Annotated in this window: 45 protein-coding genes (1 of these 45 running past the window's edge); 31 read left to right on the top strand and 14 right to left on the bottom strand. The window is 68.2% G+C overall.

From position 1 onward, the window contains the following. On the bottom strand, positions 1–982 hold the 5' portion of the coding sequence (locus QHF84_RS06735; RefSeq protein ID WP_281312355.1) for a hypothetical protein. Its footprint begins 374 nt before the window's first position; the window shows 982 of its 1,356 coding nt (coding positions 1–982); the start codon lies at positions 980–982; its stop codon lies off the left edge, out of view. Positions 983–1,690: 708 nt separating this feature from the next. Between QHF84_RS06735 and QHF84_RS06730 the strand changes: the two genes are divergently transcribed. The 4 genes from QHF84_RS06730 to QHF84_RS06715 all read left to right on the top strand — a co-directional run bounded on the left by QHF84_RS06730 (position 1,691) and on the right by QHF84_RS06715 (position 8,251). Beyond that, positions 1,691–3,754, top strand: a complete 2,064-nt coding sequence (locus QHF84_RS06730) for a BTAD domain-containing putative transcriptional regulator (RefSeq protein WP_281312354.1) — start codon at positions 1,691–1,693, stop codon at positions 3,752–3,754. 270 nt (positions 3,755–4,024) lie between these two features. Beyond that, positions 4,025–5,434, top strand: a complete 1,410-nt coding sequence (locus QHF84_RS06725) for a hypothetical protein (protein ID WP_281312353.1) — start codon at positions 4,025–4,027, stop codon at positions 5,432–5,434. A 272-nt stretch (positions 5,435–5,706) separates the two neighbouring features. After that, positions 5,707–6,315: a hypothetical protein gene (locus QHF84_RS06720; RefSeq protein WP_281312352.1), complete on the top strand. Its 609-nt coding sequence runs from the start codon at positions 5,707–5,709 to the stop codon at positions 6,313–6,315. Positions 6,316–6,787: 472 nt separating this feature from the next. Continuing rightward, complete coding sequence (locus QHF84_RS06715; RefSeq protein WP_281312351.1) at positions 6,788–8,251, top strand: FAD-dependent monooxygenase; 1,464 nt, start codon at positions 6,788–6,790, stop codon at positions 8,249–8,251. Between the two features lie 165 nt (positions 8,252–8,416). Here QHF84_RS06715 and QHF84_RS06710 read toward each other — a convergent pair whose 3' ends face one another. Continuing rightward, positions 8,417–10,738, bottom strand: a complete 2,322-nt coding sequence (locus QHF84_RS06710; protein WP_281312350.1) for a glycosyl hydrolase family 28-related protein — start codon at positions 10,736–10,738, stop codon at positions 8,417–8,419. A gap of 421 nt (positions 10,739–11,159) precedes the next feature. Between QHF84_RS06710 and QHF84_RS06705 the strand changes: the two genes are divergently transcribed. The 13 genes from QHF84_RS06705 (at position 11,160) to QHF84_RS06645 (ending at position 26,408) form a co-directional block, all read left to right on the top strand. Continuing rightward, complete coding sequence (locus tag QHF84_RS06705) at positions 11,160–11,822, top strand: metallophosphatase domain-containing protein (protein WP_281312349.1); 663 nt, start codon at positions 11,160–11,162, stop codon at positions 11,820–11,822. A 241-nt stretch (positions 11,823–12,063) separates the two neighbouring features. Further along, on the top strand, positions 12,064–12,540 hold the full coding sequence (locus QHF84_RS06700) for a hypothetical protein (protein ID WP_281312348.1): 477 nt from the start codon (positions 12,064–12,066) through the stop codon (positions 12,538–12,540). Positions 12,541–12,740: 200 nt separating this feature from the next. Next, the gene (locus QHF84_RS06695) at positions 12,741–13,616 is read left to right on the top strand and encodes a hypothetical protein (protein WP_281312347.1); all 876 of its coding nucleotides are present in this window, start codon (positions 12,741–12,743) and stop codon (positions 13,614–13,616) included. After that, positions 13,603–14,955, top strand: a complete 1,353-nt coding sequence (locus QHF84_RS06690; protein WP_281312346.1) for a radical SAM protein — start codon at positions 13,603–13,605, stop codon at positions 14,953–14,955. The genes QHF84_RS06695 and QHF84_RS06690 overlap by 14 nt, the downstream gene beginning before the upstream one ends. Further along, complete coding sequence (locus QHF84_RS06685; protein WP_281312345.1) at positions 14,952–16,181, top strand: aromatic ring-hydroxylating dioxygenase subunit alpha; 1,230 nt, start codon at positions 14,952–14,954, stop codon at positions 16,179–16,181. Before QHF84_RS06690 ends, QHF84_RS06685 begins: the two co-directional genes overlap by 4 nt. Next, the gene (locus QHF84_RS06680; RefSeq protein ID WP_281312344.1) at positions 16,178–16,999 is read left to right on the top strand and encodes a phytanoyl-CoA dioxygenase family protein; all 822 of its coding nucleotides are present in this window, start codon (positions 16,178–16,180) and stop codon (positions 16,997–16,999) included. Before QHF84_RS06685 ends, QHF84_RS06680 begins: the two co-directional genes overlap by 4 nt. Beyond that, entirely contained in the window at positions 16,999–17,871 is an 873-nt protein-coding gene (locus QHF84_RS06675; protein WP_281312343.1) for a hypothetical protein, read from the top strand. Before QHF84_RS06680 ends, QHF84_RS06675 begins: the two co-directional genes overlap by 1 nt. 27 nt (positions 17,872–17,898) lie before the next feature. Next, positions 17,899–19,878 (top strand): radical SAM protein, encoded by a 1,980-nt coding sequence (locus QHF84_RS06670; protein ID WP_281312342.1) that lies wholly within the window; start codon positions 17,899–17,901, stop codon positions 19,876–19,878. Then, positions 19,875–20,903, top strand: coding sequence for a hypothetical protein (locus QHF84_RS06665; protein ID WP_281312341.1), 1,029 nt, complete (start codon positions 19,875–19,877; stop codon positions 20,901–20,903). The genes QHF84_RS06670 and QHF84_RS06665 overlap by 4 nt, the downstream gene beginning before the upstream one ends. A gap of 145 nt (positions 20,904–21,048) precedes the next feature. Then, positions 21,049–22,755 (top strand): SGNH/GDSL hydrolase family protein, encoded by a 1,707-nt coding sequence (locus QHF84_RS06660; RefSeq protein WP_281312340.1) that lies wholly within the window; start codon positions 21,049–21,051, stop codon positions 22,753–22,755. After that, positions 22,752–24,956, top strand: coding sequence for an SxtJ family membrane protein (locus QHF84_RS06655; protein WP_281312339.1), 2,205 nt, complete (start codon positions 22,752–22,754; stop codon positions 24,954–24,956). Before QHF84_RS06660 ends, QHF84_RS06655 begins: the two co-directional genes overlap by 4 nt. Positions 24,957–24,958: 2 nt before the next feature. Further along, positions 24,959–25,189 (top strand): DUF5989 family protein, encoded by a 231-nt coding sequence (locus QHF84_RS06650; RefSeq protein ID WP_281312338.1) that lies wholly within the window; start codon positions 24,959–24,961, stop codon positions 25,187–25,189. A gap of 70 nt (positions 25,190–25,259) precedes the next feature. Further along, positions 25,260–26,408 (top strand): radical SAM protein, encoded by a 1,149-nt coding sequence (locus QHF84_RS06645; protein ID WP_281312337.1) that lies wholly within the window; start codon positions 25,260–25,262, stop codon positions 26,406–26,408. Positions 26,409–26,431: 23 nt separating this feature from the next. Here QHF84_RS06645 and QHF84_RS06640 read toward each other — a convergent pair whose 3' ends face one another. Beyond that, positions 26,432–27,184 carry a hypothetical protein gene (locus QHF84_RS06640; RefSeq protein WP_281312336.1) on the bottom strand — a complete coding sequence of 251 codons (753 nt, stop codon included), beginning with the start codon at positions 27,182–27,184 and terminating at the stop codon, positions 26,432–26,434. 148 nt (positions 27,185–27,332) lie between these two features. Here QHF84_RS06640 and QHF84_RS06635 point away from each other — a divergent pair, with 148 nt between their 5' ends. From QHF84_RS06635 to QHF84_RS06610, 6 genes are all read left to right on the top strand, one after another. Next, positions 27,333–28,547, top strand: coding sequence for a hypothetical protein (locus QHF84_RS06635; protein ID WP_281312335.1), 1,215 nt, complete (start codon positions 27,333–27,335; stop codon positions 28,545–28,547). A 44-nt stretch (positions 28,548–28,591) separates the two neighbouring features. Further along, a complete protein-coding gene (locus tag QHF84_RS06630; protein WP_281312334.1) occupies positions 28,592–29,212 on the top strand; it encodes an MXAN_6652 family MXYO-CTERM-anchored protein in 621 nt (206 codons plus the stop codon). Positions 29,213–29,419: 207 nt separating this feature from the next. Beyond that, positions 29,420–30,250 (top strand): sulfite exporter TauE/SafE family protein, encoded by an 831-nt coding sequence (locus tag QHF84_RS06625; RefSeq protein ID WP_281312333.1) that lies wholly within the window; start codon positions 29,420–29,422, stop codon positions 30,248–30,250. Then, entirely contained in the window at positions 30,247–30,660 is a 414-nt protein-coding gene (locus QHF84_RS06620) for a DUF1634 domain-containing protein (protein ID WP_281312332.1), read from the top strand. The genes QHF84_RS06625 and QHF84_RS06620 overlap by 4 nt, the downstream gene beginning before the upstream one ends. A gap of 102 nt (positions 30,661–30,762) precedes the next feature. Beyond that, positions 30,763–31,320: a sigma-70 family RNA polymerase sigma factor gene (locus tag QHF84_RS06615; RefSeq protein WP_281312331.1), complete on the top strand. Its 558-nt coding sequence runs from the start codon at positions 30,763–30,765 to the stop codon at positions 31,318–31,320. 94 nt (positions 31,321–31,414) lie between these two features. After that, positions 31,415–32,038 (top strand): DUF417 family protein, encoded by a 624-nt coding sequence (locus tag QHF84_RS06610; protein WP_281312330.1) that lies wholly within the window; start codon positions 31,415–31,417, stop codon positions 32,036–32,038. Here QHF84_RS06610 and QHF84_RS06605 read toward each other — a convergent pair. Further along, entirely contained in the window at positions 31,998–32,666 is a 669-nt protein-coding gene (locus QHF84_RS06605) for an acetoacetate decarboxylase family protein (RefSeq protein ID WP_281312329.1), read from the bottom strand. The genes QHF84_RS06610 and QHF84_RS06605 overlap by 41 nt on opposite strands. 117 nt (positions 32,667–32,783) lie before the next feature. Beyond that, positions 32,784–33,242, bottom strand: coding sequence for a nuclear transport factor 2 family protein (locus tag QHF84_RS06600; protein ID WP_281312328.1), 459 nt, complete (start codon positions 33,240–33,242; stop codon positions 32,784–32,786). Between the two features lie 351 nt (positions 33,243–33,593). Here QHF84_RS06600 and QHF84_RS06595 point away from each other — a divergent pair, with 351 nt between their 5' ends. Further along, on the top strand, positions 33,594–38,684 hold the full coding sequence (locus tag QHF84_RS06595) for an AAA family ATPase (RefSeq protein WP_281312327.1): 5,091 nt from the start codon (positions 33,594–33,596) through the stop codon (positions 38,682–38,684). A gap of 7 nt (positions 38,685–38,691) precedes the next feature. Here QHF84_RS06595 and QHF84_RS06590 read toward each other — a convergent pair whose 3' ends face one another. Together QHF84_RS06590 and QHF84_RS06585 are read right to left on the bottom strand one after the other, a co-directional pair. Then, on the bottom strand, positions 38,692–40,791 hold the full coding sequence (locus tag QHF84_RS06590; protein ID WP_281312326.1) for an FG-GAP-like repeat-containing protein: 2,100 nt from the start codon (positions 40,789–40,791) through the stop codon (positions 38,692–38,694). 93 nt (positions 40,792–40,884) lie between these two features. Next, a complete protein-coding gene (locus QHF84_RS06585) occupies positions 40,885–41,211 on the bottom strand; it encodes a hypothetical protein (protein ID WP_281312325.1) in 327 nt (108 codons plus the stop codon). An 81-nt stretch (positions 41,212–41,292) separates the two neighbouring features. On the opposite strand from QHF84_RS06585, the gene QHF84_RS06580 reads away from it, so the two are divergent. Next, complete coding sequence (locus tag QHF84_RS06580) at positions 41,293–43,860, top strand: bifunctional aminotransferase class I/II-fold pyridoxal phosphate-dependent enzyme/GNAT family N-acetyltransferase (protein ID WP_281312324.1); 2,568 nt, start codon at positions 41,293–41,295, stop codon at positions 43,858–43,860. Positions 43,861–43,886: 26 nt separating this feature from the next. On the opposite strand, the gene QHF84_RS06575 is transcribed toward QHF84_RS06580, so the two are convergent. The 4 genes from QHF84_RS06575 to QHF84_RS06560 form a co-directional block, all read right to left on the bottom strand. After that, complete coding sequence (locus QHF84_RS06575; RefSeq protein ID WP_281312323.1) at positions 43,887–44,876, bottom strand: ferritin-like domain-containing protein; 990 nt, start codon at positions 44,874–44,876, stop codon at positions 43,887–43,889. A 182-nt stretch (positions 44,877–45,058) separates the two neighbouring features. After that, positions 45,059–45,619 (bottom strand): SgcJ/EcaC family oxidoreductase, encoded by a 561-nt coding sequence (locus QHF84_RS06570; protein WP_281312322.1) that lies wholly within the window; start codon positions 45,617–45,619, stop codon positions 45,059–45,061. A 57-nt stretch (positions 45,620–45,676) separates the two neighbouring features. Further along, entirely contained in the window at positions 45,677–46,453 is a 777-nt protein-coding gene (gene fabG / locus QHF84_RS06565) for a 3-oxoacyl-ACP reductase FabG (RefSeq protein WP_281312321.1), read from the bottom strand. 59 nt (positions 46,454–46,512) lie between these two features. Next, positions 46,513–47,433, bottom strand: a complete 921-nt coding sequence (locus QHF84_RS06560) for a hypothetical protein (protein ID WP_281312320.1) — start codon at positions 47,431–47,433, stop codon at positions 46,513–46,515. 113 nt (positions 47,434–47,546) lie between these two features. On the opposite strand from QHF84_RS06560, the gene QHF84_RS06555 reads away from it, so the two are divergent. Next, the gene (locus tag QHF84_RS06555) at positions 47,547–48,644 is read left to right on the top strand and encodes a beta-eliminating lyase-related protein (protein WP_281312319.1); all 1,098 of its coding nucleotides are present in this window, start codon (positions 47,547–47,549) and stop codon (positions 48,642–48,644) included. A 135-nt stretch (positions 48,645–48,779) separates the two neighbouring features. Then, on the top strand, positions 48,780–49,976 hold the full coding sequence (locus QHF84_RS06550; protein WP_281312318.1) for a glycosyltransferase: 1,197 nt from the start codon (positions 48,780–48,782) through the stop codon (positions 49,974–49,976). Between the two features lie 75 nt (positions 49,977–50,051). Here QHF84_RS06550 and QHF84_RS06545 read toward each other — a convergent pair whose 3' ends face one another. Next, positions 50,052–50,609, bottom strand: a complete 558-nt coding sequence (locus tag QHF84_RS06545; RefSeq protein ID WP_281312317.1) for a hypothetical protein — start codon at positions 50,607–50,609, stop codon at positions 50,052–50,054. 147 nt (positions 50,610–50,756) lie between these two features. Further along, positions 50,757–51,239, bottom strand: a complete 483-nt coding sequence (gene smpB / locus QHF84_RS06540; RefSeq protein ID WP_281312316.1) for an SsrA-binding protein SmpB — start codon at positions 51,237–51,239, stop codon at positions 50,757–50,759. A gap of 928 nt (positions 51,240–52,167) precedes the next feature. Here smpB and QHF84_RS06535 point away from each other — a divergent pair. After that, positions 52,168–53,337: a hypothetical protein gene (locus QHF84_RS06535; protein WP_281312315.1), complete on the top strand. Its 1,170-nt coding sequence runs from the start codon at positions 52,168–52,170 to the stop codon at positions 53,335–53,337. Between the two features lie 147 nt (positions 53,338–53,484). On the opposite strand, the gene QHF84_RS06530 is transcribed toward QHF84_RS06535, so the two are convergent. Further along, on the bottom strand, positions 53,485–54,099 hold the full coding sequence (locus QHF84_RS06530; protein WP_281312314.1) for a response regulator: 615 nt from the start codon (positions 54,097–54,099) through the stop codon (positions 53,485–53,487). 62 nt (positions 54,100–54,161) lie between these two features. Here QHF84_RS06530 and QHF84_RS06525 point away from each other — a divergent pair, with 62 nt between their 5' ends. The 3 genes from QHF84_RS06525 to QHF84_RS06515 all read left to right on the top strand — a co-directional run bounded on the left by QHF84_RS06525 (position 54,162) and on the right by QHF84_RS06515 (position 57,503). Further along, positions 54,162–55,388 (top strand): response regulator, encoded by a 1,227-nt coding sequence (locus tag QHF84_RS06525; protein ID WP_281312313.1) that lies wholly within the window; start codon positions 54,162–54,164, stop codon positions 55,386–55,388. Positions 55,389–55,870: 482 nt separating this feature from the next. Beyond that, a complete protein-coding gene (locus QHF84_RS06520; protein ID WP_281312312.1) occupies positions 55,871–56,548 on the top strand; it encodes a hypothetical protein in 678 nt (225 codons plus the stop codon). Positions 56,549–57,074: 526 nt separating this feature from the next. Then, positions 57,075–57,503, top strand: a complete 429-nt coding sequence (locus QHF84_RS06515; protein WP_281312311.1) for a hypothetical protein — start codon at positions 57,075–57,077, stop codon at positions 57,501–57,503. The last annotated feature ends 168 nt before the right edge of the window (positions 57,504–57,671 follow it).

The following is a 57,671-nucleotide window of genomic DNA, read 5'->3' as shown; positions in this document are numbered from 1 at the left end:
TCTCGTTGTTGTCGCAGACGCCATTGCCGCAGCACGCGCCGCAGTCTTGCGAGCACGAGCTGCACGTCTCGTTGTTGTCGCAGACGTGGTTGCCGCAGCACGAGCCGCAGTCTTGCGAGCAGCTACCACACCACTCGTTGCCGTTGCAGACCCCGTCGCCGCACTTGCAGTCGGACGGGCAGGTCGACGGCGTCTCGCCGTTGTTGCACGCGCCGTCGCCGCAGCCGGCCACCATGCACTCGCCGAACCATTTGCGGCACATGCCGTAGTTGAACCCATCCCCGATGCCATTGGGGAAGCACGCCTTCGGCCAGCCGCTCACGTAAATCTCGTCGTCCGTGAACTTCGTCTTCTGCGCGCCGCCGTCGTCGAACAGCTTGCACTCGACCGGGCGCCCGTCGGGCAGCTTCGCGACGCCGAACAACTGGCGGCAGGCGCCGGTCGAGGTGCCGTCGGGAATACACGCCTGACGGGTCGATCGCGAATACACCGCGTCCGACGGGCCCACCATGTCGACCTTGCCCGCATTGAAGACCGAAAAAAGCACCGGCGTGTGGCTCGGGTCGGTGGTACGGCAGCGGCCGAACCACTTGCGGCAGGTGCCGCCCGGGGTGCCGTCGGGAATACACGCCTGGCCCGTGTCCGTGAGGTAAACAGCCTGCGACGGCCCAGCCATGTTGGTGTAGCCGTCATTGAACACGAAGCACTCGACGCCCTGCCCAATCGGCAGCGTCGAGCACTGGCCCGGCACGCCCGCCGTGCCGCACGCCTGCCCATAGGGGCACGAGCCGCTGGTGCAGATGCCGCCGCAGCCGTCGGGCGCCCCGCACGACTTGCCCGAACACTGGGGCGTACACCCACACTGGGCGTACACGCCGCCGCCGCCGCAGGTCGTGCCTGCCGGACAGGAGCCGTTGGCACACTTGCCGCCGCAGCCGTTGGATGCCCCGCACGACTTGCCCGTACACGAGGGAGTGCACACCGGGGGCGGGTCGTCGGGAGGTTCGCACGTTTCGCAGGTGGCGGCAGCGCTGAACGAGTCGACGTTTTCTTCCAGCGGAGCGTCTTCGGGCGCAGCGCCGCACGCGCCGGCGACAAGCGCCCCCGCGACCAAGGCCGCCGCGACGCCGAGCACGCCCCGGTGTGAGCCCCTCCGGGGACCGGGAGAACGCGAGCCGGGGGGTCCCGCCGCGCGCTGCGGATCCCCGCCCACGATGCCATCCGAAGGCGCGACCGATCTGCCAGCCGTCCCGAAGATGGCCGAGAGCACCGAAAAGGAACGCTTGGAATCGATGTGCGGTTTCATACGTGCAAGCTCCCCGATAGGCCATGCGCCGCGACGTCGTAGGTCTGGGCAGGCCAAGTCGAACGGGAGCCTGGGACGGGGGGCGTGACAGGAGCGTGACAGGACGTGGCGAGCAGATTTTCGTCGCGCTTCCGCGCCGATGGCTCGATCCCTCTCGGGAGCGCGCAGCGTGACCACGAGCCGCTGCCCGACACCAACTTGTGTGGCCGGTTGCTGCTCGATGGTGGCAGCCAGACCAAAGGCGGGGCTAGACTCGGCCTCGGCATCGCATCCTTAAAATTGCCCGCCTCCCGCCGCGCGACGCGCTGGAGGCATCCCAGGTGACAGCGCCACGTGCACTCTCAGGGCAGCTCCACAAAAGTGATCATCGCCTTTCGTCTCTCCGTGCTGGGAGAGGTCCGACTCGTCGGTCCCAACGGCCCGGTGCGGCTCGAAAAAAAGGCGTTCGGGCTCCTTGCCTACCTGGCGGTCGAGGGGGAGACGCCGAAGTCGAGGCTCGCCGGGCTGCTCTGGTCCGACTCGGCCGAGGCGACGGCGCGGGCCAACCTGCGACAGCTCCTCCGGCGTCTGAAGATGGCGACCGGCGACGTGCTCGTGAGCGGCGCAGATCCGCTGGCTCTGGCGGCCTCCGTGGACGCGGACGTGAGCGCGCTTCGAGGCGCGCGCCGCACGGAGCTCGCGGCGCGCGCCGCCGAGCTGCCTTTGGGCCGGTTGCTCGGTCAGCTCGAGTTCGACGACGCACCACTCTTCGACGAGTGGCTGCACAGCGCGCGAGCGAACGTGGACGCCGCGCGGCGCCAGGCGATCGCCGCCGCGATCGACGCACACGAGCGAAGCGGTCGTCTCGCCGACGCGCTCGCGCTCGCGGCGCGCGCCGTGGAGCTCGAACCACGTTCGGAGGACGCGCACCGGCAGCGGATGCGCCTGCTTTATGCCGCGGGAGATCGTGGCGAAGCACTCGCGGCCTTCCAGCGCCTACGCACGATGCTCGGGCGCGAGCTCGGCATCGAGCCTTCGCGCGCCACGACCGAGCTCGCCCGCGAGATCGCGCGATCGGCCGAGCAACGGGGGCCGAGGTGCGCGCCGTCGGCGAGCGCGATCCCGCTCTCCCTGCTCCGGCCTCCGGAGCTCGTGGGCCGCGAGGAGGCGTGGGCGCGGATGGAGGCGGCTTGGGCCGCCGGCCAAGCCATCATCATCGGCGGCCCGCCCGGCATCGGGAAGAGCCGCCTCATGCACGATTTCCTCAACGCAGTGGCGAAGCCGTTTTTCTTCTCGGGCCGCCCCGGCGATCGCGCCGTGCCTTACGGGACGCACGCGCGCGTGTACAGCGAAATGCTGGCGAAGATCGACGCGGCGAAGCTCGCTCCCTGGGCGCGCGCCGAGCTCGCGCGGCTCGTGCCGGCGCTGGGGCAGGCGCCGGGGCCGATGGAGAGCGAGGCGGACAAGATACGCATGCTCCAGGCCGAGGTCGAAGCGCATCGCCTCGCGGCGCGCGAAGGTTACGACGCGTTCGGCGTCGACGACATCCAGTTCGTGGACGCCGCGACCGCGGAAGCCGGGCAGTACGTGATGGAGCAGTTGTTCCAGGACTCGACGGTGAAGCTTCGCGCCGTCCTCTGTTATCGCGCGGGCGAATTGCCCGAGGCGATCATGGCGGCCATCCGCGAGGGCGTGGCGTTTGGCCTGGGGATCCACATCGAGCTCGAACCGCTCCCCCCGGCCAGCGTGCGGGAGCTGCTCGGGAGCCTCGACGTGCCCGGCATCGCCGACATGGCCGACGCGATCGCGAGCTACGCGGGCGGCAATCCGCTCTTCGTGCTCGAGACCGTGAAGCACGTGATCGCGTCGGGCACGCTCGCGCGCGCCGAAGTCGCGCGTATGCCCCCCGGCCGTATCGGCGCGATCCTCGAAGGCACGCTCTCGCGCTTGTCGGAGCCGGCGTTGCAGATGGCGCGCGTGCTCGCGCTGCTCGGCTCGAATTTCACGCTGGCGAGCGCTTCGGCCGCGCTCGAGGCGAGCGCCGCTGCCACGACCGCTTGCTGGGCGGAGCTCACGGCCGCGCACGTCGTGCATGGCATGGGCTTCAGCCACGATCTCATCGGGGAAACCGTCCTCGCGACGCTCCCGCGCCCGGTCGAGGTGCTCCTGCGCCGCCGGCTGGCGGTGGCGCTCGAAGCGCTGGGCGCCGACCCGGCCCTCGTGGCCGAGCAATGGCGCGGCGCAGGCGAACCTTGCATGGTGGGTCGAAAGCTGATGGATGCGGCGACGTCGTCCCGCGGCGTCTTCTTGCCGCGCGAGGCCGCGGTCTTCTACGAGCGCGCCGCCGAGGCGTTCCGCGAGGGCGGCGACATGATCGCGGCGAGCGAGGTGTTCAAGATGCGCGATCGGCTCCTCCAGCGGGCGGGGGCCGCCGTCGATAACCTCGGGTCCGGGTGGAGAATGACATGAGCCACAAGCCCGAGAGCCAAAAATTTCCGCGATCGTTCGCTTCGTAATGCTCGATTCGCCGCAAGGCGTCCCGTTCCACATCACGCAGTGGGCGCGTCGAGCAAGCGTGCCCGCGGGCGCTCCACACGCGATGCACAAGTCGAGCACGCTTGCGCGCAGTTCGCGCAGCATTGCGCAATACGCTCCCCCGCAATGGCCTCGCCATTCCCTCTCCTGGCCCCCGAACGAGCGCGGCATGCAATGTGCTGAGCGCCTCGGCCGAGGAGATCGATGATGAAGAAGATTGCTTTCGTCGTGCCGTCCGGTGTCGCCCCCATCGCCCCCTCGCACGCGCGAACCAAAACCAAGCGCCTCGCCATGATGCCGGTCGTGCTGGGCCTTCTGGCCGCCGCCGCCGGCGGATGCACGATGGATACGGGCTCGGCCGACGACAGAGACATCATGCAGGCCACCGCCGAAGCTTCCGCGGCCCTGTCGGCAACGCTGGAGGGCATGTGGGAGCGCGAGCAGGTCGCCGGCGACGTGTATCATTACACCTTCCTGCTGAAGGTGGGGGACACGCCCAACGCGCGCATCCGCGTGCACCGGGTCGTGCGCGAGGATTCGCCAAATGTCGCGCATCCGACGTCGCGGGCCATCATGCTCCTGCACGGCGATTTCGCGACCTTCACCACGAACTTCCTGCCGTCGCTGATCAGTGATGGCGCGCAGCTCGATCGCAATCTGGCCTTGTACCTGGCCAAGCGCGGGATCGACGTGTGGGGCGTCGATCGGCGGTGGACGACGGCGCCCGCGGAGGGGACCGATTTCTCGGATTTCGCCGGCATGGGGGTGGCGCAGGCCGTCTCGGATACGGGCCTCGCGCTGTCCTTCGCGCGCACGCTCCGCACCCTGACGGGCGCGGGCCAGGATCGCCTGTTCCTGGGCGGGTTCAGCAGCGGCGCACAGCTCACGTACCTGTATGCGGCCGAGGAGAGCCAGAAGCCGCTGGCGCAGCGGCAGGTGAAGGGCATCGTGCCCATCGACATCTATGGCAAGCTCTCCCCGGCGGACGAGTCGCTGAGGCTCTACGCCTGCGCCAATGCGGCCGACGAGTATGATTGGGTCGCGCAGGGGTACGTGGACAGCGACAACAGCACGTTCGCCCAGCCGCTGGGCGCGCTCGCGGCTTCCGATCCCGGGGGCGATTCGCCGATCTTCGAGGGCTACACCAACCGGGAGGCGATGCTCGGGTTCGTGTCGGCGACGTTCCTGCTTTATGAGCCCAAGCCCCAGTATCACCTGGTGGCCGGCGTGTACACGAATGGGTTTCCCACCAAGTTGCGTTATGCGTCGGAGTCGCTCATCACCGACTGGCTCGCGCATTCGCCGCCGCACGAGTCGCTGGTGGAGACCGCCGACCGGGATGCCATGTGGTGCGGGACCGGGACGCTGCCGCTCGCGGATCACCTCGCCGACATCTCGGTGCCGCTCTTTTACCTCGGCGCCGCGGGCGGCTTCGGCGATCACGGGCTTTACACGACCACGCTGGTGGCCTCCACGGACGTGACCACGCATGTGGTTCGCCGCCTGCCGGCCTCGAGGGAGATCGAGGACTTCGGCCACGCGGATCTGCTCTACGCCAATGACGCGCCCGCGCTCGCGTGGGCGCCGCTTGCGCAGTGGCTGCTCGCGCATTGAAGTTTTTCGTTCCCACCACCGCCTCCGCGAGCTCGGCGAGGCCGTCCGTCCTGGCCGCCGCCGGAGGAGTGGCCGGTCGCGAGCCAGCCCCGAGTGCCGTCGACGGGGAGTCCACAACCGAAGCGGGCAGTGGCCTCCCCGTCGACAGCCATGTGTCGGCGGCGGAGTCGAAGCCGGGCGGAAGCGGTGAATCGGGAGCTTCGGGCTGGCACGATAGATGCTTGGACGGCGCGTGCACGGTTCCCGAAACGTTTGCCGGAGAATGACTTGGTATGCTCAGACAACGAGCCCTCGGGCGCGAAGCGCTCGTGACAATGCGGTTTCACGTCCTCGTCCTCGTGGCTTGCGCCGCATTCGTCGGCTGCGGGCCTCCTCCGCCGGCCTTGGCCGCGGAGGACTGCCCGGTCGCGATGGTGAAGGGGCAGCCCTCGCAGATCACGCTCGTCTCGAGCGCCGAAGGGGTCTCGTTCGAGCCACCGAAGACCTGTAGGGGCTCGTATCCGGACGCCCCGGAGTATTACATCCGCGTGCACGGCCACGGGACGCGCCGGATCGATTACAGCCATCGCGACCCGAATGAATGCGACACCCACGACGCTGACCCCGTCGCGTGCCCGAAGGTGCACTTCATGGCCATCGGCATGTCGGTGCTCGGGGCGATGACAAAGACGCTCGGGAAGAGGAACGCCGATACCTTGGGGCTCGGGGCCTGCGCCGACTCGAACGCGCCGCTCGACCAGTGGAGCATGTCGAGCCGCATCCACGACTTCCGCCACGCCGACGAGGCGCTCCGCATCATCGACGCCCAGCTCCGCCGCTGGAACATCGGCGACGACTGGGGGCTGTCGGTGAGCGGGATCGAATGCGCGGAGCTCTTGTAGACGCGCGACAGGCCGTCATCGCGACACCTCGGCCCGAACCCGCGCGCCCTTCGAGGCGCTCGCCGAGCACGCGAGGAGCATCGTCGCGTGCTCGTGTTCCGCCGTGCGCGCCGCGCCGCCGCTTCACCAAGGGGTTTGTCCGGGTTTGTCCTTCCAAACAGACAAACGCAAGGTGCGTTCCCCCCTTGCCATGCCCAGCATATAGCCTACTGGTGGGCTTGCGGCAAGACCCTGATCGTACCGTAGAGTCGCTGGCCGAGCCTCGGTCAGACCCTCTGGCCGAGGCCGGAACCTCAAGGAATGGGAGGAGCGACATGCGGGCGTTTTTGTCGACGTATGGGTCGCGCAGGGACATCGAACCGATGGTGGGACGCGCGGTGCAGTTGGGGACACGCGGCGCGGTGTGCGCGCCGGCGGCCGAGGAGTGTGATGCGCCGGTCGCGACCGGCGTGATGCCGACCGGAGGGTGGCGATGAACGAGCATGCCGTGGTGATCGCCGGAGGAGGTCCGACAGGGCTGATGTTGGCGGGCGAGCTGGCACTGGCGGGTGTCGACGTTGCCATTGTCGAGCGGCGCACCAGCCAGGACCTCGTCGGCTCGCGCGCAGGCGGTCTGCACGCACGCACGATCGAGGTCCTCGATCAACGCGGAATCGCCGACCGGTTCCTCTCGCAGGGACAACGGCATCGGGTGGTGCACTTCCACATCCCTCTGGACATCAGCGACTTTCCCACCCGACACAACTACGTGCTCGGGCTGTGGCAGAACCACATCGAGCGCATCCTGGCCGGCTGGGTCGACGAGCTCTCGGTGCCGATCCTTCGCGGGCGTGAAGTGACGGGTTTCGCGCAGGACGACACCGGCGTCGACGTCGAGCTGTCCGACGGCCAACGGCTGCGGGCCAAATATCTCGTGGGCTGCGACGGAGGACGCAGCCTGATCCGTAAAACAGCAGGCATCGAGTTCCCCGGCTGGGATCCGACGACGAGCTGGTTGATTGCCGAGGTCGAGGTGTCCGAGGAGCCAGCATGGGGCTTCCGAAACGACGCCCTTGGTATCCATGCGCTCGGCAAATCGGAGGATGGGCGGCGGATGCGGGCCGTGCTGACCGAATCGCAGGTAAGACGCGCCAGCGAACCGACGCTGCGCGATGTCAGTGAAGCGCTGATCGCCGTCTATGGGACCGACTACGGAATCCACAGTCCCGCCTGGATCTCCCGGTTCACGGATATGACGCGGCAGGCCGCGGCTTACCGCGACAGACGGGTCTTGCTGGCCGGCGACGCTGCACACGTGCATCCCCCGATGGGCGGACAGGGCCTCAACATCGGTGTGCAGGACGCGGTGAATCTGGGATGGAAGCTGGCTCAGGTGGTCAAACGGACATCACCAGAAAGCCTCCTCGATACCTATCACGCCGAGCGTCACCCGGTCGCTGCCCGCGCATTGCGCAACACGATGGCGCAGGTCGCGATTCGCCGTCCGGACGATCGCACGAAGGCCTTGGGCGATTACGTTTCAACGCTCCTCAGCATGGACGAGCCTCGCAAACGACTGGCCGCGGAGATGTCTGGCCTGGACGTTCATTACGACCTCGGCAAAGGACACCCGCTGCTCGGACGCCGCATGCCCGATCTCGACCTGGTCACCGCCAACGGCCCGCTGCGGGTCTTCACCCTGCTGCACCATGCCCGGCCGGTGCTCCTCAACCTCGGTGAGCCCGGCGGCTTCGACATCACTCCATGGGCGGAGCGCGTTCAGTTGATCGACGCCCAATACGTGGGAACGTGGGAGCTTCCGGCAATCGGGGCGGTCACGGCTCCCACCGCCGTTTTGGTTCGGCCTGACGGATATGTGGCCTGGGTGGGAGACCTGACCCAGGTGGGGCTCGCTGACGCGCTCACCACTTGGTTCGGTCCGCCTGCTGCAGCGTAGAACAAATCGATGAACTGCTCCCCACGCAGGGAACACCGGAGTTCTCCGCCCTGCGTGGGGAGGATGTTCGCGCGGCCATCATCCCAGAGGATCGGAGACACTCCACGATGAATGGCGTGCTCCGCGCCGCCCTGCTCTCCGTACGATATGGGGCTTAATGGGCCTTCAGGGGAGGACCTCCCACTTCATGATCACCTCCACCGCGCCGGCGGTCAGGCCCGACAGGAGCCTGTTATTGAAGTCCCGCGCGCTGATGTAAAGAAGGCCGTAGCTCCCCCACGATTGCAGATCGCCGCCCTGCACGGCCGACGCCCGCGCGAGCGCCGTGCCGAGGTCCGCGTCCGCGAGCCCCTTGGTCACCGCTGCGGTCGTCGCGTCGAATTCGAGGATGTACTCCTGACCATAGCCCGTCTTCCCGAACTTCAGCCGCACGTCCAGCGCATTCCCCCCGTACGTGCCGGTGAACGGGGTGGTGACGTTGAGATACGCGGCGAGCAGCTTCGCGCGCGGCGCGGGCCTGCCCACGATGAGCGTCTTGCCAGCGACGCTGTCCTGGAACGCTTCATACGTGTACGTCTGCTTCGTCCACCCCGAGCGCGGCTCGTGGAGGATGTTGCGCGTGAAGCCGGCACCATTGTACGCCGCGCTGCTCGTATGCCCGTAGAGGACGCCCGGGCCGAGCGTGCTGTAATTGCCGTGGTATTCCTTGAGCTTCTTGACGCTCAGCGTGGAGGCGTCGTACGCGTAATCGTTGATCGAGGTGACGCGGAGGCCCTTGTTGTTGGAATAATCATTCGCCACGACCACGTTCGTGGTCGCGTCGATCACGTCGATGTAATCCTCGTGGTTCCAGTACAGGCAGCCGAGGGAGTAGAGCGCGCCCGGCTGCGGGCCCGTCATCGTGACGTCGCCGATCTGGATCCTCGGGCGCAGGCCGACGGCGGACGATTCGGGGATCGGCGTGACGAGCTTGAGCTGGAGGCCGATGAGCGTGACCGTGCCGAAGTATTTGATGACGACGCTGCTCTCCGTGGCCGTTCCGACCCAGGATCCGCCGATGACCTTCACGGAGCCCGTGACCGCGCCGCTGGAGGTGATGAACATCGCGCCCGCGTTCGCGTTTTCGCTCGCCTGCTCGATGATCGTGGCCTCGCCGCCGCCGATCCGATAATCGGCGAGCGTGGTGCCCGCGGTGTTGACGCCCGAGACCAGGAGCGTCCCGCTCGCGAGCTGCCAGTCGACCCCGTATTGCGTATAGCCGCCGATCGAGGTGTCGCGGATGATGATGTTCTTGGTGTTGCCGTCGCTGAGCGTCTTGATGGCCGCGAGCGGGGGATGGGTGGCGTGCCCGAGGAAATAGCAGCTCTCGATCAGGACCTCGGAGGTCTGGAGGTCCGTGTCCCCTGCCGGCCCGATCGCGAGGCAAACGGCATTCGGGCCGGCCGCGCGGGCCATGGTGCAGCGGGTGATGCGCGTGCCGGACGAGCCCACGGCGAGGGCGCCGCCGGCCGCGAGGGCGTAATCGAGGTGGACGCAGTATTTCACCAGCCCCAGCCCGTCGAATTCGAGGTCTTCGAGGACGCTCATGTTCGCGCCCATCATGTGCAGCATGGCCTTCGTCCCCTCGCCCACGGGGCTCGGGGGATCTGTATCGCGCCACCGGATGATCGTGCCGGCGAGCCCACGCGAGTAGCCGATCTCGCCCCGGAGATGAATGGCGTATCCCGGCTCGCCGCGGTAGGTGAGCGTGTCGTCGATGAGGTATACGCCCTTCGGGAAGAAGACCACGCCCGAGAGCTCCGTGGATTGGGCCGGCGAGAATACGTTGAGCGCCGCCTGAATCGCGGCCGTATCGTTGGTGACGCCGTCGCCCTTGGCACCAAAATCCTTCACGTTCACCACCCGCTCGCCATTACGCCGCGTGGCGTCGGTGAGCTTCCAGGCGGTTCCGTCGTATTGCGCGACGAAGCTCCCGGGCCCGCCGAGGTGGTAGGACAGGTTGGTGCCAGCGTGGATGCGGACGACGCGCTGAGACCTGTCTTCGCGCAGAATTGAGATGGTATCCCCGGCGACGGCCCCGGTCGTGGAGAGGGTGACCGTGCGGTCGGCGACGAGATTCCCGTCCACGATGCGCCGCCGCTTCCCGTCGCCGACGGCGATCGTCGCGTTGCCGGCCGAGAGATCGAGCGTCACGGCGCTGCCCAGCAGGTTGCCGTGAAGCTGGTCGATGCGCGTCTTGTCGATCGTATTGGGGAGCTGGGCGAAGGCGAGCGCGGTGGTTCCCACGGTGATCGGCCCGTCCGTGGTGCATTGCCACATCGTATTCCCGTACGTGCCCCCCTCCGACACGAACACGGTCGCGCCCAGGAGCTCGCTGCCGGCATCGAAATCCGCGGGGCGCGCCCAGGTCGACGAGCCCTTTTCGTAGATGCCATTTTGTGCCGGCGCCGTCTGCGCATGCAACAAGATGCGATCCCCGACGCTCAAGGTGGCACCGTCGACCGTGGCAGGGGGGGAAGAAATATCCACATTTCCCGTCGCAGCGACACGTACAACAGCCATCATGCAGCCTCCTTCGGCGACGACGTTCCGTCGCCGTCAGGCTGTCATGGACGTATCAGGCGCCTCGATTCCTGGGACATAATACGTCCGCGCATCATTTTTCGAAATTGAAATGCATAAGGCCGGTGGCGCGAATGGGCGTGCGCTTCTCGAAGTCGCGGCCCGGCCCTTGTCGCGAGCGCCGCGCGCCGACGGAGGGGCACTCCTCGCACGCCCTCGTTCGCATCGAGCAAGAAGAACGTCGCTGGCGCTGGTGGATGAGGGAAGCGGACGCCCCTCCCGCACACTCACGAACCCGCCCGACGGAACGACTGCGTACGTCCCTCCATGCTGCTATCCTCGGGCCATGCGGATCGTTGCCGTCGCAGACACGCACCTCTATCACGCGCAGCTCGTGGTCCCACGAGGCGACGTGTTCGTTCACGCCGGAGATCTGTGCCGGTTCGGGGATCTCGACGAGCTCGCGGAGGCCGCCGCGTGGATCCGAAGTTTGCCCCATCGGTACAAGATCGTGGTCGCGGGCAATCACGACTGGGCATTCGTCCACCATCCGCGCGAAGCACGCGCGCTGCTCGGCAAGGGTGTCAACTACCTGGAGGATTCCGGGGTCTGTATCGATGGCATCACCGTCTGGGGCAGCCCCTGGCAGCCGACGTTCCACGACTGGGCATTCAATCTCCCGCGGGGCGAGGCGCTCGCGGAGAAATGGGCAGCCATTCCCGAGGGGATCGATGTCCTGATCACTCATTCGCCCCCGTTCGGAGTCGGTGATCGCTCGTGGTCCGAGGAGCGGCATGGCTGTGCCGATCTGATGGCGCGTGTTCGTCGGGTGAAGCCTCGTCTCCACATCTTCGGCCATATCCACGAGGATGGAGGTGTGTTTCGCGAGGAGGAGGCCGACACGCTCTTCGCGAACGTTACGACCTGGGAGTGCGCGCGGGCTCCGACGGTGCTCGATATCGAGAGCGAGGTCGTCACGGAGATCGAGGTTCCGAAGGCGCAGCGCTAGCGGGCTCCCGATCGTACGCGTCGTTTGGCGTGGCGGTGCAAAGGCTCGTGGCCTTCACTGATATTCACCGGAAGCACGAATCCGACGGACATAAGGTGTGGTCCACATGCGCCGTCAACAAACGGTTACACGCATTCACGGTCTCGTCGCTCGATAACTCGAAATGGAGGTGAAATCGAGCTGGCATGCCTGGTGCTAAGGCGCCTGCCGCAGCTTGACGAGCTGAGAAAGGACCTGACTCGTGAACATGAAGATCCGCCTTGGAATCTTTGCTTTGGGAACCACCCTCCTCGCCGCGTGCGGAGGAGGATTCAGCGTCGATGACATCGAAGACCACGCGCCGCAGGGAACGGTCGCCGGCGCGAGCTGGACGATGAAGTCGGCTGTCGTGACGGACGACGGCGAACGGCTCTCGGTCAGCCTCTTTCCGGTCGAGGTCACCGCGTGCGACGCCTTCGCCTCGTCCGACACGGAGATCCTGTTCAGCGCGCCGAAGAAGGCCGGCGAATATCCTCTCAAGCTCGAGCTCACCGACCTCAACGGCAGCCAGACGATCACATTCGTCACCGCACCCGGACAAAACGTGGTTGCCTCCGAGGGTATCTTGAACGTCGAGTCCATCTCGGCAGAAAAAGTCACGATCGGCCTGCTCGCCGAAGCGGACGAAAACACGATCAACGGGCGCTTCACCTCCTCGATCTGCCAGGGGACGAACTGATCGCGTCCCGTCGGCCGAGGCTCCCGGCGGAGCCTCGGCCGATGGGAAATGCGATTCCACCCAGGAAGCCGGCGGGAGGGGGATGCGCTGGCTCGGGCGAGCGCTCTTCACGATCTCGGTTTGACTTGACACCCCCGCGGAACCCGGGAAGATTTCGCCCCGTGCCTCCCGAACGGTCTCGCCAGCGCGCTCGGCTCCCGGTGGCGAACGCCGCCGACCCTGCCCCGCGACGGGCGCTCGCGCCGCTCGAGACCTGCGGGCCCGACGATCGCTTCCACGACTACATCCTCGGGGAGTACGAGCCAATCGCGCCCGCCCTGGGCAAGCTCCGCTCGCTGAACCTGCTCGTGGAGTCGTTCGCGATCGCCGGCGTCGAGCGTGAGGGGCTCGCGCTCCTCTCGGCCGTCCGCGGCGGGCTCGGGCCATTCCGCACGATCTGGGGGATCAAACGCCACCACGCGCGCGGCGAGCTCGGCTGGGAGCTTTATTTCTATGATTTCCAGCGCGCGCACGCCGACCTCTCGATCGACAGCGTCACGGCGATCCTCGCCCCCCACCTCCGGGTGAGCGGACGAGAGCCCCGCCCGCTGCCCTGGCACATGTTCAGCGTCGAGCTCAGCCCGGCGGGGCTGCTCGAAGGGGCTCCCTCGGCGATCGATATCTACATCGACATGCGCTCGTACAAGTGCGACGGCGCTGGGCTGGCCTTCGAGAACGTCTACACGTTTCATGACGCGCGCACCGAGATCGAGGAGGTCCTGCACCGCGTCCGCTCTTGCGTTCATTTCGACCCGAGCCGGGACCAGCTCCACCGGCTGATGCCGCCGCACCTCTTCAATTGCCACCGGATCTGCGTCGCGAACAAGCGGCACGCCGACGCGATGTATTTCTCGCGGATCCCGACCCCCGCGCTCGCCCGTTTCCTCCGTGATCAGCAATGGCCTACCGCGCTCGCGGACTTCGTGCGCACACGCACGGACCAGCTCGGCCACCTGCTCTGGGACGTGGGGATCGATTTCCGGGCGATCGAGGGGCACGCGACGACCGTCAAGAGCGGGGTGTATGGCAGCTTCTGAGTCGCAATCCTTGCCGCAGGGCGGTGGCGACGTCCGCCTCCTCCCGCCCGCTCCTCCGTGGCCGGGCGAGAGCCTGATGGTCACCTTCGCGTTCCGCTGCAACATCGCCTGCACCTTCTGCATGGTCGAGGACGCGCTCAACGTGCTGCCCGGGACCTCGCTCGAAGCGTTCAAGCGCGCGGTCGAGGATCGATCGCTGCTCCAGGGCGTCTCGCGCATCATCTTCAGCGGCGGCGAGGTCACCCTGGCCAAGGAGCTGCCCGCCTATGCCGCGTTCGCCCGCTCGCTGCCTGGCATTCGCCACGTGCGCATCCAGACCAATGCGACGCGCCTCGGCGACCGGCGAGCCCTCCGGACGCTGATGGACGCGGGCATCGACGAATTCTTCGTGTCCTTCCACGCGCCGGAGGCGGCCCTGTACGACCAGCTCGCGCAGCGCGAGGGCAGCTTCGAATCGATCCTCGCGGGCCTCGAAAGCATCGTGGCGGAGGGGGGCTCGCTCTCCACCAACACGGCCATCGTCGCGGCGAACCACGACCGCCTCGAGGCGATCGTGGAGCGACTCCTGCCCTTCCGTCCTCAATCGGTCGAGTTCTGGAATTACTGGCCGCGCGGGGACGAGGAGGCGCAGCGCCAGATGTCGGCGCGCGTGGGCGACGTGCGGCCGCACCTCCTCGGCGCGCTCCGCCTCGCCCTCGAGAACGGCATCCCGCCGGTGGTGAAATGGTTTCCGCGCTGCCTGCTCGGGCCCTTCGCGCGTTACCTCGACGACGCCCAGCCGAAGGCCTTGATCGACGATGGATACTGGACGCGCGAGCCGGCGTATTCGTGCATCTATGAAGGGATCTGCGCCGACGCCGGGGGCGCGTGCTCGGGCCTCAGCCACAGCTACGTCGAGCAGCACGGGTGGGAGGAGACGCTACTCTCGCCGCGCAAGCTTCCGGCCGGCGCGAGCCGCGCGAACGAGGCGCGCGTCGAGACGCGCTCCCTCGTGAAGGACGCCGGGGAAAAACGCACGCACGCGGCCGCCGTGGCGGCGTGGCTCGCGCAGTTCGGGCTCGCCCCCGGCATGGACATCGAGGGGTTCCGGCTGCAAGGCGCGGCGCTCGGGCGTGGCGTCGCCATGCTCGCGCTCCAGTTCGAGCAGGGCGGCGAGCGGATCGAGGTGCGCCTCTACCCCCGGGATCCGCGGCGCGCCGTGTTCACGCGCACGGCGAGCTACGACATGGTCTACGCGCGCGTGGCCCCGGCGCTCGAACGCACGGCGCAGCGGCTCGCCGAGGCCCTCGCCCGCACCATCGCCGCGCAGGACCGAGGCGGCAGGAGCCTGCCGGGATGAGCGAGCTCGCCCGAACGATTCCCGCCGAACGCTACACCTCGCCGAGCTGGCTCGCGCAGGAGCTCACGTCGGTGTTCGGCGTCGCTTGGCTCCTCGCCGCGCACGTCTCCGAGCTCGAGGGCGCGGGCGCGTTCCTCACGCTCGACATCGCGGGAGAGTCGATCCTCATCGCACGAGGCGGCGACGGCGCGCTGCGCGCGTTCTACAACGTCTGCCAGCACCGGGGCGCCTCGCTCTGCGCCGAGCCGCGCGGGCGCGCAGCGTCGTTCCGATGCCCCTACCACCACTGGGAGTATGCCGCTGACGGTTGCCTCCTGCGCGCGCCTGGGGCCGGCGCCGCGGCCCTCACGGACGAGGGGCGCCCGATCTCCCTCCGGCCCGTGTTTTGCGCCGAGCGCTTCGGCTTCGTCTGGATCTCGATGGCCGAGGCGCCCCCCGATCTCGACGCCCACCTCGCGCCCATCGCGGCCGATCTCGCCCGTCATCGACCCGAAGAATACCGCCTCGTGAACGAGACGGTGGTCGAGCTCGAAGCCAACTGGAAGGCTTCGGTCGACGTCAACAACGAAGCGTATCACCTGCCCACGCTCCACCCCGAGCTCAGGGACGTCGTCGACGTCCGCGGAGCCGAGTTCGTCCTGCGCGGCGATCACTCGACCATCTCGCTGCCGATCGGCCAGCCCGCGCGCGAGGTGGCGCCGGACGAGCGCGTCTCCGAGGCCTTGCGGGGGCTGCTGTCTCGGCTCGGCGTGGAGGGTTTTCCGCGCGACGGACGTGCGGCCGACGTGCGTCCGGCCATCGCGCGCGCCTTCCGCGAGCGCGCGGCGCGCGAGGGGCTCGACCTCTCCGCGAGGTCCGATGACGAGCTCGCGCGCAAGGAGCAGATCCACGTCTTCCCCAACGTGCAGATGAACTTCCTCCCCTTCTCGCTCGAGCTCTACCGGCACCGCCCGCACCCGACCGACCCCTCGCGCTCCTTGTTCGACGAGCTCACGTTCGAGCGGCGCCCCGCCGGCGCCGCCAAAGCCCCGCAGCGCCGGCGTTTTCGCCAAGGAGAGCAGGATCTCGGGCCCGTGATGGGCGCCGACGTCGACATCCTCCACCGCTTGCAGGCCGGGATGCGCTCGCGCGGCTTTCGTGCCCTCCGCCTAACCGAGGGCGAGCTCGCCATCGCCCACATGCACGGCGTGCTCCTCCGCTGGCTCTCGCGAGGAGAGACCACGTGAGCATCACGCTCGCCGAACAGGAGGCCTTCGCGCGCGACGGCTACTTCGTTCGCCCGGGCGCGGTCGACGCGGCGACGGCGGACGCGCTGAACGCACGTTTGTCGCGGCTCATCACACGCTGCGCGGCGGAACACCTCGACGGCACGCGAAAGAGCCTCGCGTTCTGGGACATCCTGCGCGGCTCGCGCGACGATGCGTCCGTCTGCTGGGACACGTCGCGCGGGGAGATGCCGACGCGCGCGGAGAACTGGGAGCCACGAGCGATGCGGGTGGGGCACGGGCTGCATTGCGTCGACGACCTCTTCGCTTCGGCGGCGCGCGGGCCGGCGATCGGTGGTGTCCTTGCGGCCCTCCTGCCGCCGCCTGCCTGGGTCCTGCAATCGACCGTCGTGTACAAGCAGCCTCGGTCCGAAGTCGTCCAGTTCGGATTGCACCAGGACGCGGCGTATCTCACGACGGAGCCGGAATCGCTCGTGCTCGCATTCCTGGCCCTCGACGACATGGACGAGGAAAACGGGGCGCTCTCCGTGGTGCCGGGGACGCACCACGAGCCGCTGCACGTGGCGCTGGCCATGGGCCCCGAAGGGTTTTACCCCGTCGCGGGGCGGTCCCGGCCCGAGGGCGATTCCACGAAGGTGCTCCTCCCCATGCGGCGCGGGACCGTGGCGTTCGTCCATGGCCGTACGCTCCACGCCTCCGGGCCGAACCGCTCCGACCGGCCGCGGCGGGCCCTCATCGTCCACGCGATGAGCGGGACCTCGCGGCTCGCCTCGAATACCTGGATCCAGCCGCCGCCCGAGGGCTTCATGGCCATCTGATGGCTGCATCGGGCGCTCCTCCCCCGGTTCGCTTCGAGCGTGCGTGCGCGCTCCGCGACGCGCTCTTCCCGCCCGACCACTCGAGCGCGCCCGAGCGGCGCTTGCTCGACGCGGTGCTCGCGCGCTTCGCTCACGATCGCCTGCATTTCTCCGACATCCTCGAATGGTCCCTCTCCGAGGACGAGCGCGGCGTCGATATGGCGCGGTTCTCGTATGCGTTCCCCGGGTTCGTCCGTGCGCGGGAGGACGTGACGCGCACCGCGCTCGCGTGGGCCGACGGCCTCGGGGCAGGCGCTTCGAGGGCGGCGAGGAGCGTGCTCCGCGCGGCGCGAAGCCCCACGGTCGAGCAGATCCTCCTCGGGTATGCGCGGGGCACGGGGGACGGTCCCGCGCGCGCCAAGTTCTACCTCCAGTTTCGCGACGGCGCGGGCCCGTCCGCGCTCGAACTCGCGCGCGCCCTCCTCGGGACGCCGCGCCCGACGACATCGGACCGCCTCCCGCTCCACCTCCTCGGGCTGGACGTCGGCCCCGAGGGGCTCGCGGGTGCGAAGCTCTACTTCGCGCACGTGGGCGACCCCGCCACAATCGAGGGTTTTTCTGGTCCTGTCCACAACGCGCTTTGGATTCATCGCCTGCGGCATCCGGACGATCCCGCCTTCGAGACGCCGGGCGAGATCGATTTCGCGCTCGTCGGCTCGACCTGGGACGCCCTCGCGAGCTCGCCTGCGCTCGCGCCCCACGCCGCGGCGCGCGTGGCATTCGAGGACCTCGGAGGCTCGTTCCGGCTGCGCGCGCGCCGCGCCTCGCTCGCGCTCCGCGGAGCGCCCAAGCTCAATCTGTATTATGTGCTCGACGAACGGGGCGCGACGTAAGTGGTAAGCTCGATCCGGGACACCAGATTGACCGCCACCGTACCTCGCCCGCGCGACGTGCTCTTCGTGCTTCCGCCGGATTTCTCGGCCCCGAAGGCGCACCTCGCCTTTCGTTTTCCGCCGCTCGGTCCCGCGGTCGTCGCGGCGAGCATGAGCTCGCTCGGGCTCGTGGGGCGCGCGGTCGATCTCGCCCTCGATCTCTTCAAGGCGCCGCTCGACCTCGAGGTCGCGCCGCTCGTGGCATCGGCGCTCGTCGAGCGGCACCTCGCGGGCGAACGCGACGCGCGCATCGACGCCGTGATGGACCGGATCTTCGAGCGCCTCGACGAACCCGGCCGGGCTGCGGACCTCGTCGCGGTCTCCATCGACCGCGGCAGCCAGGTGCCCTTCGTCGCGGTCCTCACGTGCGAGATGAAGCGCCGCTGGGGAAAGCGGATCATCGTGGGCGGCGTCGCCGTCGAGCACCTCCGCGCCCTCCTCGAAAAGAGCGGCGCGATCGGCCCCGACATCGTCACGAATGCCAGCACGCCCGCGCAGATCCGCCGCGTCTTCGCCGCGCTCTTGGACCTGCCGGAGCATCGGCGCGGAGGTCCCCTCGAACCGAACGCGGAGATTGTCGAACTCGTGCGAGGCGGCATGCGCAAGGCCCCCTCTGCCGCGGATTGGCCCGCGCCCGATTTCTCGATTTACGACCTCGACCTTTATCGCCGCGACGTCGTCCGCGCCGAAGGGGACACCTACCCGGCTTATCGCGGCGAGCTCGGCGCGTCGCTCGTCCTGCCGTATTTCTTCGCATTCGAATGCCAGTTCTCCTGCGCATTCTGCCAGACGGGCGGCACGCAGGAGCACAAGCCGATCGACCTCGTGGTGCGGGAGCTCGCGGAGCTCTCGGAGCGCTGGCAGACGCGCGAGTTTCTCTTCTTCGACGCACAGGTGAACCTGCTCGCGCCGGATCTCTCGCGCGCCCTGCTCGCGGCGCGCCTCGATCTGCGCTGGTCCGACTCGTACCGCGTGCGCCCCTCGGAGCCGGGGGATCTCGAGCTCATGGCGCGCGCGGGCTGCGCAGGCCTGACGATCGGCGTGGAGTCGGCCTCGGCGCGGGTGCTGAAGGCGATGGTCAAAGGGCACCGACCCGAGCAGGCGACGCAGTTGGTCCAAGAGGCGCACCGCCACGAGATCATGGTCCGCGTGAACGTGCTCTCCTGCTTCCCCGGCGAGACGCGCGCGGAGCTCGAGGAGACGTGCGACTGGGTCCGGCAAAACGCCTCCGCCATCGACGATCTCGCGCCCTCTGCCTTCTACCTCACGGCCGACTCGCCGATCGGCAGGAAGCCGGAGCGGTACGGCGTCCGCGTCCGGGGTCCGCGCTCGCTCGAAGGGGAAGCGCGCTTCCGCAAGTCGCCCGATTCGCTCATGTACGACGAGATCGGCGGCCTGACCTGGGAGGAGCGCGCGCCGATGCTCGAGGAGAGCGAGATCATGCTGCGGAGCGCCTGGCTCGAAGGACGCGCTTCGCTCGACGGGCTCGGCGGATTCTCCCCGTCGGCCATGCTCGGGCTCCGCCGCCATTTTGCGACGAAGGCCGAGATCTACTCGTTCCTGGGCCACTGCCGCGGCGGCGCGCGCCGCGTCGAAGAAGAGGCGCGCGCCCCGGAGACGAGCGCGGAAGCCATCCCCTCGATCCTGCGCTCGTCGTTGCCCAGGCTGCTCGCGCCCCGCTGGGCCGACGCTGCCATGGCCCGCGCGTTCGCCGCGGCTTTCCGAGCGGCGGCGCCCTCGCTCGCGGCGCGCCTGCGCGAGGGCGACACCGCGCACGTCGTGCTCTGGTCCGACGGTCGATTCCTGTTTTTCCGCGGGGCCGTGCGCCGCGGGAGCGACGATCGGGCGCGCTCGTTCACCGTCGAAGAGCCCCTCGGCGCGCCTCCCCCCGAGGGGATCACGCAGGGGTCCTCCTTCGAGGTCCTCACCTTCCGGCTCGATCCGCGGAGGCCCAGGGCGGCGCCATGAGCGGTTTCGTGTTCTTCCGCGAAAAGCAGCTCGCGCTCCGGATCGCCGCGGCATTGCCGTTCCACAAGACCGTGGCCGGCTCCGTTCGGGCCGTGCTCGCCGAGGAGATCCGGCGCTCGGGCTCCCTCGACGAGGTGCAGCTCTACTTCGAGAACCCCTGCGCCCAGGCTTGCGAGTTCTGCGAGGAGCCTCGGCGCAGGGTCCGGTTTCCCAGCCGGCACCTCGCGTCGCTGCTCCTCCGCTCGCAGGAGCTCGGCCTCGACCTCGTCGGCTCCGGCGCGCTCGCGGCGCTCGTCGACGCGCTCGTGGACCTGGACCCGAAGGTGCCGCTCACGATCACCGGACATGACTGGACGCGCCACCCGCGCCGCCCGGAGATCCTCGCCGCGCTCGAACGCCGCCCGGACGCGCGCCTCCGGCTCCAGGGGCCCTCGCTCGGCTTCTCCTCGCCCGAGCTCACGCGCCGCGTCGCGGCCTTGCCTGGGCTCGAGTGGATCGCGACCACCCTGCAATCGAGTGATGCGGCGGAGCACGACGCCATGGTCGGCGCCCCGGGCGCCCACGCGGAGCTGCTCGCGGCGCTCGACAACCTGAAGGCCGCGCGTGTCCCCATCCTGCTCACGGTGGTGCTCAGCCGGCGCGCGCTCCGCACGCTGCCCGAGACCTTGTCGTTCCTGTCTGCGCGCGGGCATTCGGTATCGCTCCAGGCGTTCATCCCGGACGAGGCCATGGGCCCCGCGTTCGACGTGCTCGCCCCGCTCGACGAACTCCGCCGCGCCCTCGAGCGGGCCCCGCGCGAGGCCCTTGGCGCCGTCCATTCGCTCGTCGGCGTCCCCCCGTGCGCGGCGCCCGCGCCGCTCCGCCGGAAGATCGCCCCGGCCCATCGAATGAGGGGGCGCGAAGGAGCGAGGTTCGGAGCGGCCTGCGGGACGTGCGCCGCGCGTGGGCGTTGCTCGGGCGTACCCTCCAGTTACCTCGTGGCGCTCGGGGCGCGGGGGATGGAGCCGCTCGCGTCGACCGATTGACTCGATCTTCGAGCGAACGTCGACGCGCGAGCGGCTGCTCGGCGCGGTGGCGCCGCACCCGCGGCCGGGGAAACCGGGTCGACGAAGACGGGAACTTTCATCGGGCCTCGGCCCCGCTGTGCTAGTCTGCCTCGCCAAGCGCCCCATGCTCAGGCTCCTGGTCCCGTGCATCGTCGTCCTGCTCCTGCCGCGCGTGGCGGGCGCGGTCGAGACCGGGGGCGCGGCGCGTGGGACGTGCGCACCGCCCGTGGAGGCCTGGGTCACCGCCTGCGCCGACGCCGAGCACCTCGATCTCGGGGCATTGGAGTGTTTCCCCGACCGGGTGATCGTGGAGGCCAAAGGCGACGCTGCGCTCCGGTTCGACATCGCGCGCGACGGGAGCCGCTCCTTTCGGCGCGTAGGCCAGGCCGGGTTATCCCCGCTGGGCCAGTTCCCCGACTGGGGCGCGGAGCCGGAGCCGCGCCGGCGCGCCCTCGACGCCCTTGCTGCGTGCCTCGCGCGGAACGCAACCTTCCTCGAATCCCCCGCGCTCGCCGCCCCGGAGAAACCTCCCGCGGCGGCGCCGCCTCCCGAGGTGCCGCATTCGGAGGTGCAGCCTTCGGGGTTCGCGGGACGCACCGTGGCCGCGTGGCCCTCGCTGCTCGTGACCGCCCTTGCCGCCGCGGCGCTCGGGCTCGTCGGGGGATCGCTCTGGCAAAGGCGGCGCGGCTCCGCTCGGACGGTCCCGAAAAACGACGACGCCAAAGACCAGCGCTTTCAGGCCTCTCCGATATCCGTGATCCTGCTGCTCTGCAGCGTCGCGGTGGTCGAGGCCTGGGCCATTCACGCGGCGGATCCGGATTTCTTCTTTCCGGACCCATTCCATTACCTCGTCGCGGGGGCGGCGCTCCTCTTCATCCTTGCCGGGTTTGTCCGCTGGCCCCAGGTCCGCCGCGGGCTCGTCACGCTGGCGATCGCCGCGCCGCTCGTGATCCTGGCCATGGAATGGCGGCTCTCGGCAGTGGACGTGAACAACCGGCACATCGCCCCGTCGAGCGATGGCCTGCTGCGTTATACGTACCGGCCCGGCTTCCCGATCGAAGAATCCGAGGGCGAGCGAATCGTGGTCACCGAGGATGGGTTGTGGGATGTGCCACACGTCATCCCCAAGCCTCCCGGCGTGCTCCGTGTGGTGGTGCTCGGAGACTCGGTCCCCAATGACCCCAGCATCCCTTTTCGGCGTCGCTTCCCCCGGCAACTCGAGGCGCTCCTCGCCGAGAAGGCGCCCGCAGGGCAAAAGGTCGAGGTCCTCAACGTCTCCTGCGAGGGGTTCAATACCCTGCAAGAGGTGCGTCTCCTCGAAAGCGTCGGCCTGCGGTACGAGCCCGACCTCGTCGTGCTCGCGTACGTGCTGAACGACCCATTCTTGCAAAATGGCGGGTACCGGCGCATCGGGAACAGCTTCTTCGCGTTCCATTTCGCCAACATCACGGTACGCCGGAAATGCCCCCTCTTCGAGGAGATGCACGCGGGCTACACGTTCGACCTCGTCGTGCGCTCCTCGCTCTCGCGCCTCCGCTTGCTCGCCGACAAACACCACTTCCAGGTCCTCGTCGCGCCCCTGCCGCTGGTGGAGCCCTTCGACGATCCGAGCTGCCTCTCCGTCTACGACAAGGTCATCGCGGCGGCGCGCGAGCAGGGCTTCTCGGCCGGGCGCGTGGTCGACGCATTCCAGGGCGAAGATCACCGGGCGTTCCTCAAGCCCCAGGACGCCCTCGACATCACCCACCCGAACGCCCAGGGGCACGATCGAATGGCGCGCCGGCTCGCCGAGCTCGCCGCACCGCTGGTCCTCGGACGGGCGACGCCGTGAGCACGCGGATCCTGGGCATTTCGGCCTTCTATCACGACGCCTCGGCGGCCCTCGTGATCGACGGCGAGCTCGTCGCCGCGGCCCAGGAAGAGCGGTTTTCCCGCCTGAAAAACGACGACGCATTCCCCCGAAGGGCCGTCTCCGCCTGCCTTGCCGAGGCAGGGATCGGGATCGAGGACCTCGATTACGTGGCGTTCTACGAGAAGCCGCTCCTCAAGCTCGATCGGATCCTCGAAACGCACCTCTCGTGCGCCCCGTTCACCTTTCCCCAGTTCCGGCGCGGCTTGCCCACCTGGCTCGGGCGCAAGCTGTTCTTGCCCCGCGCGCTTGCAAGCGGCCTCGACGGCCGCTACCGGCGCGCCTTCGTGTTCACCGACCACCACGAGGCCCACGCGGCCGCGGCGTTTTTCCCCTCTCCCTTCGAGGAGGCCGCGATCCTCACGGTGGATGGCGTGGGCGAGTGGTCCACGACGACCCTCGGGTTTGGCCGAAAAAACCGGATCGAGCTCTCCCACGAGCTCCGCTTCCCTCATTCCCTCGGGCTGCTCTACTCCGCCTTCACCCAGTGGGCGGGCTTCGAGGTGAACACGGGCGAATACATGTTGATGGGGCTCGCCCCTTATGGCGAGCCCCGCTACGAGGCGCTCATCCGCGAGCGAATGATCGATCTCAAGCCCGACGGGTCGTTTCGCCTCGAAATGCATTATTTCGACTGGCTCGGCGGATCGACCATGATCTCGTCCGCGTTCGAGCGGCTCTTCGGGGCCCCGGCCCGCGCGCCCGGCGCGCCGATCGAGCAGGTTCACAAGGACGTCGCCGCCTCGATCCAGCGCGTCACCGAGGACATCCTCTTGCGCCTCGCACGTACGGTCGCCGGGAAAACAGGCGCGAAGCATCTCTGCCTGGGCGGCGGCTGCGCGCTGAACTCGGTGGCCGTGGGGCGCATCCAGCGAGAAGGCCCCTTCGAGCGGGTCTGGGTGCAGCCCGCCGCGGGCGACGCTGGGAGCGCCGCGGGCGTCGCGCTCTTCGTGTGGCACCACCTCCTCGACAAACCTCGCGAGGCGCGCGCAGGGGACGCGCAACGCGCCTCGCTGCTCGGCCCGGCCCACGACACGGCCTCGATCCGCAAAGCGCTCGCGGGGCGTGGGCTCTGCGCGCACGAGCTCGACGAGGAGGCGCTCGGCAGGCGCGTGGCCGAGGCGCTCGACGAGGGGCGCGTCATGGGCTTCTTCCAGGGGAGGATGGAGTTCGGCCCCCGCGCGCTCGGCAGCCGCTCCATCCTGGCCGACCCGCGTGTCGCTGGCATGAAGGACACGATCAACCGGAAGATCAAGTTCCGGGAGGGGTTCCGTCCTTTCGCGCCCTCGGTGCTCTCCGAGGACGCGCACCAGTTCTTCGACGTCGCGCCGGGGGAAGAGCTGCCGTACATGACGCACGTGGTGCCGGTGCGAGAGCAGGCAGCGACGGCCCTGCCGGCCGTCACCCACGTCGACGGCTCAGCGCGCATCCAGACCGTGGACGAGGCGCGCCACGGCCTTTATTACCGCCTGATCCAGGCCTTTCGCGCGCGCACGGGTTGCCCCGTGCTGCTCAACACCTCGTTCAACGTTCGCGGCGAGCCGATCGTGTGTTCGCCGGAGGACGCGCTGCGCTGCTTCGCGCGGACAGACCTCGACGGCCTCGTGATCGAGCACTTCTTGCTGCTGCGCGACGAGCAGCCCCCCGACGCGATGGCGGCGCTCGCTGCGTCGGGCCCCCCGGCGAAGCGGGCCTCGCCCATCCTCGATCACATCCTCCGCCCCGAGGACGCCCATCCTTCGCGACGGACGTTGATGCAATTCGGGCTCTTGCTCCTCGTCCTCGCGATGGTCTCCGGCGGTGTGGCCTGGCGAGGCTCCGGCGACCGCAAGGACCTCGCGGCGGGCGCTCTCGCGGGCGCGGCGCTTTTCGCGTGCGCCTTCGTCCCCGGGCTCGGCCGCGCGATGTACCGCGCGTGGATGGCGCTCGGCGCGCTGCTCGGCGTCGTGGTCGGTCCGATCGTGCTCGGCGCCGTCTACCTCGTGATCTTCGCGCCGATCTCCCTCGTACGCTCCCTCCTCGGCCGCGATCCGCTCGGCCTCCGCTTCGACCGGAACGCCGAGTCGTACCTCTCCGACAAGAGCACGCACCGCGATCTGCGGCGTTACCTGAGGTTGTACTGATCATGCCCGAGACCTCTCCGCCGGAAAACAAGGACGAACCCGTCCACGCGCCGCCCTCGTTCGAGGAGGCCGCGCGGACGACACGCCAGTCCACGCTGCGAGACGCCCTCGCCTACCTGCGCGAGACCCGCAAGCTCTGGCTTTCCCCCGTGCTCGTGATCCTCCTGATCCTCGGGCTCGTGCTCGCGCTCTCGGGCACGGTGCTCTCGCCGCTCATCTACACGCTCTTCTGAACCGCTCGCCCTCTGCTTTTCCGCGGGGCGCGATTGCAGAACCGCGGCCGGCGCCGCTAGCATTCCGCGGGTGAGCGATGGCCCTCCCCTTCGCAGGCTCGACCAGATCGTCGGCGAGTTGCTCGCGCCGCTGCTACATGCCCGCCCCGTGCCCGGCGGCTTTCGCCTGGCTGGATGGGACGTCGAGCAGGGCGTCTGCGTCGTGCTCGCCCGCGGCGACGAGTGGGTGCTGGTGGAGTTCGAGAACCGCGACGACACGCGCGACTGCTACGCGCGGACGTCGCGCTTCAACGTATGCGCACGGCACCAGTTCGAGCCCGACAAGCCGCTGAGCGCGTTGGCACATCGCGCGGTCGGGCAGCTCGTCGAGCTGGTGCGCCGGCGTGAAGGCGCGTTGCCCGTCCTTCCACGTCCGGCGCCGGAGCGCGGGAGCGAGGTGCGCGAGGTGCGCGTCGAGCGCGCGCTGGTGCAGCAGGGGCCGGGCCATTACTACCTCAACCCGTACGTCGGCTGCATGATCGGCTGCGAGTTCTGCTACGTCGCCGATCGCGCCGACCTGTCGCGCGAGCTCGAAGGCCGCGCGCGGCTGCCGTGGGGGCGTTATGTCGACGTCAAGATCAACCTGCCCGAGGTGCTCGCGCGCGAGGTCGCGATGCTGCCGCCGGGGCTGGTTCGCATGAGCCCGATCGTGACGGATCCCTACCAGCCGCTGGAGAAGAAGTACCGCATCACGAGACGCTGTCTCGAGGCGCTGGTCGATACGGGCTTCACGCCCGGGGTGCTCACGCGCGCCGCGCGCATCCAGGAAGACGCCCCGCTGCTCGGGCGCTTTCGTCGGGTGCTCGTGGGCCTCTCGATCCCGACCGACGACGACACGGTCCGGCAGCATTTCGAGCCTGGCGGGGACCCCATCGAAGAACGGTTCGCGGCGCTGGAAGCGTGCCATCGCGCGGGGTGCGTCACGGTCGCCGTGGTACAGCCGGTGCTGCCGATGGACCCCGAGCGGCTCGCCGCGCGCCTCGCGCCGCTGGTGCGCGCCGTGCGAATCGACCGGATGTACGACGGCCATCGCGTGCGCCACCTGTACGAAGCGGCCGGCCGGCTCGACGCGGCGACCGAGGCGTTCTACCAGCAGACCGCGGGAGAGCTGCGGGCCGCGCTCGAAGCGCGCGGCGTTCGCATCGACCCGCTCGACGACGTGAGCGCGTTGATGGATTGAGCGGCCGCGCGCTCGGGCGAAGGTCACTGGGGGGCGTGGGCGCCGGGGCGAGGGGGCGACGGGCGGGAACGGCATCTCCCGCCTTCCAGGGCGCACGTGTAGGGCGGCGCTTCGATGCGCGGCGGCACGCTCCAGGGCGGGCAGACGACGCCCGGCGGCAGGACCCGCGCCGCCTCGCAGCGATCACCGACGGTGCACACGTTTTTCACCGTGGCCAGCTCGCCGCGCGGAACCTGCTCGCCCTCCGCGACGAACCACCCGTCCTGCGCGTTCCCGGTCACGAGGGCGCAGCCGGCCCACGCGTCGCAGAGCATTGCGGGTAGGCATTGCTGCTCGACCGGTACACGTATGGGCTGTCCGTCCGGGCCCGTCGCCGTCGCCTCGCAGAGGCCGTCGCGGCAGACGGCGCGCGTGGGCCCCTCCGGGCACGCGAGCGGCGGGCACGTCGGAGGCGGGTGGGCCGCGCAGTACCGCTGCAGATCCGCGTGCCAGCCGCGCGTGCCAGGCGTCGTCCCGCAAGCCGGGCAGCACGCGTACGCGCCCGCCGCGTCCACCCGCGCCACGGCGCAGTCGTCGTCGCGCTTGCAGGCGCGCTCGACAGCGGGCGGCGCTCCCGCGTCGGCCGCGCCGGGCGTGGGAGGCGCTGAATCGGCCTGCGCGGCTGGTCGAGCGGTCGCCGCGGAATCGGTGGTGTGCGTGTCGGCGCGCCGATCGGGCGCGTGGCAGGCCCCTAGCAGCAAGCCTGTGCTGACGATCAGGGCGCGGGAGCGGAGCATTACGTTCTTCCCGTAGCATACCCGAACACCACGGCGAAAAGCGCGCCTCCCCTCCCCCGATGGCGAGCTGCTTGACATGACGTACGAACCTTCTAGTATTGAAAATGATAATGAAAATTGCTTTCATTTAGGCAGAGAGGTCCCCCCGATGAAGAACGTGGTCCCCCTAACTTCCTTGCAACTTGCCGCCGGCATCGCCCTGGCCCTGTTCACCGGCTGTTCCGGCTCGGACGAGCAAAACGGCGACGACAACGGGCCGCTCTACGCCATCACCACGCAGCTCCTCGCCGGCGATCCGGTGGACAGCTACGTCATCGTGACAAACCAGGCGGAGCAGACGGCGTCGCTCTCCCTCGACAACGCCATCCAGGTGTCCGGCCGAGCACTCGGCGTGGGCATCCCCAAGTCCGGCTCGCTCCATGTCGTGAGCGACGTGAGCGCGACGGTGACCCGCTACACGCTGAGCGGCTCGGGGAAGCTCGAGCCGACGGGCACCGTGAGCTTCGACGGCCTGGGGGTGACGTCCCTCGGCGAGTACCAGGCCAACTTCCAGTTCGTCTCCGAGACCAAGGCCTACTTCTTCGATGGGGCCACCGCTCAGGTCGTCATCTGGAACCCCGAGGAGATGACGGTCACGGGCCACATCCCGCTCGACGAGCTGGTCATCCCGGATACGGTCCTGGCCTTCTCGGGCGCGGCCATTCGCCTCGAAGATCAGGTCCTCATGCCCGTGGGTTGGCGTCCCGTCTCGGGCGTCGGCATCACCCCCAAGGCGGGCGTGGTGGCCATCGATACGGCGACCGATGTGGCCACCATCGCGACGGACGACCGGTGCGGATACACGCATGACGCCGCCGTCGGCGCCGACGGCAAGGTGTACATCGCGACGGAGGCGTATGGCGCGGCGGTGCGCCGCGTGGTCGGCGAGGACGCGCCTGCGCCGTGCCTGCTCAGGTTCGATCCCCAGACACACGCCTTTGATCCCGGCTTCCACCGGACGCTCGAGGAGCTCGTGGGTGGTGGCACCGCGGGCACGCTCGTTCCAGGCCCTCCGGGGACGGCGTACGTGCGCGTGCTCGACGAGACCATCGCCCCGGTCCTCGAAGGCACCCATCCCCGCACCATCGCGAGCGGGACGGGCTGGCAGTGGTGGGAGCTGTCGCTCGACACGCTGACCGCGACGCGGAAGGACAGCTTCCCGGCGACCTCGGGCAGCGTCTTTCTCTTCGAGTCGCAGAACCACACCCTCTACACCGAATTCGGCGCGGGCGCCGCCTCCACCACCCTGCGAATGCTGGAGGACAATGGCAAGCCCACGGTGACCACGCAGGGACTCTCGTTCTCCTTCCTCCAGCTTCGCTAGCGCGGCGGCCATCGCACCGTGCCTCACTCCTCCTGGGAGGTTCCATGCATCGTCTGTTCCGTGTCGCAGGTTTGGTCGCCGTTTCTGCGTTGTGGTCGTCTCCTGCTCTCGCCACCAGCACGGGCATCGCTGGCCAGTCCGGCAAGAATGGGGCGACGTGCGTCACGTGTCACAAGGGTGGAGCGCTTGCGACCGTGGAGTTCGAGGGCCCCACGACCCTGGAGCCGGGGGCCACGGGCCAATACAGCTTCGTCATCCGGGGGGGCGCCGCAAAGACGGGAGGGCTCGACATCGCCGTGGACGGCGCGGAAGCCAGCCTCGAAACCGGCAGCAGCGGCATGAAGAAGGTCGGGGCCGAATTGACGCATTCGGCCCCGCAGCCCTTCGACGCCGAGGAGCTGCGCTTCGACTTCTCGCTCGTCGCGCCCGCGGCCGACGTGACGCTCACGCTCTTCGGGGCCGGCAATTCCTCCAATGCGGACCTCGTCCCCGAGGGGGACAAGGCTGCGGCCACCAAAATGACCGTGACGGTGGGCAAGGGTTCGCCCGTTCCAGAGGGTGAAGGCGAGGAGGACAGCGGCGGCGGATGCGGTTCGGCGGGGAGCGCGCCCGTGTGGGGCCTCGTGATGGTACGCCTGGCGTCATTCCGACGTCGCCAGCGCTGAGGTTTTCCTGGCGCGGGGCGGGTTTGTCCTGCGCCCGAAGTGCCTGCGCGGACGGGACCGCTCGAGACGGCCCGCCGGCAGATCCTCGTCGCTGGCACGTGCTGTGCGCGGCCATGCGGGCGTGAGCGTTGCGCGCAGTCCTCAGGCGCGCGGGCACGGCCCGGCTCGGCCGGCGCCCTCCTGGCCCGTGCTGATCGAGAGGCGCCCATGACGTCGCCTGCGACGCTCTTCGCCGTCTCGGTGGTCGCGGGCTTCGTCGGGGCCATGAGCGGCATGGGCGGCGGCGTCGTCCTGGTCCCGACGCTGACGTTCCTCGGCCTGGACATCAAGCACGCCATCGCGCTCAGCATCGTGTCGGTGATCGCCACCTCGAGCGGCTCGGCCTCGGCCTACGTGCGCGACCGCATCACGAACCTGAAGGTCGGCATGTTCCTGGAGATGTTCACCATCCTGGGCGCGCTGGCGGGAGCGGCAATCACCCTGGTCTCCGGCCAGCGGTATCTCCTCATCGCGTTCGGGGTCGTCCTCCTGGCTTCCTGGGTGAGCATGTTCGTGCGGCACCGTGAGGTGTGGCGACCCGTCGCCCATCAGGACGCGCTCTCCCGCTGGCTCGAGCTCTCGGGCAGCTACCACGATCCAGCGATCGGAGAGGAGATCCATTATCGCGCCACGCGGGCGTGGTTGGGAGGACCGCTGATGTTCGTCGCCGGCCTGATCGCCGGCCTGCTCGGCATCGGCGCCGGGGCGCTCAAGGTCCTGATCCACGATCTCGTGATGGGCCTGCCGCCCAAGGTCTCGACCACGACGAGCAACCTCATCATCGGCGTCACCGCGCTCGCCGGCACGAGCGTGTACCTGGCGGCCGGGCTGATCGATCCAGGCCTCACGGCGCCCGTCATCCTCGGCATCGTCCTCGGCGCCTTCCTCGGGACGCGCGTCCTCGTGCGCTTGTCCAACGAGGCGGTGCGGCGCCTGTTCCTCGTCGTTCTCGGGGTGCTGGGGATCGAGATGCTCGTGCGCGGAGTCCTCTCGCCGTGAAGTCGACGCCCACGCGTTCTGCCGATGGGGCGCCTCATGATCCCAGGGCGCCCTTCGACATGGAAGCCCTGCTCGGGAAGGTCTTGCTGCTCGGCGTCCTCGCGAGCCTCGCAATGACGATCGCCGGCCTGGTGTGGCAGGCGATCGCGCCCGAACACGGGGAGTTCGAGCGTACCGTCGCGGGGGTCAACCTCTACCAGTTCATCTTGGAGAGCGTGCGGGCGCTCGCCGCGGGCGAGCTTCGGCCCTCCCTGATGATCGACCTCGGGATCACGATCATGCTCCTGACCCCCTACGCGCGCGTGCTCGCGTCGATGGTGTATTTCGCCTTCGTCGACCGCAACCCGAAGTACACGGTATTCACCGGCTTCGTCCTCGGCGTGCTCACGTACAGCCTATTTCTCCGCTGAGAGAATCACGAACGCGCAACGGTGAGACGGTCTACCCGCGGAGGAACGACGCCGCGGCCTTCCGCCGTGCCCCTCGCCTGCGGCGTGCTACACGAGTGCGTCGTGACCGAGCGAACTGCGCCGCGTGAGTATGGGTTCATCAGCTGGATCACGCGGTTGGTGCGTGAGCATCGGGGTGAGCTCGTCGGCATTGCGCGGAGGGAGGGCCTCACGGGGACCGATGCGCTCGACGCCGCGCAAGCTGCGTTCATCACGTTCTTGCGCGTCACGCACGCGCGCAAGCTGAGTGACGACTTCGAGGAGAGCCGCAGGCTCCTTGCCGTGATCGTCAGGAATGAGGCGCGAAATCGCCGTCGCAAGCATCACCTGTCGCGCGTCCACCTCGGAGATGAAGAGCTGGCCGGGCTCGCCGAGAGCGCGCCGACGGTCGAGGACCTCATCCTCGAGGCCGAGGCGCACGTCGCTGCGTTCGGTTGCATCGAGAAGCTCGCGGAAGTCCAGCAGCGCGTCGTCACGCTCCGCCTCCTCGAGGGCCGCCCGGGGGAGGATGTCGCGGCTTTGCTCGGAATCACCCCCGGCCATGTCGCGGTCCTGCTCCACCGCGCGAAGCTCGAGCTCCGCGCGTGCCTGAGCGAGCCCGACGACGTCGCCGAAAAATGAACCGGCGCGCGTAATTCGTCCCGCGCTCGCGACCTTCGCCCGTGAAGCCCCTCTGCCGACCGTGCGGAGCGGGCACGCACGCAGGAGAAGGGACATGCGCATCGATCTCACGAAGCTCTTTGGCTGGGCCGCGCAGGCGGACCGCGTCGCGATGAACACGCTCCGTGCCGGGCTCGTCATCGTTCTGGTGTGGATCGGCGCGCTCAAGTTCGCAGCCTACGAGGCCGACGGCATCGTCCCGTTCGTCGCGAACAGCCCGTTCATGAGCTTCTTCTACGGTCACCCGGCGCGCGAATACCTGAGCCACATGAACCAGGAGGGCCAGCTCATTGCCGAAAACCGCGCTTGGCACGCGGCGAATCACACGTACGGCTTTGCGATCGGCCTGGGCATCGTCATCGTGGCGCTCGGCGTGCTCGTCGCCGCGCACTGGTGGCGGCCGGCGATCGGAGCCGTCGGAAGCTTCCTCGTCGTGGGGATGTCCTTCGTGACGCTCTCGTTCCTCGTCACGACGCCCGAGGCGTGGGTGCCGAACCTCGGCGACGCCCATCACGGCTTTCCTTATCTGAGCGGACGAGGGCGCCTCGTGATCAAGGACGTCATCATGCTCGGAGCCGCGCTCGTGACGATGGCCGACTCGGCGAAGGCATATCTGGCGCGTGCAGGCGTGGCGGCGCCTACGCCGCCTCCACCCGCGCGATCGGAAAACGCAGCGTGAAATCCGATAGTCGCGCCGCGAAGAGGACCTTGCCCTGCGATACGTCCGGAAATCGCGCCGAATCGACGCGGGCCTCGACGAGACGGGCGAGCTCCACCTTGCAGGAAGCCTCGGGCGCATAATAAAAGGCTCGGTCGTCGTCGATTTGCACGAGGGTACGGAGCGCCTCGGGCATGAGCACACTCGAGGCGGGCAGGCGCAGGCCACGCGGCGCGAACACGAGGTCGGCGAAGACGTGGTCGCCGTCATGGAGGCGCACGCGATCGCCGCCCGCTTCACGGGTCACCTCGAAATCGGCGCGGTCCTTGGGGATTCCCCAGTTCTGCCGGCCGTTCACCACGCTGTCCCAGGAGCTGACGTAGATCTTCGTGATGGACCAGAAAAGCCCCCCGCCGACCCGGAAACGGCTGGGGATGAAGAGCAGCTCGCGATAGGGCCCGACGTCCGAGCTCGTATAATCGACGAACATCAAGACGCCCGTGCGACCCTCGGCCCGCCCCCGGAGCGGCTCCGGCACGAAGCTGCCCTCCTCGATCAGCCGCGGGGGGAGCCGGAGCATGACCACATAAGCGTCTCCGCCGAGTGTCCAAGGGGCGGGAACACGAGGCACATCGGGCGTGGGAGGCATGACCTGGAAAGGAAGCACAGAAAGGATGCCCGCTGTCAAGCTCGGCTTCGTGGTTCCGCGCTCAACGCGCTCGACATACGCGGCGCAATGGCTCGAGGTCGGCGCCGGGCAGGCTCGTCACGGCAGGTCGGAGGGGAACGGCTGGGCCGTGACGGTCGTCCCGGCGCGCATGTAAAGGAGATCGAACCGACGCCGCGTGAACCGGAATCCGGTCGCCGTCCGCACGTAATCATCGCTGTAGACGCCGCCCACATAGGTGTCGACGCCCTCTTTCACGCCGAACTCGCTCAGGTACCAGCGCCCCGTGGCCCGGTGGGGGTGCGTGTCCGACACGAGCTCGACGGTGCCGGAGTGGACCGCCTGAACGATACCGCTCCAGAGGCTCAGGATGTCGGTCAGGAACGTGATGATGTTATCGCGACCGACGATGTGCTGGAACCCGGTGATGTCGAGCACCGCGTCCGGCGTGAAGAGGTGGTGCATTTCATTCATCGCCTTGCGGTTCACGAGATCAGCGAACCTGGCGACGAGATCGTGGATTTCGAGCCTTTGCTTGATCTGGCCGTTTCCTGACATGGATCACCTCATGACATCGATGTTGACATCAATCCCGCGTCGCCGACGCGCATGACAACCCGCGCGGTCATGCGCCATCCAAAACGGGGTCGGCGCGCACGAGATATCAATAGAATAGCACCGTCCGTGGCGCACGCAGGGCATTGATTCCGTGGCCCGGACATTGTTTGACCTAGATTCGGTTTCACCGGAAGTGGCGCACCGCGGCATTCTCTGCGTCGCCGAAATCGTTGTCTTCCATGGGCCGCCCGAACACGAAAGTTCGGAACAAGTCGGCGTTGACGAATTTTACGCGTTGTGAAACCTTGGCCCGTACAACCTTCGGGGCCGAAAAGGGCAACGCTCTACACCATGGATGCCACGCTCTTCATCCCAAACCATTCTGGATTCCAAAAGATTCACGAGGGGCCTACGGTGGCCCTTTTCCGTGGCCTCCGGGACAGCGACCGCACGCCTGTCGTGCTCAAGGTGACGAGGGGGGAGCACCCGCACCCGCGCGAGCTGGCCAGGCTACGCCACGAGCATGCCATCCTGCGCATGCTGGAGGGCCCGGGCATCATCAAGGCCCACGCGCTCGTCCGGTACGGCGCCGGCCTCGCGCTCATCCTGGAAGACACCGGCGGCGAGTCGCTCGCTCTCCGCCTGCGACGCGGCCCGCTCGATCTCCGCGCCTGCCTCGACATCGCGCTCGCGGTCGCGCGGATCCTCGACAGCGTCCACGCGCGCGGCGTCATCCATAAAGACGTCAACCCGAGCAATATCCTCGTGGGGGAGCGCCCCTCCGACGTCCGGCTCATCGATTTCGGCATCGCCACGCTCCTGTCCCACGAGAGCCCACCGGCAGGAGGTCACGCCTTCATTGAAGGGACGCTCGCCTATATCGCCCCCGAGCAGACCGGCCTCCTCCGACGCACGGTCGACTCCCGCGCGGATCTCTATTCCCTCGGCGCCACGATCTACGAGATGCTGACCGGCGCCCCGCCGTTCGACGAGCAGGACCCCATCGATCTGGTGCACAGCCACGCCGCGAGAGTGCCCACGCCCCCTCACGAGCGGCGGAGCGGGATCCCTGACGTCGTGTCGGCGATCGTCATGAAGCTCCTCGCCAAGGCCGCAGAGGACCGTTATCAGCAGGCCGCCGCGCTCGCGGCCGACCTTTCGCGGTGCGTCGCGGCGCTCGACGCCGGCGGCGCCGTCGAGGCGTTCGAGCTCGGGCGCAGGGACATCCGCGATACGCTGACCATTCCGGAGAAGCTCTACGGGCGCGAAGCCGAAGTCGCGTCCCTCCTTTCGACGTTCGACAGAATGAGCCGCGGCGGGGCGGAGATCGTCCTGCTCGCGGGCGCGGCGGGCGTCGGCAAATCGGTGCTCGTCCAGGAGGTGCAGCGCGCCCTCGCGCTTCGAGGCGGCCAGCTCGTTTCCGGTAAGTTCGACGCATTGCGCCGCGACATGCCGTTCAGCGCGTTCCTTCAGATTTTCCGCGAGCTCGTGAAGGGCGTGCTCAGCGAGCCGCCGGATCGGTTCGCGGAGCGCCGAATCGCGCTCCTCGCGGCGCTGGGCGAGGGCGGCTCGCTCCTCATCGACCTCGTTCCCGAGCTCGAGCGCGTCATCGGCCCTCAGCCCCCTGCCCCCCCCGCGGGCCCCGTCGAGGCGCAGAACAGGCTCGGGATGCTGATGCAGAGCTTCGTCCGCGCCCTCTCCGGCCCGCAGCGCCTGCTCGTCTTCTTCATCGACGATCTGCAATGGGCCGACGCCGCATCGCTCTGGCTCATGCGCCTGCTCACGACGGATCCGGCCGGGAGCGCCGTCGTGCTCATGGGCGCCTATCGCGACAACGAGGTGGACGACACGCACCCGCTTCGAATGACGCTGAGCGAAATGCGGAAGCAGGGCGTGATCCCGACGGAGCTCGTGATCCGTCCGCTCGACGAGGAGAGCATCGTGCGGCTCCTCGGGGACACATTCCCGCGGAGCGATCCGGCGCGCCTCCGGACGCTCGCCGGCCAGCTCGGGGCAAAGACGGGGGGCAATCCGTTTTTCCTCTCGCAGCTCCTCCTCGCGCTCCATCGCGACGGCCTCTTTCGCGCGGATCGAGCCGAGGGGAAATGGACGTGGGACGACGCGGAGATCGCGGCGGCGCGAATCGCGGACAACGTGGCCGATCTCATGGCCACGCGCCTCGGGCAGCTCGATCTTCGGGCCCAACGGATTCTATCCATCGCGGCATGCATCGGCCGCGAGTTCGACCTGGCGACGCTGCATGCGATCGCCGACGAATCCCCGGACCGCGTGGCCGCCTCGCTTTGGCCCGCGCTCCGGGAGGGGTTCATCGTGCCCCTGGATCAGGATTACCTGCTCCTGCCGACGTCGGGGGACGGCGAGGTGCCGAGCGTCGCTTCCGGCGTCGATACCACGGGCGGGACCGCCGTCGACGGCGATACCGCGCTCAATGCGCGATATCGATTCCTGCACGATCGCGTCGAGCAGGCGGCGTACGCGCTGGCCCCGGCCGAGGTCCGGGCCGGGGTCCACCTGCGAATCGGACGGCGGCTCCATCGTGCGCTCGGCGAGGGCGCGCGGCCCGAGGAGCTCTTCGACGCGGCCCGCCAGCTCAATGCGGGGGCAGCTCGCCTCCACGGAGGCGCGGAGAAGCGTGCCGTCGCGCGGCTCAATCTACAGGCCGGCCGGGCCGCGAAGGGCCAAGGAGCATACAGCGAGGCGGCGTCCTTTTTTGCGGCGGGCATCGCCCTGGTCCACGACGAGGGGTGGATTGACGAAGACGACCTGACGTTCGCGCTCGTCCGAAATCAGGCGGAATGCGAGGCCATGGCGGGGCGCTCCGCGCAGGCCGACGCGCTCATCGACATCATCCTCGGGCGGGCCGGCCGCGCGTGGCAGCGCGCAGACGCATACGGCGTGCGTGCCATCATGTACACCTCGCTCGGGCGATTCTCCGAGGCGATGGACGCGGGGCGCGCGGGCCTCGCGCTGCTCGGCGTCGACCTCCCCCTGACGCCGGAGGAGGCCGAGGAGACCGCGACGCGCGAGGTGGAGCGAATCGATCGGCTCCTCGCGGATGGAGGCGCCCGCGCGCTCCTCGCGTCGCCTGAGCTCACGGATCCCGAGGAGCTCGCGGCGGCCCGGATCCTGCCCGATCTGCTGGTCCCTGCGTACTGCATCGACATCCGGTTCTGGAAGCTCGTCCTTGCCACGCAGACCTTGCGCGGGATGACGCGTGGCCATTGCGGCGCGACCGCTCAATCCTACGTGTCGTACGGCTTCTATTTGGCCGGAGCGCTGGGACGTTATGCCGAGAGCCGCGTCTTCGGCGAGGTCGGGCTCAGGCTCGCCGAGGCGCACGGCGACCCGGCGCTCCTCTGCAAGGTGACCCAATCGTTCGCGACGTTCGCCGGTTATGCGCATCCGCTGCGGCGGGTGGTCCCGCACTTCGCGCGGGCCCGGCAATTGAGCCTCCAGTCGGGAGAGCTCGTGTATGGCTCGTTCGCGTGCGTCTTCGTCCCGGTGACGCTCTTTCGGCTGGGCGAGCCGCTCGACGTCGTGACCGCGGAGGCGCGTCGCAGCAGCGCCATCCTGAAGCGGATCCAGAACCCCATGTCGACCGCGCAGCTCCTCGCGGTCCAGCAGGCGATCGCCTGCATGCGTGGAGACACCGAGAGCCCCACGTCCTTCAGCGACGGGACATTCGACGAGTCGGCGTGGGTCGCGGGCCTCGATCCGGTCATGATGGGGTTTGTCCGGGTCCTTTATTTCACCTACAAGACGCTCACGCTTTTCCTGCACGACCGTCCCGAAGCGGCGCTCCCGCTCATCGAGAGCGCCGAGGAGGGCGCGGGGGCGGTCGTGGGACATCACTGGCCGACCGATCTGCCATTTTATGCGAGCCTCGTGCTCGCCGCGGTTCACCCGGGCGCGTTGCCCGAGGAGAAGCCGCGCCTGCTCGATCGGCTCACCCGTTACCGGGACAAACTCTCCTCGCTCGCGGACGCCTGCCCGGAGAACACCGCCCACCGGCATGCCCTCGTCGCGGCCGAGATCGCGAGGCTCGAAGGGCGCCCCAGCGAAGCCATCGATGCCTACGAGCAGGCCATTGCGCTGGCCGGCAAGCACGGCTTCGCGCAGGACGAGGCGATCGCGAACGAGCTTTATGGCCTCTTCTTCCTCGGGCGGGGACAATCGAAAAATGCCCGCACGTATTTGATCGAGGCCCATTACGGCTACCTCCGCTGGGGTGCCTCGGTCAAGGTCGCGCAGCTCGAGAGAAAACACAGGGCCCTTTTGTCTGCGCCGGACGTCCCGCCCACCCCTGCCATCGAGATGGGCGCGACCCTCTCGAGCCGATCCACGGTCGGCAAGCTGCTCGACCTGACGACGGCCGTTCGCGCGGCGCAGGCGCTCTCCGGCGAGATCGTCCTGGATCACCTCATCGAGCGGCTGATGCGCATCATCCTCGCCAATGCCGGGGCGGAGCGTGGCTTTTTGATCCTCGATCGGAGCGGAACGTGGGTCGTCGAGGCCCGGTTCCAGGTCAGCCCGGATCTCGTGGAGTCTCGGCTCGACACGCCCCTCGAAGCGCGCGCGGATCTGGCCCAATCCATCGTCCGCTACGTCGCTCGTACGCAAGAGCCGCTCGTGCTGGAGAGCGCCGCGCGTGACCCGCGTTTCGCGGCGGACGCCCACGTGAGGAGCGCCGCTCCTCAGAGCGTGCTCGCCGTCGCATTGATCCACCAGGGCCGCTGTCGCGGCGTCCTGTACCTCGAGCACAACCGCACCGCGGGCGCGTTCGCCGAGGAGCGGCTGGAGTTCTTGCAGATGCTCTGCGCGCAGGCGGTCATCTCCATCGAGAATGCGATGCTTTATGAGCGACTGCAATCGGTGAGCGCCGAGCTCCGGGAGCTCAACCAGCACCTCGAGCAGGGAATCGCCCGCCGCACCGAGGAGCTCTCCGCGGCCAAAGAACGCCTGGAGCGAGAGCTCGAGGAGCGCGCGCAGGCGGAGACCGCGCGCGCCGCGCTTCAGGAGGAGATGATCCAGATGCAAAGCGCGCGGCTCGAGGAGCTCTCGATGCCGCTCATCCCGATCACCGAGGAGATCCTCGTGCTCCCCCTCATCGGGACGGTGGACACGCAACGCGCCGAGGCGATGATGGACGCGGTCCTCCACGGAACCCAGCGACACGGGGCGCGCACGGTCATCATCGACGTCACGGGAATGAAGCGCGTGGACGCGCGCGCGGCCGGCGCATTGCTCCAATCGGCGAGCGCGCTCCGCCTGATCGGCGCCGAGGTCGTCCTGACGGGCATGCGCCCGGACTTCGCGCGCGCGATCGTGGACCTCGACCTCGACCTCGCCGCGATCGTGACCAAGGGAACGCTCCAGAGCGGCATCGCCTACGCCATGGGCCGCGCGCGCCGGCGGATTTGATACCGGTTCACGGGCAGATCGCCGGGAGCGTGATCTCGTTGTTGTTCTCCACGCATTCGCTTGCGATTGCGTTGCCGGCGCCATCTTCGTCGACCGAGAGCACGAGGCTCACGAATCCCGCGGCCGTGCTGGCCTCGACCGTCGATTCCAGGGGCTTCGAGGACCAACCCGGCGCGAGCGGCTCGTCGAGCTTACCGGACGCGAGCAACGTCTTCGTCCCATCTTGCGCCACGCCTTGAATGGCCCAGGAGAGCCCCACCGGCGCGGTGCCGGCGCCTCGGTTTTCCACGCGGAAGACGAGCCGGCCCGACGCGGGGCAACTCTCGTTGCAGCTCGCGAATACGACGGGGACGAGATCCGGCGCGACGAGCGCGCCGAGCGCGCTGAAGCCGCCCTCGCGGAACGAGTTGCGTCCGAGCCAGTGAGGCATTTCCTTTGCAGGGCTACGAAGGTCGTCGTCCACGTTCGTGATGTGGTAGGCGTGCTGGTTCCACACGGGCCGGCCCGTGGCCCAATCGTTGTCGGCGCCCGACAGCACGGTGATGCCCGTCCACGGCCCCGCGAAATACCCGTTGTTCGACGCGAGGACGATGTCCGCGTGGCCGTCGGCGTCGACGTCCGCCATGACGGGATACTCGTGATACGTCGCGCTCACGTGCTCGGACATCTGCGCGACGACATTGCCCGTCGATCCATCGAAGATCCACAAGGTCTGCTCGTCCGCGTAGACCACCTCCGCCTTGGCGTCGCCATTGAAATCGAAGACGGACGATCCCGTGACGAACGAGGTGTTGTCCTGGATGGGCGCCGTCCACAGGACCCCGTCCGCGTCCTCCGGATCCAGCACCGCGTACACCGCGCTCGCCGCGACGCCGATCTCGGGCTTCCCATCACCGTCGAAATCGGCGACGGTCGGCGGGCCGCCGTAGGCGCCGAGCACCCCGGAGCGGCTCCATATCGTGGTTCCGTCGCCCGGATGCAGGATGGACACTGTGCCGGCATGAACCACGACGATCTCGGGCATCATCGGATCCGCGCCTGCGATGTCGAAGTTGGCCACGGCGGCATGTCCGCCCGGCCCGGTCCACAGCGTCGACCCATCGAGCCGGCTCACCCCCACGCCGCTCACGATTTCCATCGTGCCGTCCTGATCCAGATCGACGAAAAACGATGTGGGGCTATGGAAATCGAGGGCCCCGAAATACCAGTCGTGGAAGAGGGCCGTCTTCACCCTCACCTGCCCGTCGCTGGCGCAGACGGTGCTCCCCGCGAGGATCTCGGCGTTCCCCGTACCGTCGGCGTCTGCGATGGCAGGATACCCATACGCTCCGACGCCGGCGGGGCAGCTCCAGAGGGGCGTCCCGAGGTTATCGAACGCGAGCAAACTGCCCCCATTGTCGATCGTGTACACCTCGGGCGAGCCGTTTCGATCCGCGTCCCCGATGGCCACGCCCGCGGCGCCTCGCGGGCCGGGCACGCTCCAGAGCTCCGCGCCGTCCTTGCCCGAGATCGCGCGAAGGTACCCATCGCCGAACCACCCCGTGGAGCCGCTGTACGTGGTGAAGACGATATCGGGGACGTCCTTCGCGTCGACCATCCCGTCTCCGTTGTCGTCGTTCAGATTGCCGACGACCGGCGTCACGATGACCTGGTTGTACGCGGGGGCGACGTCGAACGTGTCCTTGCGCCATTTCACGACGGGATTGAGCTCGCCTGGCGGAGCGGTGAACTGGCACATCGCGTCCGACGTGACGCTCTCCGCGGGCGGAGGGTCGGTGCAGAAATCGACCATCGCGCCGCCGGCCCCGCCCATGCCGCCCATTCCGCCGGCACCGCCCACGCCGCCCATTCCGCCGGCACCGCCGGTACCGCCCATTCCGCCGACACCGCCGACCCCGCCCACGCCGCCCATCCCGCCGGCACCGCCCACGCCGCCCATCCCGCCGGCCCCGCCCATCCCGCCCATCCCGCCGGCCGCGCTTCCCATCGTGCTGGTCGTGTCGTCGGTGTCGCCGCATGCGACCACTGCAGCGAACATGAACAACGCCGTATACCTCGCCGCGACGAACGACGCTCCGACCTTTCGTGCAACATGAAGATTCGTCACTCTTATCCTCCTCCGTAGCGAGCCTACGATACACGACGCGGCAGAGGACCGTGGTGTGCCATCGCCCATGGTCGACGAAAATCAGCCTGGGGCTCAGTCGAGCACATCGAACCCCATGTCCCTGAGCTCGTCGAGCTCGTCATCCGAAAAATCCGCATCCGGCCTGTCCGGATGCTTGATGAATCCGGATGAGTTGATGATGAATTTCACGGCTTTTTCAGCGACCGATACGACATAGGTGATCGTATTGGTTCCTTCGAACGTGGAGGGCGGAAGCGGAGCCTCGATCACCCAAGCTGGGCCTGTTACACCTTCAAAAGAATCGTACAGTCGAACATCGGTTCCGGCATCGATCGTTGTTTTGTATCCCTGGCGGTCCTGGAAAGCAGTTGCAATTGCCAATGCTTCTTGTTTCGTCATCGTTTTGCGCTCCCGCGCCTCCGCCACAGGCTCGCGGAGACGTCCCAAAGAGCTATCACGCCCCCCCAGGAAGGTGTACCCATGGAAACGTCCGAGATCACGCACACGATCGAGACTCTGCACCGCGACGCCCGCGAGCGGCGCCTTTTCTTCCAGCAAGCGACCGATGCGGCGCTCCGTGGCCGCAAGGTCACGGTGAACGGCAAGGAGCTGCTCTCCTTCGGATCATGCTCGTATCTCGGGCTCGAGTTCCACCCCGATCTCATCGCGGGCGCGTGCGACGCGACGATGCGGTACGGCACGCAGTTCTCTTGCTCACGCGGCTACCTGTCGGCTCCTCCGTACGCCGAGCTCGAGGCCGCATTCGATCGGATCTTCGAGGCCAACGTGCTCGTGGCCCCGACGACGACGCTCGCGCACACGGCTGCTTTCGACGCGCTCATGAGCGAAAAAGACGCGATCGTGCTCGATCATCAGGTGCACCAGAGCGTCCATCAGGCGGCGAATCTCGCGCGCGTGCGCGGCGCGCACGTGGAGATGGTACGTCACGAGGAGCTCGAGAAGGCGATCGACGTGACGGCCCGGCTCGCCAGGAAGTTCGAGACGGTCTGGTTTTGCACGGACGGCGTGCTCAGCATGTACGGCGACCTGCCTTCGTTCCCGCTCCTTCGTCACCTGCTCGCAATCGCGCCCAACGTGCGCCTCTACGTCGACGACGCGCACGGGATGAGCTGGAAGGGCAAGCATGGCCGCGGGTGCTTTCTGTTCAACATGCCCCTCTCCGATCGTGTGGTGGTCGCGACCTCGCTCGCGAAGGCATTCGGCTGCGGCGGCGGCCTCCTGGTATTCAGCGACCCCGCGGAGCGCGAGCGCGTGCGCATGTGCGGCGGCACGCTCCTCTTCTCGGGTCCGATGCAGCCTCCCATGCTCGGCGCGGCCCTCGCGTCGGCGCGCCTCCACCTGACGCCCGAGCTCCCGGCGCTGCAAGAACGCCTTCGCGAGCGCGTCCTCTACACGAACCGCCGCATGAGGGAAGAACGGCTGCCGCTCCTGGTCGAAAACGACGTCCCGATCCGGTTCGTGCGCCTCGGGCTGCCTCGCGTCGCGAGCGAGGTCGCGCAACGAATGACGGACGACGGCCTGTACGTGAACGTGTCGATGTTCCCCACCGTACCGATGAAGCGTGCCGGAATTCGGATCTCGGTCAACGCGAACCACGAATTCGACGACATCGACCGGTTGATCACATCGCTCGCGCGGCACGTGACCGACGTGCTCGATGAGGAGCGCATGTCCGTCGCCGATCTCGACACCCTCTTCGCGAAGGCCGTCGCGAGCCGGATTCACGTCGAAGAGCCGGGCGTGGCGCGCCCGATCGGACCCACGCGCCCCCATGCACTCCCGAAGCCTGCAACGACGGAGGCGAACGGGCGATCGTGGACCGAGCAAACGACCGCGCGCCGCGAGCTGAAAATCGAGCATGCACGCACGATCCACGCGCTCGACAAACGCGAATGGGACCGATTGCTCGGGCAGGGCGCAATGATCAGCGCCGACGCAATGGCGATGGCCGAGAAGGTGTTCACCGGCCAGCCCCGGCGCGAACACAACTGGGTCTTCGATTACGTCATCGTCAGGGACGAAGGAGGAAATCCAGTTTGCGCCACCGTCTTCACGACGGCGCTCCAGAAGGACGATTTCATCATGCGCGACGCGGTGTCGCGAGCGGTGGAAGCGCGGCGGGAGGCGGATCCGTACTTCCTGACTTCGCTCGTCGTGATGAGTGGAACCACCCTCTCCGAAGGGAGGCACGTGTACGTCGATCGACGAGGCCCGTGGCGCGAAGGGCTGCGGCTCCTGCTCGATGTGGCGGCACGAATCTACGAGCGCGAGAATGCCGACGCCGTGATGCTCCGCGACATGCCGGCAGAGGACGACGAGATGGACGCGTACATGCTCGATAGCGGTTACGTCGCCGTGCCCATGCTCGACAGCCACGTCCTCTCGCTCGATTTCCGCGACGAGGACGAGCTCGCCACGCGGCTCTCCAAGTGCAAACGCCAGGACCTCCGCAAGCAAGCTCGCCGCGCGGCGCACTTCCGCGTCGACAGGTACGGCGCCGGCAGCCCCGAGCGGCGCGCCATGTCGGCCGACGACGCGCGGGTCCTGCACGAGATGTACAAAAACCTCGCCCGCCGAAAATTTCGGATCAATATTTTCGAGCTTCCGCCGAACGTCATCGGTGCCATGCTGGAATCGACCGCATGGGAGATCGTGACGTTGACGCTCGATCCCGCCGCAGGCGGGCCCGCCCACGGGCGCCCGGTCGCCTGGTTCGCGGGCCATCTTTGCGGCGGGCACTACGGCGCGCTCGTCGCGGGACTCGACTACGATTACGTCCTCGAGCACGGTGTGTATCGGCAGATGATTTTTCAGGTCATCCGGCAGGCGAAAACACGCGGCATAGATGTCGTGCATCTCGGAATGGATGCAGACGTCGAGAAGTCGCGGTACCGGACCACGATCGTGAAAAACTGCATTTACCTGCACGCGCGCGAGAACTACAACGGCGCCGTGCTCCGCGAGATCGTGGCCGAGCTCGGGGCAGCCACCGAGAACGGGGAGGCCGCCCCCGCGGAAAACACTTGAAGTGCTCTTCTCACCCTGGGACGCTGCTACGCGCCCGCGAGCTGATCCTGGACGTCCACCGGACGGCCGAGGATTGCGCGGGCCGCTGGGAGAATGACCTCCGCCAAGGCCCGTCGTGCAGTCCGTCGAGAAGCTTCGCGATCGAGCAGCCCCACCTGGGCCAGCACCGCGGGGTCATCACAATCCCCCGTGAGCGGGACCGCCACGCCCATTCGAGAAGCCCGATCGAACACGTTCGCAACGGCAGCCCTCACGTCGGGACCTCCGACACGTAATGCCCAGATCACGGTGCGCCATCCGAGCAGCGAATGCCGCTCCTCGTCCTCCGCGATTCCCAGGAGCACCGCGCGAATCTCGGGTTCTTCGCAAATCGCCGCGGCCTCGCGGGCCAGCAGGGAGGCCAACGCTTCGCCGATGCAGCCGTCCTCCGCGGCCTCCGCCGCGACCTCCGCGAGCCCCGCCGAGAGAGACACTTCCATGCCGAGCGGGAAAGCCCCCGGGCCCACCGGCGCACCCATCAACGCCGAGGCAATGGCGAATCCCTGTTTGGCGTGGCGAACCTCATCCAGGGCGGCGGCGTGGGCTTGCTCGATCAACTCGGGCGGCGCCCCGAGCCGGAGCAGATCCAGAGCCACACGACTGAAAGCCGCGATGGATGCGTGCTCGTCCAGCGCCGAGCGGCACCACCGTTCGGCCAGCGCATGCCGGGCCTCCGTCGGCAGCGGGCGAAGGCGCAGGCTCGCCGCCCAGGTCGGGTCTTCCACGAGGCTCGATCGCAAAGCCTGCGCCTCGACCTTCAAGGGGCGACCATAGTTGCAGCTCGGCTCGGTTTCCAGGACCGGATAACAACAACCGGGCATGGGCTCGGACGGCACGCCGTTGAACGGCACCTGATCCACCCGCTCGCCCGGCCCGGTCACCTCGGCCACCTCGACCCCGCAATCCTTGATGGTGAGATCTTCGGGATCCACTTCGGAGGCCGCGGGGCAGGAGAGCTGGCTGGGATCGATCTCCATGCAGGCGGTGCCTTCGGTGTTGGCACAGGCAGGGAGCGCAGCGAGGATACCAAGGAGGAAGGTATGATAAGCGTTTCGCATTCTCTCATCATGCCATGAAACGGCGGCGAGGGCGACCCGTTGTTCGTCCGGAGAAGCCCTCAAAATCGTGCTCGGATGGGACGCGCGAGCTGGATGATGCCTCAGCCGCCCGTGGGCGCGGAGGCCGGTTGTGACGGCGTCGCCGGCGCGGGCTTCACGTCCGTGTTCTGGCCGGCGGCAATCGACCAGTTGCCCCCCGATTGTTTCATGACGTAACGCATGCGGGTGCGCAGCACGCCCTGCTCGGTGGCCTGCACTCCCGGGGGCAGCCCCGTGTACCCCGTGACCACGTGGTCGGTGTCCACCACGGCCACGTTGGTATCGATGAAGCGCACCTTCCTCACCGTCACCTCCGTCCGGCTGTCCTTGAAGACGCTGGCGAAGACGAGCGCGTGCCGCTTCTGGATCTCGTCACGGCCGCTGAAGACCGTTCCCACGATGTTGATGAACTCGGCGTCCGGAGCGAACGCCTTGCTCCACGCCGCTGCGTCGTGGCGGTTCCAGGCCTCGGTCTGCTCGGCGACGAGCTTGCGCAGGCTCTCCTCCTCGTTCTGGGACGGAGCCTGGGACTCGCCTTTGGCCTTCTCGGCCGGGTCGGGCGAGGAAATACAGCACGTCAGGAACAAGGCCATGATGGCCGAGCTTCGCGCGAACGTGTTCATCGGGAGTTCTCCTGGGATCCAATGACGAGAATAGGGCGTCGGTCGTCGAAAACGCGGTCATCCATTCAATGCCGCGAGCGATTCGGGCAGCGTCTGACCGCCGTCGACGACGAGGGTCTGTCCGGTGATGAAGCCGGCCTCCTTCGAGGCCAGGAAGGCCGCGGCATGCCCGATGTCCTCGACCGTGCCCAGGCGCCCGAGGGGGATCGAAGCAATCATGGAATCGACATAGTCCTTGCCGAGATCGGCGAGGCCTTCGGTCGCGATGTTCCCCGGCAGGATCGCGTTCACGGTGATCCCCTTGCGCGAAAGCTCGAGCGCCGCGGTCCGCATGAAGCCGAGCTGCCCGGCCTTGCTGGCGCCGTAGTGCGACCAGCCGGGGAATCCGGTGATCGGCCCCGTGATCGACGAGGTCAGGATGATGCGCCCGGCCCCACCGCGCGCGAGCGCGGGGATGCAGGCACGGACCGACAGGAAGCAGCCCTCGAGGTTCACGCGCATGACCTCGCGCCACTCGGCGAGCGACATGGTTTCGAGCCGGGCGGCGGGGAAAACACCTGCGTTTGCGCAGAGCACGTCGAGGCCTCCATGGCGCTCGACGGCGGCGTCGACCATGGCCCTGACCTGCTCCTCGTCGCTCACGTCGGCCGCGAAGGCCGAGGCGACGGCGCCCGCATACGCGAGCTCCGCGGCGACCTCGGCCGCCGCGCGGCCATCCCGCGCGACGAGCAGCACCTTGGCGCCGCCTTGCGCGAACACCCTCGCGATGCCACGGCCGATGCCCTTGCTCGCGCCGGTGACGATGACGGATCTTCCTTCGACGAGTCCTCGCATGGGTGCGATCTCAATGACGTCCGTCGCGAGCTGTCAAGCGTGGGTTGAAGGCGTTCGCCTCATTCGCCCGCCGGCGGACGCGTCTGATACAACGTGTCGCCGAGCAACTCGAACCACGTCCCCGCCGCCAAGGGTTTTCCGCCAATCGTGGCGGCTGCGCGCAACGTTCCGCTCACGAGCGCTTGCTCCTCGCCTCGGAGGACGACGCGTGTCCCGGCCGCGAGCGGAACGCCGTCGACGTCGTGGTCGCGATCGAGCACGCCGCTGAAGCAGGCCGAGACGACCGGATCGTAGACGTAGACCTCGTGGTCCGCGCGGAGCGGGAGCCCGTCGATCACGAGCGGCTCCGCAGGCGTGAAGCGTAGCGGACGTCCGGTCACCGAATGAAGCGACAGCGGTGTACCCGCCGCGCACGCGATTCCATCGACGACGGCGCGGGCCGCGAGCGTCACGAATTGCACGCGCCCCTCGTCGGTGAGGTAGATCGACTCGCCGCCGCGCGCGGGAAGACCAGCGGCGAGGACGTCGTGCGCGGAGACGACTTCGGCGGGCCGGCGCGTGCGCGCATGCACGCGCCTCACGTCGACGAGCCCCTCGATTCCGGGGACGCGCACGTTGCGCGGAGGGTTTGCCGACGCCTCTTCGTCGAGCGTGGGCAGGTCGTACGGGTCGAGGCCGCGCGCGAGCCGCGCGCGAAGCTCGGCGTACGACGGCGCCACTCGCCGCGCGTCGCCATAGACGCCGCTCATGTGGAGGTGAACGATCGATCCGACGCCTCCGCCGAGGCGGTCTTCGACATCGCAGTACCAGACGCCACCACCGCCATCCATCCCGAAGGATAGGAGGCCGGGAACCTCGTCGCTCTCTTCCAAGACGCAGGCGAGCTCGATCCGGCTGTTTGGCCCGGAGATGGTCCAGGTTCCCGTCTCGCGTGCTTGCGCGAAATCCTCGAGGAGCTTCGGCGGAAGGCGTGTATCCATGACGATGCGAGCTTGATCCGGGCAGCGTCGGCGCGCAACGGGAATGCCTCCAGGGGGATCGTTCCTGAAGGCTCGCATTTGACGCCTGCCGACCGTAGACTCAAAATGACCCCATGGAACTGCGTCAACGTTGCCACACGTTTTTTTCGGGAGACAAGCCGACCACGGCCGCCGAGGACTTCGCCGCGATGGCGCGCTTTTGCGAAGCGAACGACATCGCCCACGACGCCTACGGCGAGGGCGCGCTGGTGCAGGGCTTCGAGAAGAAAATTGCCGATCTGCTCGGCTTCGAAAAGGCCGTCTTCTGCATCACCGGCACCATGGTACAATCCGTTGCCTTGCGGCTCGCCTGCGAAGCTGCCGGCAGCAAGGCGGTCGCGCTGCATCCGACCGCGCACGTGCTGCTGCACGAGCGCAGTAACCACCAGTTCCTCGACCATTTCAAGTCGCTGCACGTCGGCGATCCTTTCCGCACCTGGACCGCCTCCGACCTCGCCGCCTGGCCCGACCGGATCGGCGCGGCGCTCTATGAATTGCCGATGCGCGAAATCGGCGGACAGTTGCCGGACTGGACGGACCTCGAAGCGCTCAAGGCGTATTGCCGGGAGCGGAACATTCATCTGCACATGGACGGCGCAAGGTTATGGGAAGCCTCGGCCGGCTACAAGCGCTCGCTGAAGGAGATCGCGCAAGGCTTCGATTCGGTCTACGTTTCGTTCTACAAGGGCATCGGCGCGCATGCGGGCGCGATGCTGCTCGGCCGCGCGGACTTCATCGCGAAGGCCGACACCTGGATGAAACGCATGGGCGGGAACGTCTATCGCCGCTCGCCTTATGTCGTGTCGGCGGCGATGCGCTTCGACGAGCGGCTGGCGAAGATGCCTGCCTACCTCGAGCGCACCCAAAGGCTGTATGACGTGCTGCGCGATTTTCCCCAACTGCAAGTCAATCCGGCGCGGCCGCACGTCAACATGCTGCACGTGTATTTCCCGGTCGGCCGCGAGCGCCTGACGGAAATACGCAACGAGCTGGCGGCGGAGCACGGCATCTGGCTGTTCGGCGGCGCGAAACATGCCGCGTTGCCCGATCAGAGCTCGATCGAGTGGTATGTCGGGGAAGCGTTGTCGACCCTGTCCGACGCGCAGGTCCGGGAGATTCTCGCGCTCGTGATCGGCAAGCTCGCATCCTCGCGGAAGAGTTCGCCCACGTGACGAAGCGGCCCGCGGCGCGGGCACGCACGACCGCCGTCGAGCAAAAACGGCGTTGATTGGATGGCCAAATCGCGTCGGCGGTGTCATCGTCGTCCGTCATCCACGCGACCCGCGTGGTGAAAGGGGAGAGGGACGATGCGGGTATTGCTGACGGCAGTGGGGACGCGCGGAGACGTGCAACCCGTCGTGGCCTTGGCAGTCGAGGTGCGGCGTCGGGGGCACGATGTCAAGCTGTGCATTCCGCCGAATTTCACCGACTGGGCGGCCGGCTTGGGCTTCACGGCGACCCCGATCGGCATCGCGATGCGGCAACCGAGCGGGGCCGCCGCCGCGCAGGCCACACCGACGCCCGAGCAGCTCCGCGCGCTGCTCGAGCACCTCGCGAGAGACCAGTTCGACGCGACCGCGTCGGCCGCCGAAGGATGCGATGTGATCGTGGCCGGCGGAGCGCACCAGTATGCCGCGCGGTCCATCGCGGAGCGGCGGGGCATCCCGTCCGTGGTCGCCCTGTACGCGCCGGTGGCCCTGCCGTCGCCGGATCACACGCCGGGCGGGGAGCCCGGGGGCGACCCGGAAGGAAACCGCAAGCGCTGGCAGGACGAATCACGAAGCTGGAACGACCGCCTTCTCGCGCGGCTCAACGACAATCGGCAGCGCTTCGGCCTGGGCCCGCTGAGCGATGTCCACAGCCACGTCCTGGGCGACGATCCGTGGCTCGCCGTGGACCCGGTCCTCGGGCCGCAGCCGGCGACGCCCGGCTTGCGGGTCACGCAAACAGGAGCCTGGATCCTTCCCGACCATACGCCGCTCGAACCCGCGCTGGAGGCGTTCCTCGCCGCGGGCGAGCCGCCCATTTACATCGGCTTCGGGAGCATGCCTTTCGACCAGCAGAGCGGCCGCCTCGTCATCGAGGCCGTGCGGGCTGCGGGGCGCCGTGTCGTTCTATCGCAGGGGTGGGCCGAGCTCGGTCTGGTCGGCGACACCTCCGATTGCATCGCAATCGGCGACGTCAACCAGCAGGCGCTCTTCCCGAGGGTCGCCGCGGTGGTGCATCACGGCGGGGCGGGTACGACCACGACCGCGGCGCGCGCGGGCGTCCCGCAGGTGATCGTGCCGATGTTCGCCGATCAGCCTTATTGGGCCTCACGCGTGCGGGCGCTCGGGATCGGGACGTCCGTGGCTCGTGGAGCCTTGAGCGCGGAGTCCCTCCTGCCCGCGTTGAAGGACGCCCTCGATCACGGAGTCGCGGTTCGCGCGGCCGCAATCGCCGGCACCGTTGCGGTGAATGGCACGGCCGTCGCCGCCGATTTCATCGAGCGGGCCTCCGCGTGAACCTCGTGTCCCACCCGTGACCCTCCGGATCAGCGCAGTCAGCGGGGAGAGGACGCGCGGGAGGCCCGGCCCCGCTCACGGCGTGGGAGACATCGCCGCCGAGACCTCTCCGCAGGTCCAGTCGGTCTCGAGCGGCACGCAGTTCTCGAGTTTGGGAAATTCGGAGCAATTGCCGGGCTGGCACGTCGCAGGCGGGGCCGCCACATCACACAGCTCGTGCGCGCCGAGCTCCCAGGGAAGACTCCCCAACGCGCAGCTTCCGCCGTCGTCGCAACTGCGGGATCGGCTCTGGACGAGCGCCCTGCCGTCACCCAGGAGCAACGTGAGTTTGTCGCCCATCCAATTGCCGGGTCCCGGCCGATCGTTCATCTCGATCGCCCCGCTCACGCCTTCGAGCCAGAGGTCACCCGGGCACGACAGCGCTTCCATTCCGCCGCAGTCGCCATAGGAGAGGTGCGTGCAATATGCAGGGCAACTGAGCTGCACGCCGCAGGCGAAGAGATCCACGTGTGCAGGCGTGTTCTCCGGTAGCTCATCCTGAACTGCATTGCCGCAAGCGGTCGAGGCAAGCGCCAGGACCAAGGAGAGTCCGCCAAGAAGGAAGGAGCGGGGCGAGAAGGTATCGAGTCTCATGGCGCCGGGCCCCAGGCACGAGTTGTGCCGAACGAAATGAGCCGGCTTTGATGGGACATGAGCCAGCTGCCTGGGTCATCTTGGCGCAAGGTGGCGCAGATGCTTCGGCATTCGCATGGCATTCGTCCCTCCAGGGGGGTCGCGGCGTCAGCCGCCACGACGCTGGCGGGCACGCAGCTCTTGCAGCGCTTCGCGTTCCTCCGTGCGCTCGGCGATGGCGGCGCGCTTGTCGTGGACCTTCTTCCCGCGACCGACGCCGAGGGCCACCTTCACGTGGCCATTACGGAAATGCAGGTCGAGCGGCACGAGCGTGTACCCCTCGCGCATGATGACGCGCTCGATTTGCTGAATCTCGCGTGCGTGGAGGAGCAGCTTGCGTGCGCTGCGCTCGTCGTGCGGAAACGCGCGCGCGTGGAAGAAGGATGCGATGTGCAGGTTCTTCAGCCATACCTCGCCACGCTCGACGACCGCGAACGCATCGATCAGGTGCACGCGCCCCTCACGCAGCGACTTCACCTCGCTCCCGCGCAGCACGATGCCCGCCTCGTACTGGTCCGACAGCTCGTAATGGAACGTCGCTGCGCGGTTCCGCGCGATGACGTGCTCGTCGCTACGCTTCCGTTCTGTCATGCAGCGTCTTTCTGAGGTCCTCGGCCCGAGCGCTGGAAAGGCGGGGGGTTACGCGCGCCCTCCTGAAGACAAACTTTGACCTGGGACGGGGCCGGAAGTCCATAAAAACCGACAGGGCCGAGATCGTGCCGGGCGCCCGATGCTGGAGTCATCTGCCGCTCTCGGCGCCTCCGGCGAGGTGCGGACACGCCGCGAGGATCCTCAATCTTTGGCTGCAATAACAGCCGCAACTGCTCGGGGCGAAGCACGGATCGATGCCGATCACCACCCTGTCACAGTCGCAATCGGGGCGATTCCCCAGCGCGGCATATTCTCGCTCGTCCCTCGTCAAGCACGACGCGCATGCGCGGCAGGTCGATGGACAACGGGTGTCCAGATAAGACGCCTCGTTGTACCAGGGGATGATGGCCGGATCCGACCATCTGCCCCAGCCACGTTTGATGCAGTGGCCGCCCTCGACTGGCGCACAGCATTCATCACAACCAGCGAATTCGGGCCCTCGGCACGGCTCGCTGCTGGCGTCGGCGGCAGCCGCCACGCGCCTGGGCTCCGATCGGACCTCACGCACCTCGGCAATGCCGCCGATCATCGATGCCGCGACGATCGCGGACAATGCGACCAACGTGACATTCGTCGTTTTCTTGGCGACCATGATCCACCAGCCCGCGCGGGCCCCCTGCCCTCGGCTGCCCCCTACGCCCCTCATGGTGCCCTCCGAGCCATTTCGCCAGCGACGTTTCGCCGGCGCTACAGAGACGTCGGATTCTTGCCGCGTTGGCAGCATGACCGGCAGGCGCCAACCAGGGTTGCCAAGGCGCGAGAGCGCAGACCGAAAAAACCGCCGTAGTTTTCGCGGCATACACGTTGCCATGCTCCAGGCCGCAATTGTCGTGATGCTGGCGGCAAATCCAAAGGAGAGGAGAGAGGCATGAGGCATTCCTTGTTGTTTCGAGCGGGTGGAATCGTTCTGGCGGCGGCCTTCGCATTCGCGGCCGGCTGCAATGCCGTCGTGACGATCGGCGACGGTGCCGATGGCACGGATGGCAGCGGAAAGCAGGCAGACAGCGAAAACCAGCTCGGCGAAGGCACCAGCGGCGGTGATGGCGGCGGTCAAGCAGGCAGCGGCGGCCAGGGCGGCGCCGGTGGCCAGGGCGGCGCCGGCGGAAGCTTGCCGGCCTGCAATGACGGGACGACGACGGTCCTCGCCATCGACGAGTTCCTGCTGGGCGATACGAATCCCGACGGCACGCCGAACGCCAGCGCGGGCTGGAAGAATTATGGGTTCAACCTCGACGGCGTGACATCGACGAAGGACTCCGTCGGTTTGTGCCAGCCGGCGGCCGGCGGCGCCCCCGCCGCGGCGTACCCCGACGGCTACGATGGCAAAGACAACTCCTTCGGCAGGAACATCCTGCCCATCCTCCTGGCGCTCCACAGCACGTACCCGAGCGTGGTGAACCAGGACGTGCAGGACGGCAAATTCACCTACATGCTGGCCATCGAGGGGCTGGGCGCGTCGACGTCGTGCACGGCGACGAGCAAGCTCTATCGCGGCGACAACCTAGGGACGCTGCCGCAATGGGACGGCACCGACGCCTGGCCCCTCGGCCCGGATTTCCTGCTCGACCCGATGAACCCGGCCTCGGCGAAGAACGTGTTCCTGAACAGCGTGATCGATCAGGATGAATACCAATCCGGCCTCGAGGCAAACTTCGACCTCGTGCTCGGTGATGGAAGCGGCGCGATCCTCTCGGCGATCCCCATCCGCCACGCGCGCCTCGAAATGAAGCTCTCTCCTTCCCACGACGGGGCCATCGAGGGGCAGCTCGGCGGCATCATCGATACCGAGGCGTTCGCCGCGGAGATCGCGAAGTCGGCCGCGAAGTTCGACACATCCTTCTGTGATCCGAACTCGCCGACGATGCAATCGATCCTCAACCAGATCCGCCAGGCGTCCGACATCATGAAGGACGGGACGCAGGACCCGACGAAGACGTGTGACGGGATCTCGATCGGAATCGGATTCACGATGAAGGCGGTCGAGCTCGGCGCCGTCGCCCCGCCGGATCCGCCGGTGGTCGATCCCTGCGTGCCCTGATCACGCGTCCCCGGGGTCGGACTCGAACGCCGCGCCACCTCGTCGCCGGGCAGGTCCGGCAATGCGAGGTCGGCTGTCCTCGGGCCGTTTACGCGAGGTCCATGGGACGTTGGTCCCATGGCGGGACTTTTCCGGATCGGGCAAGACTCAAGCGTCCCGGATTCGATCCACGAGACGGACGAGATCGGCCAGCGACTCCGCCCCGAGCTTCTCCATCACCCGACCCCGATGCACTTTGATCGTCTTCTCCGCCGCGCCGAGCTCCGCCGCGATCTGCTTGTTCAACAGGCCCTGCGCGACGAGCAAAGCCACCTCGCGCTCTCGCGGGGTGAGCGCCGCGAAGCGCGCCCGCACGGCCTCCTTCTCGGCCCGCGCGGCGCGCGCCTCCGCGTCTCGCGCGAGCGCCCGCTCCACCGCCGCGAGCAGATCGGTGTCGTCGCAGGGCTTGGAGAGAAAATCGATCGCGCCGCCCTTCATGGCGCGCACGGAGCTCGGCACGTCGCCGTGACCGGTCAAGAAGATCAAGGGGAGCGGGAAGCCTCGCCGCGCGAACTCCTCCTGCAGGTCGAGGCCGCCGATTTCGGGCATACGCAGGTCCACGACCACACACCCCGGCCGATCCGCGGGCGCGCGCTCCAGAAACGCGCGGGGAGAGGCGTGCGCCTCGACCACATACCCCGCCGAGCGCAGCAGCCGCTCCAGGCCGCGCAGCACGGAGGGGTCGTCGTCCACCACGAATACGGTGCGCTCCTTCTGTGTCATCGCTTCCCGACCGCGCGAACATGAACCTGCATGCTTGGCATTCCTGGCCCGGATCCCTGACCATGTCAACGATGCGCGCGTCCTCCCTGGTTTTGCTCGTCGACGACGACCCCCAGAGCCTCAAGCTCCTCTCCGACGCGCTCGCGGGTCAGCCCTTCGCCCTCGCCGTCGCGCTCGACGGCGAGATGGCCCTGCGGCAAATCCGGCGCGAGGAGCCCGACCTCGTCCTGCTCGACGCGGTGATGCCCGGCATGGATGGATTCGAGGTCTGCCGGCGCCTGCAGGCGGACCCGGCCACGCGCGACATTCCGATCATCTTCATGACCTCGCTCGCGGACACGGCGAGCCGGGTGCGTGGGCTCGAGCTCGGCGCCGTCGATTACGTGACCAAACCCTTCGTGCGCGCGGAGCTCGCGGCCCGCGTGCGCGCGCAGATCGCCGTCCGCGCCGGGGCGCGGGCGCTCGCGGAGAAAAACGCGGAGCTCGAACGGACGGCCGCGGAGCTCGCGCGCGCCCGGGATACACTCGAAGCCGAGGTGGTGCGCCGGACCGACGAGCTCATGGCCACGAACCAGCGCCTCACGCACATGAACCGCGTGGCCGCGATGAGCGAGCTCGCGGCGTCGATCGCGCACGAGCTGAACCAGCCGCTCGCCGCGATCCTGAGCAACGCCCAGGCCGCGCGGCGGCTGCTCCAGAAGGCGCCGCCGGACGTCGCGGAAGCGCTCGCGGCGCTCGGCGACATCGTGGACGACGACCGGCGCGCCGCGACGATCATCCAGCGAATGCGCGCCATGCTGAAAAAGGGCCCGCCGCGCACGGACGAGCAGGACCTGAACGCGCTCGCGCGCGAGGTGGCGCGGCTCGTGGGCAATGACGCGCTCCTCCGGGGCGTGACGTTGCGAATGGACCTCGCGCCGGGTTTGCCCCGGGTGCGCGGCGACGGCATTCAGCTCCAGCAGGTGCTCCTGAATCTGGTGGTCAATGCGCTCGACGCCGTCGCGGACCGCCCGCCCGAAAGGCGCCTCGTCGTCGTACGGACGCGCGGCGACGGCAAAGCGCGGGTGATGCTGTCGGTGGAGGACTCGGGCAAGGGAATCGCCCCGGCGGACATGGAGCGGGTGTTCGAGGCCTTTTATACGACGAAGGCGGAGGGGCTCGGCGTGGGGCTCGCGATCAGCCGTTCCATCGTGGAGGCGCACGGGGGGAGGTTGTCGGCGGAGAACAATCCGGGCGAGGGGGTGACGTTTCGGTGCCAGTTGCCCGCTTCGGAGGAGGGTGGAGCGTGAGAGACGTGGTCCCGCGGGACGCCCTCTCGCGCGCCGGCGCTCGCGGCGAGATTGCCGAGAACGAAGATCACAATCGCTCCCCGCGAATCGCCTCCTGCCCCGCCTGAACCCGGCCCCGGCCTGCGCGCCCGCCGACCTCGGGCGCTGTCGACCGCCGATCCTCGGGCGCGTCCTCTCCCCTGCGGCGCCAGAGGCCGCCCTCCGGGCTCCCCCGCGCCCGATCCACACCGCCGGCGCTCGCCCGTCCCGCTTTGGGAACGCCGACCTCGGGCGCCGCAGGTTCCCCTCCGCGAGGCCGTCTCCCATTCTGCGGCGCCCGAGGGCCCCCTCCACGCACTGCGCCCCCCATCCTGCGGCGCCGCAGGGTCCCCTCCGCGCTCGCGCGAGCACGATTCGGCCGCCCTCTGCCCTCATCGGTCCCTTCTCCGCTCCGTCTCACGCCGCGGTAACCATCCCCGACAACCCTTTCGAGAGGTATTCCCATGGGAGAGATCATTCGCAAGAACGCGGCGGCCGACGACATCATCGCGGACGCCCAGACGACCCTCACCCAGGCCAAGGCCCGCGGGGGCCGCTGGCACGAGCTCGCCGAGGGCCGCCTCGGCTCCGCGCTCGCCCTGCACGCGGGCGTCGAGGCCCAGCGCAAGGCCGCCGAAACCACGCTCGCCCCGCTGCGCGCCCTGATCGACGCTCGTAATGACAAGGCCGACAAGACCATCGGCAAGGTCTACGACATGGTCTGGAACGAGATCGGCCGCCCCGCCCAGGACGCGGCCCTCGCCGTGATCTTTCCCGACGGCATCGGATCCTACGCCGAGGGCGACACCAACGAGCAGCCCGAGCGTATGGATGTCCTCGTGCAGCTCCTGCAATCGGGCATTCACCCGAAGCTCTCCCACGCGACCGCCACGAGCGCCGCCGCCGAGATCATGGCGACGAGCGAGGCTCTGCGCACCGCCGTGGAGGCAGCCCGCAAGCCCGCGGCGCAGCTCAAGGTTTTCGGGCGCGTACGCACCTCGCTCGCCCGGGTCGTGCACGCGGAGCTCTCGAATCTGAAGCGGCTCTACAAGATCGAGGGATTCAGCGAGGCGGAGATCCACGCGATCATCCCCGACCGCCCCACGGCGAAGCCGGCAAAAAAGGCCGCGCCGACCGCGTGACGCGGTGACGTTTTGGTGCTCGTTACCGGTCGGGGGGGAAGCGTGGCTATAGGACCATGGTCCCACAGACACCCCCGTTCCCGGAACGTATCCTCCCATTCCCGGTCGCGCTCGGAGTCTGGCATAGGGCCGGCCCCCCCGACGGGTTCGCCCTCGACGATTGGGTGTGCGCCAGCAAGAACGAGAAGCACACGCTGATGACCGAAGAGCTCGGCATCTGGCTCCTCGAGCGATTGCCCCGGTAGCACCGGCGTGCACCTGTGCCACCCGGTCCAGCCATGAGCCATCGTGCGCCACCCTTGGAAGGCCGGTAGGGCGCCGACCGCGGTTTCGCAGCGGAAATTTCCGCGGACTGCACCTGGCCCGAGTGTTGCTCGGTGCATGAGCCATGCAATGGCCTCAGATACCATCGGGATTACGCGCGGCATGGGCGGCCTGTGCAGTCGCGCTGGCTCTAGGAGCATGCGATGGCGCCGCCGAGACGAGCGGCTCAGGGGGCGGGTCCGTCGCTGCGCGACGCTGCGGCATGGGCGTCCCTTGCTCGGCGGGAGCGACCTGCGGGTATTCGGCGATCGAGAGCGGTATTCGATGTACATGTGATCCCTCGGGGCACTACTTTTGCGACCCCTGGTCCGGCGGGGGCGCGCCGCCTTCCAGCGCCTGCGACATGGAGACTGCCTGCAATGAAGGCGGCGGAGGAGCCGGGAACGGCGGGCCCTGCTCGCGGAGCAACGGCTGGTGCACGCGGAGCTGCACCTGCGCCGGCTGCGAGCTCGAATGCACGGACAACCCACCGGCTTCAGAGGAGCCCCAAGGCGTCCTCTGCAACCTGGACTATTGCTCGAGCGATTTCGGGACCTACGGCCGCTGCGAGATCAAGGACGGCACGTGCGATTACATGGTCGACTGCCTCGACGCCCAGAAGATCACCGGCACGTGCCCGGACAGCAATTGATCCCGGGATGGCCAGGGGAGCCTTGGCGGCGGCTCTTTGGCTAGAAGTCATCTCATAAATCGTCCAGGAGTCTCCTGAGGTACACGACGATGCATCCGAGGTGGACGAAGCCGAGGAAGTTTTCGACGTGGCGCTCGTACCGTACCGCGATGCGGCGGAAGCTCTGGA

Source organism: Polyangium sp. y55x31 (assembly GCF_029946505.1).
GTDB lineage: Bacteria > Myxococcota_A > Polyangia > Polyangiales > Polyangiaceae > Polyangium.
This window is presented reverse-complemented; position numbering and strand designations above follow the sequence as displayed.

What these genes read in the sequence shown, in the direction of transcription:
- QHF84_RS06665 (WP_281312341.1), top strand. Translation starts at nt 19,875, where the DNA reads ATGAGCGGTTTCGTGTTCTTCCGCGAAAAGCAGCTCGCGCTCCGGATC.
- smpB (WP_281312316.1), bottom strand. Translation starts at nt 51,239, where the DNA reads ATGACAGAACGGAAGCGTAGCGACGAGCACGTCATCGCGCGGAACCGC.
- QHF84_RS06640 (WP_281312336.1), bottom strand. Translation starts at nt 27,184, where the DNA reads ATGCTCCGCTCCCGCGCCCTGATCGTCAGCACAGGCTTGCTGCTAGGG.
- QHF84_RS06630 (WP_281312334.1), top strand. Translation starts at nt 28,592, where the DNA reads ATGCATCGTCTGTTCCGTGTCGCAGGTTTGGTCGCCGTTTCTGCGTTG.
- QHF84_RS06525 (WP_281312313.1), top strand. Translation starts at nt 54,162, where the DNA reads ATGTCAACGATGCGCGCGTCCTCCCTGGTTTTGCTCGTCGACGACGAC.
- QHF84_RS06585 (WP_281312325.1), bottom strand. Translation starts at nt 41,211, where the DNA reads ATGACGAAACAAGAAGCATTGGCAATTGCAACTGCTTTCCAGGACCGC.
- QHF84_RS06575 (WP_281312323.1), bottom strand. Translation starts at nt 44,876, where the DNA reads ATGGAGATCGATCCCAGCCAGCTCTCCTGCCCCGCGGCCTCCGAAGTG.
- QHF84_RS06720 (WP_281312352.1), top strand. Translation starts at nt 5,707, where the DNA reads ATGCTCAGACAACGAGCCCTCGGGCGCGAAGCGCTCGTGACAATGCGG.
- QHF84_RS06560 (WP_281312320.1), bottom strand. Translation starts at nt 47,433, where the DNA reads ATGGATACACGCCTTCCGCCGAAGCTCCTCGAGGATTTCGCGCAAGCA.
- QHF84_RS06520 (WP_281312312.1), top strand. Translation starts at nt 55,871, where the DNA reads ATGGGAGAGATCATTCGCAAGAACGCGGCGGCCGACGACATCATCGCG.
- QHF84_RS06635 (WP_281312335.1), top strand. Translation starts at nt 27,333, where the DNA reads ATGAAGAACGTGGTCCCCCTAACTTCCTTGCAACTTGCCGCCGGCATC.
- QHF84_RS06705 (WP_281312349.1), top strand. Translation starts at nt 11,160, where the DNA reads ATGCGGATCGTTGCCGTCGCAGACACGCACCTCTATCACGCGCAGCTC.
- QHF84_RS06515 (WP_281312311.1), top strand. Translation starts at nt 57,075, where the DNA reads ATGGGCGTCCCTTGCTCGGCGGGAGCGACCTGCGGGTATTCGGCGATC.
- QHF84_RS06600 (WP_281312328.1), bottom strand. Translation starts at nt 33,242, where the DNA reads ATGTCAGGAAACGGCCAGATCAAGCAAAGGCTCGAAATCCACGATCTC.
- QHF84_RS06660 (WP_281312340.1), top strand. Translation starts at nt 21,049, where the DNA reads ATGCTCAGGCTCCTGGTCCCGTGCATCGTCGTCCTGCTCCTGCCGCGC.
- QHF84_RS06675 (WP_281312343.1), top strand. Translation starts at nt 16,999, where the DNA reads ATGGCTGCATCGGGCGCTCCTCCCCCGGTTCGCTTCGAGCGTGCGTGC.
- QHF84_RS06550 (WP_281312318.1), top strand. Translation starts at nt 48,780, where the DNA reads ATGCGGGTATTGCTGACGGCAGTGGGGACGCGCGGAGACGTGCAACCC.
- fabG (WP_281312321.1), bottom strand. Translation starts at nt 46,453, where the DNA reads ATGCGAGGACTCGTCGAAGGAAGATCCGTCATCGTCACCGGCGCGAGC.
- QHF84_RS06725 (WP_281312353.1), top strand. Translation starts at nt 4,025, where the DNA reads ATGATGAAGAAGATTGCTTTCGTCGTGCCGTCCGGTGTCGCCCCCATC.
- QHF84_RS06530 (WP_281312314.1), bottom strand. Translation starts at nt 54,099, where the DNA reads ATGACACAGAAGGAGCGCACCGTATTCGTGGTGGACGACGACCCCTCC.
- QHF84_RS06580 (WP_281312324.1), top strand. Translation starts at nt 41,293, where the DNA reads ATGGAAACGTCCGAGATCACGCACACGATCGAGACTCTGCACCGCGAC.
- QHF84_RS06555 (WP_281312319.1), top strand. Translation starts at nt 47,547, where the DNA reads ATGGAACTGCGTCAACGTTGCCACACGTTTTTTTCGGGAGACAAGCCG.
- QHF84_RS06570 (WP_281312322.1), bottom strand. Translation starts at nt 45,619, where the DNA reads ATGAACACGTTCGCGCGAAGCTCGGCCATCATGGCCTTGTTCCTGACG.
- QHF84_RS06535 (WP_281312315.1), top strand. Translation starts at nt 52,168, where the DNA reads ATGAGGCATTCCTTGTTGTTTCGAGCGGGTGGAATCGTTCTGGCGGCG.
- QHF84_RS06595 (WP_281312327.1), top strand. Translation starts at nt 33,594, where the DNA reads ATGGATGCCACGCTCTTCATCCCAAACCATTCTGGATTCCAAAAGATT.
- QHF84_RS06685 (WP_281312345.1), top strand. Translation starts at nt 14,952, where the DNA reads ATGAGCGAGCTCGCCCGAACGATTCCCGCCGAACGCTACACCTCGCCG.
- QHF84_RS06690 (WP_281312346.1), top strand. Translation starts at nt 13,603, where the DNA reads ATGGCAGCTTCTGAGTCGCAATCCTTGCCGCAGGGCGGTGGCGACGTC.
- QHF84_RS06650 (WP_281312338.1), top strand. Translation starts at nt 24,959, where the DNA reads ATGCCCGAGACCTCTCCGCCGGAAAACAAGGACGAACCCGTCCACGCG.
- QHF84_RS06625 (WP_281312333.1), top strand. Translation starts at nt 29,420, where the DNA reads ATGACGTCGCCTGCGACGCTCTTCGCCGTCTCGGTGGTCGCGGGCTTC.
- QHF84_RS06545 (WP_281312317.1), bottom strand. Translation starts at nt 50,609, where the DNA reads ATGAGACTCGATACCTTCTCGCCCCGCTCCTTCCTTCTTGGCGGACTC.
- QHF84_RS06605 (WP_281312329.1), bottom strand. Translation starts at nt 32,666, where the DNA reads ATGCCTCCCACGCCCGATGTGCCTCGTGTTCCCGCCCCTTGGACACTC.
- QHF84_RS06610 (WP_281312330.1), top strand. Translation starts at nt 31,415, where the DNA reads ATGCGCATCGATCTCACGAAGCTCTTTGGCTGGGCCGCGCAGGCGGAC.
- QHF84_RS06715 (WP_281312351.1), top strand. Translation starts at nt 6,788, where the DNA reads ATGAACGAGCATGCCGTGGTGATCGCCGGAGGAGGTCCGACAGGGCTG.